General features: G+C 57.8%; 41 protein-coding genes and 1 tRNA gene (1 of these 42 only partly in view). 27 read left to right on the plus strand and 15 right to left on the minus strand.

The features are described 5' to 3' along the window. Together recJ and ACFOFO_RS21080 are read right to left on the minus strand one after the other, a co-directional pair. On the minus strand, window positions 1–295 hold the 5' end (the start) of the coding sequence (gene recJ, locus ACFOFO_RS21075; protein WP_390325278.1) for a single-stranded-DNA-specific exonuclease RecJ. 1400 nt of this gene lie to the left of the window's left edge; only the first 295 of its 1695 coding nucleotides appear in the window; the start codon lies at window positions 293–295; the stop codon falls past the left edge of the window. Next, entirely contained in the window at window positions 292–1371 is a 1080-nt protein-coding gene (locus ACFOFO_RS21080) for a hypothetical protein (protein ID WP_390325276.1), read from the minus strand. Before ACFOFO_RS21080 ends, recJ begins: the two co-directional genes overlap by 4 nt. Window positions 1372–1458: 87 nt before the next feature. Here ACFOFO_RS21080 and ACFOFO_RS21085 point away from each other — a divergent pair, with 87 nt between their 5' ends. The 10 genes from ACFOFO_RS21085 (at window position 1459) to ftsB (ending at window position 13278) form a co-directional block, all read left to right on the plus strand. Beyond that, complete coding sequence (locus tag ACFOFO_RS21085; RefSeq protein ID WP_390332739.1) at window positions 1459–2724, plus strand: lipoprotein-releasing ABC transporter permease subunit; 1266 nt, start codon at window positions 1459–1461, stop codon at window positions 2722–2724. A 1-nt stretch (window position 2725) separates the two neighbouring features. Then, entirely contained in the window at window positions 2726–3427 is a 702-nt protein-coding gene (gene lolD, locus ACFOFO_RS21090) for a lipoprotein-releasing ABC transporter ATP-binding protein LolD (RefSeq protein WP_390325274.1), read from the plus strand. Window positions 3428–3623: 196 nt separating this feature from the next. Then, on the plus strand, window positions 3624–4415 hold the full coding sequence (locus tag ACFOFO_RS21095; protein ID WP_390325272.1) for a TatD family hydrolase: 792 nt from the start codon (window positions 3624–3626) through the stop codon (window positions 4413–4415). A gap of 16 nt (window positions 4416–4431) precedes the next feature. Next, on the plus strand, window positions 4432–6873 hold the full coding sequence (locus ACFOFO_RS21100) for a DNA internalization-related competence protein ComEC/Rec2 (RefSeq protein ID WP_390325271.1): 2442 nt from the start codon (window positions 4432–4434) through the stop codon (window positions 6871–6873). An 86-nt stretch (window positions 6874–6959) separates the two neighbouring features. Then, on the plus strand, window positions 6960–7784 hold the full coding sequence (locus ACFOFO_RS21105; RefSeq protein ID WP_390325269.1) for an alpha/beta hydrolase: 825 nt from the start codon (window positions 6960–6962) through the stop codon (window positions 7782–7784). A 54-nt stretch (window positions 7785–7838) separates the two neighbouring features. Beyond that, window positions 7839–8744 (plus strand): lipid A-modifier LpxR family protein, encoded by a 906-nt coding sequence (locus ACFOFO_RS21110; RefSeq protein WP_390332742.1) that lies wholly within the window; start codon window positions 7839–7841, stop codon window positions 8742–8744. Window positions 8745–8874: 130 nt separating this feature from the next. Then, complete coding sequence (locus ACFOFO_RS21115; protein WP_390332745.1) at window positions 8875–10557, plus strand: CTP synthase; 1683 nt, start codon at window positions 8875–8877, stop codon at window positions 10555–10557. Then, window positions 10554–11408, plus strand: coding sequence for a 3-deoxy-8-phosphooctulonate synthase (kdsA, locus tag ACFOFO_RS21120; protein ID WP_390332746.1), 855 nt, complete (start codon window positions 10554–10556; stop codon window positions 11406–11408). Before ACFOFO_RS21115 ends, kdsA begins: the two co-directional genes overlap by 4 nt. 175 nt (window positions 11409–11583) lie before the next feature. Beyond that, window positions 11584–12867 (plus strand): phosphopyruvate hydratase, encoded by a 1284-nt coding sequence (gene eno / locus ACFOFO_RS21125; RefSeq protein ID WP_390325266.1) that lies wholly within the window; start codon window positions 11584–11586, stop codon window positions 12865–12867. A gap of 60 nt (window positions 12868–12927) precedes the next feature. Next, complete coding sequence (ftsB, locus tag ACFOFO_RS21130) at window positions 12928–13278, plus strand: cell division protein FtsB (RefSeq protein WP_390325264.1); 351 nt, start codon at window positions 12928–12930, stop codon at window positions 13276–13278. A gap of 115 nt (window positions 13279–13393) precedes the next feature. Here ftsB and hslO read toward each other — a convergent pair whose 3' ends face one another. Beyond that, window positions 13394–14338, minus strand: coding sequence for an Hsp33 family molecular chaperone HslO (hslO, locus tag ACFOFO_RS21135; protein WP_390332749.1), 945 nt, complete (start codon window positions 14336–14338; stop codon window positions 13394–13396). Then, window positions 14338–14862, minus strand: a complete 525-nt coding sequence (locus tag ACFOFO_RS21140; RefSeq protein WP_390332750.1) for a gamma carbonic anhydrase family protein — start codon at window positions 14860–14862, stop codon at window positions 14338–14340. The genes hslO and ACFOFO_RS21140 overlap by 1 nt, the downstream gene beginning before the upstream one ends. Window positions 14863–15071: 209 nt before the next feature. Between ACFOFO_RS21140 and ACFOFO_RS21145 the strand changes: the two genes are divergently transcribed. Further along, entirely contained in the window at window positions 15072–15287 is a 216-nt protein-coding gene (locus tag ACFOFO_RS21145) for a glycine zipper 2TM domain-containing protein (protein WP_390325262.1), read from the plus strand. Between the two features lie 660 nt (window positions 15288–15947). Then, window positions 15948–16364 carry a hypothetical protein gene (locus ACFOFO_RS21150; protein WP_390325260.1) on the plus strand — a complete coding sequence of 139 codons (417 nt, stop codon included), beginning with the start codon at window positions 15948–15950 and terminating at the stop codon, window positions 16362–16364. 612 nt (window positions 16365–16976) lie between these two features. Here ACFOFO_RS21150 and ACFOFO_RS21155 read toward each other — a convergent pair. Next, window positions 16977–17052 (minus strand) — tRNA-Asn (locus ACFOFO_RS21155). Window positions 17053–17152: 100 nt separating this feature from the next. After that, window positions 17153–18367 (minus strand): amino acid aminotransferase, encoded by a 1215-nt coding sequence (locus ACFOFO_RS21160; protein ID WP_390325258.1) that lies wholly within the window; start codon window positions 18365–18367, stop codon window positions 17153–17155. 116 nt (window positions 18368–18483) lie between these two features. Between ACFOFO_RS21160 and uvrB the strand changes: the two genes are divergently transcribed. Next, window positions 18484–20577, plus strand: coding sequence for an excinuclease ABC subunit UvrB (uvrB, locus tag ACFOFO_RS21165; protein ID WP_390332753.1), 2094 nt, complete (start codon window positions 18484–18486; stop codon window positions 20575–20577). A 3-nt stretch (window positions 20578–20580) separates the two neighbouring features. Beyond that, complete coding sequence (locus ACFOFO_RS21170; protein WP_390325256.1) at window positions 20581–21372, plus strand: uracil-DNA glycosylase family protein; 792 nt, start codon at window positions 20581–20583, stop codon at window positions 21370–21372. A 227-nt stretch (window positions 21373–21599) separates the two neighbouring features. On the opposite strand, the gene ACFOFO_RS21175 is transcribed toward ACFOFO_RS21170, so the two are convergent. Then, window positions 21600–23345: an acyl-CoA synthetase gene (locus ACFOFO_RS21175; protein ID WP_390325255.1), complete on the minus strand. Its 1746-nt coding sequence runs from the start codon at window positions 23343–23345 to the stop codon at window positions 21600–21602. Between the two features lie 150 nt (window positions 23346–23495). On the opposite strand from ACFOFO_RS21175, the gene ACFOFO_RS21180 reads away from it, so the two are divergent. Further along, window positions 23496–24371, plus strand: coding sequence for an alpha/beta fold hydrolase (locus ACFOFO_RS21180; RefSeq protein ID WP_390325253.1), 876 nt, complete (start codon window positions 23496–23498; stop codon window positions 24369–24371). A gap of 17 nt (window positions 24372–24388) precedes the next feature. Here ACFOFO_RS21180 and ACFOFO_RS21185 read toward each other — a convergent pair whose 3' ends face one another. Beyond that, on the minus strand, window positions 24389–26158 hold the full coding sequence (locus ACFOFO_RS21185) for a tetratricopeptide repeat-containing diguanylate cyclase (protein ID WP_390325252.1): 1770 nt from the start codon (window positions 26156–26158) through the stop codon (window positions 24389–24391). A gap of 288 nt (window positions 26159–26446) precedes the next feature. Here ACFOFO_RS21185 and ACFOFO_RS21190 point away from each other — a divergent pair, with 288 nt between their 5' ends. The 9 genes from ACFOFO_RS21190 (at window position 26447) to ACFOFO_RS21230 (ending at window position 34741) form a co-directional block, all read left to right on the plus strand. Beyond that, the gene (locus tag ACFOFO_RS21190) at window positions 26447–27280 is read left to right on the plus strand and encodes a 3',5'-nucleoside bisphosphate phosphatase (RefSeq protein WP_390325250.1); all 834 of its coding nucleotides are present in this window, start codon (window positions 26447–26449) and stop codon (window positions 27278–27280) included. 86 nt (window positions 27281–27366) lie between these two features. Further along, window positions 27367–28242, plus strand: a complete 876-nt coding sequence (gene htpX, locus ACFOFO_RS21195) for a protease HtpX (protein ID WP_390325248.1) — start codon at window positions 27367–27369, stop codon at window positions 28240–28242. Window positions 28243–28320: 78 nt separating this feature from the next. Further along, window positions 28321–28944, plus strand: a complete 624-nt coding sequence (locus tag ACFOFO_RS21200; RefSeq protein ID WP_390325247.1) for an L-threonylcarbamoyladenylate synthase — start codon at window positions 28321–28323, stop codon at window positions 28942–28944. 258 nt (window positions 28945–29202) lie between these two features. Then, entirely contained in the window at window positions 29203–29862 is a 660-nt protein-coding gene (locus ACFOFO_RS21205) for a site-2 protease family protein (protein ID WP_390325245.1), read from the plus strand. Window positions 29863–29868: 6 nt separating this feature from the next. Beyond that, window positions 29869–31071, plus strand: coding sequence for a tryptophan--tRNA ligase (locus ACFOFO_RS21210; RefSeq protein WP_390332755.1), 1203 nt, complete (start codon window positions 29869–29871; stop codon window positions 31069–31071). Window positions 31072–31117: 46 nt separating this feature from the next. Next, the gene (locus ACFOFO_RS21215) at window positions 31118–31711 is read left to right on the plus strand and encodes a class I SAM-dependent methyltransferase (protein WP_390325243.1); all 594 of its coding nucleotides are present in this window, start codon (window positions 31118–31120) and stop codon (window positions 31709–31711) included. Window positions 31712–31793: 82 nt separating this feature from the next. After that, window positions 31794–32672: a 4-hydroxy-tetrahydrodipicolinate synthase gene (gene dapA / locus ACFOFO_RS21220; protein WP_390332758.1), complete on the plus strand. Its 879-nt coding sequence runs from the start codon at window positions 31794–31796 to the stop codon at window positions 32670–32672. A gap of 86 nt (window positions 32673–32758) precedes the next feature. Further along, window positions 32759–33910 (plus strand): outer membrane protein assembly factor BamC, encoded by a 1152-nt coding sequence (bamC, locus tag ACFOFO_RS21225; RefSeq protein ID WP_390332761.1) that lies wholly within the window; start codon window positions 32759–32761, stop codon window positions 33908–33910. 51 nt (window positions 33911–33961) lie between these two features. Further along, window positions 33962–34741: an MBL fold metallo-hydrolase gene (locus tag ACFOFO_RS21230; RefSeq protein WP_390332763.1), complete on the plus strand. Its 780-nt coding sequence runs from the start codon at window positions 33962–33964 to the stop codon at window positions 34739–34741. Between the two features lie 102 nt (window positions 34742–34843). Here ACFOFO_RS21230 and ACFOFO_RS21235 read toward each other — a convergent pair whose 3' ends face one another. The 3 genes from ACFOFO_RS21235 to ACFOFO_RS21245 form a co-directional block, all read right to left on the minus strand. Next, on the minus strand, window positions 34844–35119 hold the full coding sequence (locus ACFOFO_RS21235) for a hypothetical protein (protein ID WP_390332765.1): 276 nt from the start codon (window positions 35117–35119) through the stop codon (window positions 34844–34846). Window positions 35120–35544: 425 nt separating this feature from the next. Then, the gene (locus ACFOFO_RS21240) at window positions 35545–36030 is read right to left on the minus strand and encodes a DUF7931 domain-containing protein (RefSeq protein WP_390325239.1); all 486 of its coding nucleotides are present in this window, start codon (window positions 36028–36030) and stop codon (window positions 35545–35547) included. Between the two features lie 56 nt (window positions 36031–36086). Then, the gene (locus ACFOFO_RS21245) at window positions 36087–37208 is read right to left on the minus strand and encodes a JmjC domain-containing protein (protein WP_390332767.1); all 1122 of its coding nucleotides are present in this window, start codon (window positions 37206–37208) and stop codon (window positions 36087–36089) included. Window positions 37209–37339: 131 nt separating this feature from the next. Here ACFOFO_RS21245 and ACFOFO_RS21250 point away from each other — a divergent pair, with 131 nt between their 5' ends. After that, complete coding sequence (locus tag ACFOFO_RS21250) at window positions 37340–37879, plus strand: FKBP-type peptidyl-prolyl cis-trans isomerase (RefSeq protein ID WP_390332768.1); 540 nt, start codon at window positions 37340–37342, stop codon at window positions 37877–37879. Between the two features lie 257 nt (window positions 37880–38136). Here ACFOFO_RS21250 and ACFOFO_RS21255 read toward each other — a convergent pair whose 3' ends face one another. The 3 genes from ACFOFO_RS21255 to ACFOFO_RS21265 form a co-directional block, all read right to left on the minus strand. Then, window positions 38137–39111, minus strand: coding sequence for a hypothetical protein (locus ACFOFO_RS21255; RefSeq protein ID WP_390332770.1), 975 nt, complete (start codon window positions 39109–39111; stop codon window positions 38137–38139). 6 nt (window positions 39112–39117) lie between these two features. Next, window positions 39118–41745: a DNA mismatch repair protein MutS gene (gene mutS / locus ACFOFO_RS21260; protein WP_390332771.1), complete on the minus strand. Its 2628-nt coding sequence runs from the start codon at window positions 41743–41745 to the stop codon at window positions 39118–39120. Between the two features lie 466 nt (window positions 41746–42211). Continuing rightward, window positions 42212–42922 (minus strand): autoinducer binding domain-containing protein, encoded by a 711-nt coding sequence (locus ACFOFO_RS21265; protein ID WP_390332773.1) that lies wholly within the window; start codon window positions 42920–42922, stop codon window positions 42212–42214. Between the two features lie 279 nt (window positions 42923–43201). Here ACFOFO_RS21265 and ACFOFO_RS21270 point away from each other — a divergent pair, with 279 nt between their 5' ends. Continuing rightward, window positions 43202–43588: a DUF4902 domain-containing protein gene (locus ACFOFO_RS21270; RefSeq protein WP_390325231.1), complete on the plus strand. Its 387-nt coding sequence runs from the start codon at window positions 43202–43204 to the stop codon at window positions 43586–43588. A gap of 318 nt (window positions 43589–43906) precedes the next feature. Continuing rightward, a complete protein-coding gene (locus ACFOFO_RS21275) occupies window positions 43907–44461 on the plus strand; it encodes an acyl-homoserine-lactone synthase (RefSeq protein ID WP_390325229.1) in 555 nt (184 codons plus the stop codon). Between the two features lie 50 nt (window positions 44462–44511). Here ACFOFO_RS21275 and ACFOFO_RS21280 read toward each other — a convergent pair. After that, a partial coding sequence (locus ACFOFO_RS21280) for a hypothetical protein (protein WP_390332775.1) occupies window positions 44512–44725 on the minus strand: 214 nt, incomplete at its 5' end.

The following is a 44725-nucleotide window of genomic DNA, read 5'->3' on the forward strand; positions in this document are numbered from 1 at the left end:
CCAGCGCACGCAGCCCGCGCAACGCTACTGCGCAGGCGGTCGCACCGTCGCAATCATAGTCGGCGACGATCACCAGTGCTTTTTGCGCGGCGATCGCATCGGCCAAAAAGCTGGCGGCGGCGTCGATATGTAGTAAACCTGCCGGCGCCATCAGGGCACCCAGGTCACTCGACAGATCCTGGATGTCGGTCAGGCCGCGTGCCGCATACAGGCGCGCCAGCACCGGATGGATGCCGTTCTCGCGCAGCATTTCGGAATCATGAAAAGAATAGGGGCGGGTGGAAATGCGGGTCATGATCGGGTTACGGTTGCCAGCTTGGAGAGTGAGGGTTTAACCCAGAATTTACCTAAGGACCGGCGGGTATCGGAAAAGCCGGCGATGGCGCCGCCGTGGCTCAAATGCAGCGTCAGACGATCGACTCGACGCGCCTTGAGGGTCGCCAGCAAAGGAGCGAACCATATGGTCTCATAGTCATGCATGCGATCGAGCCAGGTGGCCCAGTCACTGGCCAGCGCCGGTCCGATCAGCGAGTCCAGTAGCAACAGCCCGTGCTTGGGCGCGGCAGCAATGAGATCGGCGACGCTGCAATTCGTGCGATTGGCAGGGCTCAGCTGGCCGTACGGACTGAAGTCGTCGGACAGATTGAATGTGGCCGTGAAGTTTGCCCTGCCGACCGCGCCAACCGTCAGATCGGCCGGCGCGCCGCCCCACAGCCACAAGGAATTGACCGGTTTCAAACCGTGCGCGTCGCGCTCCTCATTGACTGGATGGCTGTGCCACAGCATTTGCACCTCGTTCTGCAGCTTGCGCCAGGCCAGTGCATGCGCGCCTTTCGGCATCCAGATATCGATGTTATGGCCGCAGGTCGCATCCGGCGTCGATGTCTGTAGCCCGTTCCATTCGTCGGCGCGCACGAACCAGGTGTGCGCATTGCCATACACCAGAGTCTTGTCGACTTCTTCGAAATAGGGTTTGGCGCTGTCGAACAGCGCCAATGATTGCTGTTCGCTGAGCAGCAATTGTCGTTGATCGGTCAGCACCAGATGATCACGTGCGAAGTGGATATGGACCGGGTTGATGATGAACCAGATGCCGGCGGCCGGCGCCTGGTTGAATGCTTGCATCGCAGCCGGCGCGATCGGTGGGCTCGATTGGCCGTCATGCTCCAGCCCAAACTGGCGCGACAGCCAAATTTCATGCGGTAGCACGCGTGAAAATGGGTCGAATTGCTCGCTCGGTGACGCCGCGTTGCCGGTTTGAGCGCGCCCGATCAACATCGCCAGGCTGGGCGTTTTGCATTCGCGGATCAGATCGGCAGCCAATTCCCCGGGCGGCAGGCCGAATGGCAGCAGGATTTCTATATGACTCATGCCGCGATTGTATGGCAAGATGGCGTGCTGATTTCAGGCAGATATCAATCACGGTGCTTTTCTTCGTCACTGATTCGTCACTCATCAATGAGCATAATTAAAAATTTACCCTTCGAATGGCTGGTTGGCCTGCGCTATACGCGCGCTGGCAAGCGCAGCGGCCGCAACAGTTTTATTTCATTCATCTCGCTCATCTCAATGGCCGGTATCGCTCTGGGCGTCGCGGCCCTGATCGTGGTGCTATCGGTGATGAACGGTTTCCAAAAAGACGTGCGTGACCGTATGCTGTCGGTACTCGCGCATATCGAGGTGTTCGATGCGCAAGGGGCGATGAACAACTGGCAGGCCACCGCCAAAGAGGCCTTCACGGACAAGGAAGTCAAAGGGGCGGCGCCGTATGTCGAGGCGCAGGTGATGCTGACGCGTGAAGACACCTTGCGCGGCGCGATGATACGCGGCGTGTTACCGGACGAAGAGCCGAAGGTGTCGGACGTGGCGCGGCAAATGCGCGCAGGCAAGCTGAGCGACCTGAAAGCCGGCGAGTTCAACATCATTCTCGGTATCGAGCTGGCGCGCGCCATGCACGCGCGTGTCGGCGACAAGGTTGCGATGCTGGCGCCGCAGGGGCAGGTGACGCCGGCCGGCGTGATTCCCCGGCTGAAGCAATTCACCGTGGTGGGGATTTTTGAGGCGGGCCATTATGAATTCGATTCTTCGCTGGCCTTTATCCACCTGAACGATGCCGAAAAAATGTTTCAGATCGAGGCGCCGTCCGGCTTGCGGCTGAAGATCGAAGACATGCAGCGGGCGCCACAGGTCGCGTTCGACTTGTCGAAAATACTGAGCGGGGACGTACTGATTCGCGACTGGTCGCAGCAAAACAGCAACTGGTTCGCCGCGGTGCAGACCGAAAAACGGATGATGTTCATTATCCTGACGCTGATCATCGCCGTGGCCGCGTTCAATCTGGTATCGACGCTGGTGATGACGGTGACCGACAAGCAGGCCGATATCGCCATCTTGCGCACACTCGGCGCGTCACCACGATCGATCATGAAGATTTTCATGATCCAGGGCGCATTGGTTGGCCTGGTCGGCACAGCCGCCGGTATCGGTTTTGGCGTGCTGGTGGCGCTCAATGTCGATGTGATTGTGCCCTTCATCGAGCATTTGTTGGGCGTGCAGTTTCTGCCTAAAAGTATTTATCTGATCAGTGAGTTGCCTTCTGACCTGCGCTTGCCCGATGTCCTCAAGATCGGCGGCATTGCGGTGGTGCTGGCCTTCGTTGCGACGCTGTACCCGAGCTGGTCCGCATCGCGCGTCAACCCCGCTGAGGCGCTGCGTTATGAATAACATGTCCAAACATTCCGCCGAAGAGATCGTGCTGTCCTGTCGCGGGCTGGGCAAGACTTTCACGCAGGGCAGCTATTCGGTCAAGGTTTTTTCAGGCATCGATTTCGCCGTTGCCAAAGGCGAGCGGGTGGCGATTGTCGGCGCCTCCGGTTCCGGGAAATCGACCCTGCTGCATTTGCTGGGCGGCCTTGATACGCCAACTGGCGGCACGGTCAGCCTGCAAGGGCGCGACTTTGCCACTCTGAACGAAAAGGCGCGCGGCGATCTACGCAATGTGGCGCTCGGTTTCGTTTACCAATTCCATCACCTGCTGCCGGAATTTTCGGCGCTGGACAACGTGGCAATGCCGCTGATGATCCGCCGGACGCCACGTGCCAAGGCACAGGAACGCGCACATGAAATCCTGTCCCGGGTCGGCCTGGCGCAGCGCGTCACCCACGTGCCGGGTGAACTGTCCGGTGGCGAGCGCCAGCGCGTAGCCCTGGCGCGCGCACTGGCGACGCAACCGGCCTGCGTGCTGGCCGACGAACCGACCGGCAATCTTGACCGCGCCACCGCGCAGCAGATTTTCGACCTGATGCTGGATCTGTCGCGCACCTTGGGCACCGCATTTGTCATCGTTACCCACGATATTGCGCTGGCGCGGCGATGCGACCGCATCTTGCGGCTGACCGAGGACGGACTGCAGGACTATGTCGAGTGACCGTGCGATTGCCTGCAGCCTTGTACCAGATCTAAATTTGTATCCGATCTAAATCATATACTGGTCTTGTCGTAGGCTATTTCCGCACGCAATTAGCGGAAAATGTACTTATACTGCCAGTAAGACCGCCATTTTCATAATATCTGCGCGGCTGGAGCGGCATTGCAACCAGGCGCCAACCCGATTTTTCCTGCCCATGTGGATAGACACCCATTGCCATCTTGACGCGGCCGAATTCGGCGACCGGGCGGATGCGATCGCCGAGCGCGCGGCACAGCAGGGCGTGAGTCAGATCGTGATTCCGGCGATCGAACGCGCCAATTTCGATGCGGTCCGCACACTGGCCGGGCGCCATGCGAATTGCTGCTACGCGCTGGGTATTCACCCGATGTATGTACCGCAAGCATCCGAGGACGACCTGAACGTTCTGCGGGCAGCGATCGTAGCGGCGCTGGACGATCCGCGTTTCGTCGCGATCGGTGAAATCGGACTGGATTTTTTCGTGCCGGGGTTGAATGAAAGCCCGCTGCGGGAAAAGCAGGAACATTTTTATGTCGAACAACTGAAGCTGGCGCGCGAATTCACCTTGCCGGTGCTGCTGCATGTGCGGCGTTCACAGGACATCTTGCTCAAGCATCTGCGTCGCATCAAGGTGGCCGGTGGCATAGCGCATGCATTCAATGGCAGCTTTCAGCAGGCGCAGGCGTTCATCGATCTCGGATTCAAGCTTGGTTTCGGCGGCGCGATGACGTACACCCGCGCCTTGCAAATCCGGCGCCTGGCCAGCGAACTGCCGTTAAGTGCGATTGTGCTGGAAACCGACGCCCCCGATTTATCGCCGGCATGGCGTCATCCCGACAGCAACAGTCCGGAAGAAGTCGCGCGTATCGGCGAGGTGCTGGCCCAATTGCGCGGCATCACGAGCGACGCCGCTGCGCAAGCGACCTCGGCCAATGCGATCGCCGCGCTGCCGCGTTTGCGTCAGTAGTCGGTAAAGCGACGGCATGCGCAGCGCCATTATCGGCTTTGTGATCGGCATCGCGTGGTTACAAAACCAGGCTGCGCTGCCTGCCGGATCCACGCTGTGGCTGTTGTCTTTCGGTGCCGTGTTGACCACGCTGGCAATGCGCCGACTCAAGCGTTTTGATGTGATCACCAAGCTCGGCATCCCCACTATGTTGGCCTGCGGCTGCATCGCCGGTGTCGTCTGGGCCAGCCTGTTTGCGCAACACTACCTGGCGCGCGAATTGCCGAAGGAATGGGAGGGGCGCGACATCACGCTGATCGGTACCATCGACAGCCTGCCTTATCGCTTTGATCAGGGCGTGCGCTTCAATTTCGCGGTGGAGCAGGTGTTGCCAATTGGCGCAACAACGCCGGTGGTGCCGCCCAAGCTGGCATTGTCATGGTATTCCGGATTTCGAAGCGAACAGTCGCAGACGGTTGGCGACGTGCAACCGGGCGCGCGCTGGCGCTTGACAGTGCGTTTGCAACGCCCGCACGGCAACGCCAATTCGAACGGATTTGATTACGAAGTCTGGCTACTGGAGCAGGACCTGCGCGCCACCGGCTATGTCAGGCCGGCCGACGATGCCAATACTGCGATCAGCAATCGCGAACTTGATCCTTTTGTAGTCAGTATCGGCAATCTGGTCGAGCGTGCCCGTGGCGCGTTGCGCGATCGTATTTTTGCGGCCTTGCCGGGTCGCGAATATGCCGGTGTGCTGGTCGCCCTGGTGGTGGGCGATCAACGCGAGGTCGCGCAATCGGACTGGAAGGTGTTCAGCCGTACCGGCGTGTCGCATCTGTTTTCGATCTCGGGGCTGCACATCACGATGGTTGCCGGCCTGTTCGCCGCCTTGATGTTTGCGCTCTGGCGGCGCTCTTTTTTTACGCGCGCGCAACTGCCATCGATATTGCCGGCGCAAAAGGTGGCAGCGCTGGCCGGCGCGGCGATGGCGCTGGTATACGTGCTGTTGGCCGGATTCGGCGTGCCGGCGCAGCGCACGCTGTATATGCTGTCAGTGGTGGCGGCAGCACTGTGGTTTGGCCGGATCACACGAGTATCCCATGTGTTGTGCGCGGCGCTCGGCGTGGCGGTCCTGCTCGATCCCTGGGCCGTGTTATGGCCGGGATTCTGGCTGTCGTTCGGCGCGGTGGCGGTGATTTTGTATGCGTCGGTCGGTCGCACCGCGCGGCGTGCCGACGCTGCGCCATCGCGCCGGCAGCGCTGGCGGCGGGACATCATGGCCGCAGCGCATACGCAGTATGTCGTCACATTGGCGCTGGTGCCGCTGACCATGCTGCTGTTTGGCCAGATGTCATTGGTTAGTCCGATTGCGAATGCGGTGGCGATTCCGCTGGTCAGTTTTTTCGTGACGCCATTAGCGCTGGCGGGCAGCATTCTGCCGGCACCCTTGTCTGGCTGGGTCCTGAACTTGGCGCATCTGCTGGTGCAGTGGCTGGTGCATGGGTTGGCGTGGTTGAGTGCATTGCCGGCAGCCGTATGGGCGGCAGCGGTGCCGCCGGTGTGGGTGTTCGTTTGCGCCTCGATCGGAACGCTGTGGCTGCTGGCGCCGCGCGGCTGGCCAGCCCGCTGGTTTGGTCTGGTCGGGTGGGTACCATTGCTGCTCAATGCGCCGACACGTCCCGAGGCCGGCACGATGTGGGTGACCGCCTTCGACGTCGGTCAGGGTATGGCGTTGTTGATTGAAACGCCGCAACACCGACTGCTGTACGATACCGGACCATTCTATGGGCCGGAATCGAACGGCGGCAATCGCGTGATCCTGCCGTATCTGAAAGCGCGCGGTATTACGGCGCTCGATGGTGTGATCGTGTCGCACAACGATAATGACCATTCCGGCGGCGCCTTGACGATTTTTAATGAGATCAATACTGGCTGGGTGCTGTCCTCGCTGAAGGCCGACAGCCCGATCGTGCAAGCGGCCCCGCATCATCGTCGTTGCGAGGCCGGGCAAGCTTGGTCTTGGGATGGTGTGCAGTTTGAGATGCTGCATCCAACCGCAGGCAGTTATGACAGTCAGAAATGGAAGTCGAATGCGCGTGGGTGTACGCTAAAGATCAGCCTCGGTGCACGGTCGATCTTGCTGCCGGCCGACATCGAGGCGATTCAGGAAGACGAATTGGTCGGGCGCGACCGCGAGAAATTGCATGCCACCGTATTGCTGGCGCCGCATCACGGCAGCGGCACGTCGTCCACCTTGCCATTTTTGCAGGCGGTCCAGCCCGAGGTCGCCGTATTCCAGATGGGGTATCGCAATCGTTACGGTCATCCCAAGGCCGAGGTGTTCGAACGTTACCGCAACCTCGGCATCCGACGGTTGCGCAACGACGAGGCGGGGGCAATCACTTTACAATTCGGGTCTACCCTCAGCATCTCGGAATACCGTACTGAGCATGCCCGCTACTGGTATGGGCAATAACTGACCCTACACCGAGCCACGCAAGAAAATACGCAAGAAAATAATGTGAACAATTTGAAAAATTTTGGCAATTTGAGGGAACCATCATGACCGCAGCGGGCAACAAGCCGATTCTGCACTTCGCCCATGCGAACAGCTATCCGGCAGGCACGTATCGCGTGTTCTTCCAGTATTTGCGTCAGCACTACGAGGTGCAGGCGCTGGACATGCATGCGCACAATCCGAAATATCCGGTGACCAATGGCTGGCCAGCGCTGGTGCAGGAATTGATCGATGATTTAGTCGCGCGTTACGATGCGCCGGTGATCCTGGTCGGCCATTCGCTGGGCGGCATGCTCAGCATGATGGCTGCCAAGGCGCGGCCGGATCTGGTGCGCTGCGTGGTTCTGCTGGATTCGCCGATCGTCGCTGGATGGCGCGCGATCGCGGTACGTATTGCGAAAAAGCTTGGATTGAACGATAAATTCTCGCCGGCGCAGTCCTCGGTAAAGCGACGCATTCTGTGGCCCGACGCGGAAGCCGCGTATCAGCACTTCGCGGCGAAAGAGATGTTTGCCAGTTGGCCGCCGGAAGTGTTGCGCGACTACATCGAGCATGGAACGCAGCCGCACCCTGAAGGTGTCGCGCTGCGTTTCAATCGTGAAACAGAAACTGCCGTCTATCGCGGCCTGCCCGATCATTTGGGCGCTCTGATGCGGCGACCGTTTCCGGTGCCGATCGGGTTTGTCGGCGGCAGCGCTTCGATCGAGTGCCGGCAGGCCGGATTGGCTGCAACGCGGCGCACGGTTGGTAAATATTTTCGTACCATCCCCGGCGGCCATCTGTTTCCAATGGAGTCGCCTGCCTTGGCGGCGCAAGCAACCCATGACATGATCGAATCGTTGCTCCAATCGTTGCTCCTTGCCCGATGAATCTGATTAAATCGCATGCATAAATTTTCTCTGCAACTACTGGCCGCAGCCCTCATGTCCACCTTGACCGCTCTGGCACATGCAGAGAACCTCGGCTTCGACTGGGACGACATACGGGCGATCTACCGTGACGGCAAGACCACGCACGCACTCGAGATCGATAACGACAGCTTTCTGGTCGTGAGAGACAGCGACGGTTTTTATACCAGCGGACTGCGTTATAGCCAGCGCTATGCGTTGCACCGCGCGGACCAGTTAGCCGTGGTCGGCTGGCAGTTCGGGCAAGAGCAGTACACCGCGTCGGACATCAAGATTTTGCCCGGTGCGTTGGCCAGCAATGATCATCCCTATGCGGCATGGTTGTACGTCGGCGCGTTCAAGGAACTCCATCACGCGGATGGCTCCAGCTGGAAACTGGGACTTGATATCGGCTGCATCGGTCCGTGTGCCGGCGGCGAACGCGGCCAGGACATGATTCATCGGATCGGTCACTACCCATTGCCGCAGAGCTGGAGCACCCAGATCAAGAATGAAGTGGGTGCAATCCTGTACGGGAGTGTCAGCCCGGTCCGCTGGCATCCCAGCGGCTGGCTTGACGTCACGCCCTACGCCAATGGTCGATTTGGCAATATCTATGCCGATGCGTCCGGCGGTGTGGTGGCGCGCGCCGGCGCACTGAACCTGTTGCCGGACGGATCCACGCTGCATGCCTTTTTCAGGGTCGATGCGCGCGCGGTTGCCTATAATGCCAGCTTGCAGGGCGGCTATTTTTCGAATGACAACATCCATACAGTGCAACCCAAGCGTTTCGTCGGCGAGGCCGAACTCGGGTTTGCCCGCAATGACGGTCCTTTCAGTTTCCGCGCGTCCGTCGTCCGGCGCAGCACTGAGATCAGAGGCCTGTCGAACGCGATCGGCGCCCAGAGTTTTGCCCGGTTATTGTTTGCTTACACGATGTGAATGCGACGTATGCCCGGCATGATCGCATGACGATTTGCAGTGGCTCGTGGGAATGTAGATTTGTGCGGAGGGCAGTGCTGTTTGCGGTATAATTTCAATTTCCCGCTCGTGCCGTTCGGCACCTTCTGCAATGACCAAGTTTGTTTTCGTCACCGGTGGCGTCGTGTCTTCCCTTGGTAAAGGGATAGCCGCCGCCTCTCTCGCTGCGATCCTCGAATCGCGCGGCCTTAAAGTCACTATGTTGAAACTCGATCCGTATATCAATGTGGATCCGGGGACAATGAGTCCATTCCAGCATGGCGAAGTGTTCGTCACCGATGACGGCGCCGAAACTGATCTCGACCTCGGCCATTACGAACGCTTCATCACCACGCGGATGAAGAAAGTTAATAATTTCACCACTGGTCAGATCTACGAATCGGTGATCCGCAAGGAGCGTCGTGGTGAATATCTTGGCAAGACTGTCCAGGTAATCCCGCACATCACCAACGAAATCCAGGACTACATCCATCGCGGCGCGGAAGGCTATGATGTCGCGCTGGTGGAAATTGGCGGCACGGTCGGTGATATCGAATCCTTGCCTTTCCTCGAAGCGGTTCGTCAATTGAGTCTGCGCGCTGGGCGCAACGCTGCCGCGTTCGTGCATTTGACGCTGGTGCCGTTTATTGCTACGGCCGGCGAGCTCAAAACCAAGCCGACTCAGCACAGCGTGCAAAAGCTGCGTGAGATTGGTATTTTTCCCGACGCATTGCTATGCCGCGCCGATCGCCCCATTCCGAATGACGAACGGGCCAAGATCTCGCTGTTCTCCAATGTGCCGGAGAACGCCGTCATTTCCGTGTGGGATGCCGATACGATCTACAAGATTCCGCAGATGCTGCATGACCAGGGCCTCGATGCGATCGTTTGTGAAAAACTCGGCCTGTCGCCGAAGCCTGCCGACCTGTCGATGTGGGACAAACTGGTGTATGGGCTGGAACATCCGAAGCATGACATCACGATCGGCATGGTCGGAAAATATGTCGATCTGACCGAATCCTACAAGTCGTTGACCGAAGCCTTGCGTCACGCCGGTATTCATACCGAAAGCCGGGTCAATATCGAATACCTCGATTCCGAAGAAATCGAAGTCAAAGGTACCGCACATCTGGCCAAATACGATGCGATCCTGGTGCCGGGCGGCTTTGGCAAACGCGGCGTCGAAGGCAAGATCGCCGCAGCGCAATACGCACGTGAAAACAAGATACCGTATCTTGGCATCTGTCTCGGCATGCAAGTGGCACTGATCGAATATGCACGCAATGTGGCGGGCCTCTCGAAGTCGAATTCGACCGAATTCGATGCCGCGACCGAACAGCCGGTGGTCGCCTTGATCAACGAATGGCAAAACCACGATGGCAAGGTCGAATTGCGCGACGAGAATTCCGACCTCGGCGGCACCATGCGTCTGGGCGCACAAACCTGTGCGGTCAAGCCGGGTTCGCTGGCCGCCGAAATTTACGGCAATGTCGTCACCGAACGTCACCGCCATCGCTACGAAGCGAATAATCATTACCTGGGCCGGGTCGAAGCGGCCGGCCTGGTCGTGTCGGCGCGCACGCCGACAGAAGACCTGTGCGAAATCATGGAACTGCCGCGCACCGGTGACCATGCGCATCCTTGGTACGTCGGCGTGCAATTTCATCCGGAATTCAAATCCACGCCGCGCGAAGGCCATCCCTTGTTCATTTCCTTCATCAAGGCGGCGCTGGCGCACCGGCAGGCCGTTGCCCCGGCGCTGTCTGAAGCGTCCTTGGAACGGAGTGCGGCATGAAGCTATGCGGTTTCGAGGTCGGTCTCGACCAGCCATTTTTTCTGATCGCCGGCCCCTGCGTGATCGAATCCCGTCAGATGGCGCACGACACCGCCGGCAGCTTGAAGGAAATCACCAGCGCGCTCGGCATACCCTTCATTTATAAATCGTCGTTCGATAAAGCCAATCGCTCGTCCGGCACTTCTTTCCGCGGCCTTGGCATGGAAAAAGGGCTGGAAATCCTGGCCGATGTGAAGCAGCAGATCGGCGTGCCGGTATTGACCGATATTCACGAGATCGACGAAATCACACCGGTAGCGGCGGTGGTCGACGTGTTGCAGACGCCGGCTTTCCTGTGCCGCCAGACCGATTTCATCCACGCCTGCGCGCAATCGGGCAAGCCGGTGAATATCAAGAAGGGCCAGTTCCTGGCACCGCATGATATGAAAAATGTCATCGACAAGGCACGCGCCGCTGCATTGCAGGCGGGACTGCCGGACGATGTGTTCATGGCGTGCGAACGCGGGGTGTCTTTCGGCTACAACAATCTGGTGTCCGACATGCGTTCGCTGGCGATCATGCGCGAGACTGGCTGCCCGATCGTGTTTGACGCGACCCATTCGGTGCAGTTGCCGGGCGGGCAGGGTAGTTCGTCAGGTGGTCAGCGCGAGTTCGTGCCAGTCCTCGCGCGTGCCGCAATTGCCGTGGGCGTGGCTGGGATATTCATGGAAACGCACCCGAACCCGGCGCAGGCCATGTCCGATGGCCCGAATGCGGTGCCGCTGGCGCGCATGAAGGAGCTGCTGTCGACGCTGATCGAGCTCGACCGCGTCACCAAGAAAGCCGGATTTCTGGAATCTGATTTTTCCTAGACTGACCGACACCGGTCCATGCGGTTGATCTATTGATACCACATGGGGCGGAGTATGTGTATATTTTCGTTTGTTTTGTTGCGAAAATAGACATGTTCGAAGGGAGTATGTGTGACATATCGGTCCTCCCATGTTAGTCTCGGCAACCATTTCGCTAAATTTTTTGGGAGAATACATGAGTGCTATCGTTGACATCATCGGCCGTGAAGTGATCGACTCGCGCGGCAACCCTACCGTCGAGTGCGACGTGCTGCTGGAATCGGGCGTCATGGGCCGTGCCGCAGTGCCGTCGGGCGCATCGACCGGCTCGCGCGAAGCGATCGAGCTGCGCGACGGCGACAAGAGCCGTTATTTTGGCAAGGGCGTATTGAACGCCTGCGAGCATATCAACACCGAGATCGCCGAAGCGATCATGGGCCTGGATGCCAACGAACAAGCGTTTCTGGACCGCACGCTGATCGACCTCGACGGCACCGAAAACAAGTCGCGCCTGGGCGCCAACGCCATGCTGGCGGTATCGATGGCGGTTGCCAAGGCGGCAGCCGAAGAGGCCGGCTTGCCGCTGTATCGCTATTTTGGCGGTTCCGGTGCGATGCAGATGCCGGTACCCATGATGAACGTCATCAATGGCGGCGCGCATGCCGACAACAACCTCGATATTCAGGAATTCATGATTATCCCGGTCGGCGCACCGAGCTTCCGCGAAGCGATTCGCTATGGCGCCGAAGTTTTCCATACCCTGAAAAAAATCCTGCAGGACAAAGGACTGACCACGGCGGTCGGTGACGAGGGCGGCTTCGCGCCATCGGTGGCGAATCATGAAGAAGCGATCAAGCTGATCATTCAGGCCATTGAGCAAGCCGGCTACGAGCCTGGCACACAGATCGCACTGGGTCTCGATTGCGCCGCCAGCGAGTTCTACAAGGATGGCAAATATCATCTGGAAGGCGAAGGCCTGGTCCTGTCGTCGACCGATTTCACCAACCTGCTCGAAACCTGGTGCGACAAGTACCCGATCATTTCGATCGAAGACGCGATGGCCGAAAACGATTGGGACGGCTGGGCAATCCTGACCGAGGCGCTGGGTAAAAAGGTACAACTGGTTGGCGACGACCTGTTCGTGACCAACACCAAGATCCTGAAAGAAGGCATCCAGAAGGGTGTCGCCAACTCGATCCTGATCAAGATCAACCAGATCGGCACCTTGACCGAAACCTTCGCCGCGATCGAGATGGCCAAGCGCGCCGGGTATACCGCAGTAATTTCGCACCGCTCCGGCGAGACCGAGGATTCAACGATCGCCGATATCGCAGTAGGCACCAATGCACTGCAGATCAAGACCGGATCGATGTCGCGCTCCGACCGCATGGCGAAATACAATCAGTTGCTGCGCATCGAAGAAGACCTCGGTGACATCGCCAGCTATCCGGGACGCGACGCGTTCTACAATCTCAAATAAGTACCCGCGTCCGGCATCGCACCACTTGGTCCGATGCCGGGTGCGCTCCGGAATCCTGCAATGCGTCTGATTACTCTTGCGCTGACAGCCCTGTTGATCCTGATCCAGTATCCGCTATGGCTGGGCAAGGGTGGCTGGCTGCGCGCGTGGGATCTGGATCAGCACGTCGTTGCAGCACAAAAAAAGAATGACGAGTTGAAGGCGCGTAATGCGAAGCTCGAATCCGAAGTGCAGGACCTGAAAGACGGCACCGGCGCAATCGAAGAGCGCGCCCGTTATGAGCTGGGCATGATCAAGGACGGTGAAATCTTCATCCAGGTAGTCGATCCGCACAATAAAGTCGCGCCGGAGTCAGCGTTATCATCTGCGACCGTACGGACCGGCACGATCGACAACACGGCAGGCCGTTAGCCGCCGCGGGCGTTGCGATGAGCCCGAACGTCAGGATGACGTTGCGGCGGTCAGCTACCGCAACGGGCCGAATTTGGCACAATCCCCAAACAGAATTGCGCCTCAGTGCTTGAGCTCAGTGCTTGAGTTCACCAGCCGGTTTGATGCTTTCGACCGGCAGATCGGTGGCAAATAGCTGCGCACAATCGACTCTGTCAAATTCGTAATGCAATCCGCAGAAATCGCAATTGATACCTAGCTTGCCCAAATCAGCCAGGGCCGCATCGATCTCTTCCTGCCCAAGGATTTTGAGCATATTGCCCACTTTTTCGCGGGTGCAACTGCAGTGAAAACCCGGATGCTTCGGTTCGAAAACCCGGATAGTTTCTTCCCAGAACAGGCGATGCATCAAGGTGCCGATGTCAGTCGTCAGCAATTCCTCACGCTTCAAGGTCGACGCCAGCATCAGCGCGCGATTCCAAGTTTCCAGTTCGTCATGCTCCTGGTCCTCGTGCGTGTGCGAACCAGCTGTGCCGCCATGTCTAGGTAGTTTCTGCAGCAACAAACCGCGCGTTACATTGCCATCGGCGGCTAGCCATAGCCTCGTGTCGAGCTGCTCCGAGCGCAACATGTAGTTTTCGATCACAGTGGCGACGTCATCGCCATCCAGCGGGACGATGCCTTGATAGACCTGCTGTCCTGGCAATTTGTCCTTCGGATCGAGCGTAATAACAAAGCGGCCACTGCCATGCGCATGCACTAGTTGCGTCAGCGTTGCATCGTCCGCGATGACGGCATCGGGTGCCAGTTTTGCGGTAGCGCGCAGTTGCAATTCGGAATCACATTCGACCACCAGCAACCGTATCGGGCCGTCGCCGTGGATTTGCATCACGATCACGCCATTGAACTTCAGATTAGCCGATAGCAAGGCGGCAGCGGCCAGCATTTCACCCAACAGGGTGCGGACTGCTTTCGGATAATCGTGTCGCTCCTGCACTTGTTGCCAGGCATCGGACAGCTCCACCAATTCGCCGCGCACTGCGGCGTTTTCAAACATGAACTTCTGCAACGTATCCGTCATTATCCGATTCGCTTCAAATTCGTTCTAAAAAATTGACCGCGCTCCACGTAGTTCGCAGCATTGCCCTGCAAATTGGCAATTTCTTCTTCGCTTAGGGTCCGCACCACCTTTGCAGGGGTGCCGATGATCAATGAATTGTCCGGGAAATTCTTGCCTTCAGTGACCAGCGCACCGGCACCGACCAGGCAATTTTTACCAATCACCGCGCCATTCAGAATCACCGCCTGGATACCGATCAGCGCACCATCGCCGATAGTGCAGCCATGCAGCATGGCCTGATGGCCGACTGACACATTGTCGCCGATCGTGAGCGGGTAACCCATATCGGTATGCAAAATGCAGTTTTCCTGCACATTGCTGTTGGCACCGATGACGATCGCCTCGTTGTCGCCGCGTATCGTTACGCCGAACCACACAGATGCTCCCGTCCCGATGCTGACCTTGCCGATGATGCTGGCGGAGTCCGTGATATAGGCGGACGGGTCGATCGCCGGTGCAGCGTCGCCCAACTGGTAAATGGCCATGAATTTCCTCAAAGTGTGGCGCGCAACTTTAGATGAAAGGCGCAATCCAACATTTTACAGCTGTCGCCGTGACTGCTGTCAGGGACAGGGGAGATACTATCGGTGCAGCAGACGGTTGTGCTGGCTGTGCGTTGTATTCGCGCTTGTTTTAGAGTAGTCGAGCGCGGGCCAAACGCGATGCTCTTTTCAATCATAAGGAGGGATTTCAAATGAAAACCTACTATAAATTGCCAGTAATTTTTCTTGCGTCAATAATGTTGATTGGCATGACCGGATGCAGCGGCATGTCGCGACAGGGCCAGAATACCGCCGTCGGTGCTGGTGTAGGCGCGATTGGCGGGAATGTGCTCACCGGCGGTAGCACCGCCGGAACACTTGGCGGCGCCGCAATCGGCGGCGTGGTTGGGCACGAGATCGGTAAATGAAGTTGCACGGAGGGCGTGCCAATCGTTCCTGCCGATAGCGGCGGGAGGGCTCTTTGATCTCCAATTTGCACCGCGCGTAGTGTGCGTGGCGGATTCGTTTGGCGATAGGCTTTTCATGGCGGATAGAAAAATTTCCGAGGCATGAAAATCAGTGCAGAAAAAAATCAATGTAATCGACCATTTCGTACGTTTAAAAAGAACGTCAGCGGTACCCTTGCCTAGCCGACTCATTTCGCCGAAGCACGCATCACCTTGTCGGCTAGTGGCGCAGTCCAGGCTCTGACACTGGAGCAGTGGCGAGCGTTGCGCGATGCGTGCCTCGAATTTCAGACTTCAGTTGGGCCCAGAGGGCACGCTGCGGCTCAGCAAAGCTGCAATTTCTGACGGTATGCGTGAGTCGCATGAGTGCCGGTCGCAGGAGGTGGGCATTAATGCGATAGGAAATACCCGCTCCGCGCACTCCAGCGTATTCGATTGATCATGATGTCAGTACGCCTATTCGCGCCAACATGCATCAACCTCAAATGTGCCTAATCCCGCTCCGGTAATCGGCTTGAAAGAAGCGGGGCCAACTGCTACTTTGAAATTGTCCTCGCCAGCAGATCTGGCGTCGACCGCAGCGTGGACTTCGAGGTAGCACGCTTCCTTCTGGAGGGCATCATGAACAAATTAATTACAAGTGCCCTGGCCGCGGCAGCACTGGCCAGCCTTTCAAGCGCCTATGCAGCGCCGGCCGTTGGAAGCGACGACTCTGCGGCTGCGCAGCGCATACAAGTCACGGGACCATCTACCTACAAACTGGCGCCGCATGAATTTGATGATTTCGCCTATGCGTATGGCCTTGAAACGGGGCAAACCCTCAAGTTAAGGCAACAAGTAAATCGCTATTTCACCCAGTTGAAAGGCCAACCGGAGGTAGAGATTTTTGGCCAGTCACCCGGCACCTTTGTCTCCAGGGCGGGCACCACGCTCACATTCCGTGACGATGGATACACGGTTGTCGTGACTTACGCGGATCGGCTGCAAACTGCATCTACCGGTACCCACTTGCCTAGCAGGTTCGTTGCATCCAGATAGGTTTGGCGTGGTGGTATTTGGGCGAGGCGATCAGGCAGGCACCACCTCGCTTGGCCAAGCGAGGCGATCAGGCAGGCACCGCCTCGCTTGGCCAAGTCAGCGGTACGCGATCGGCTCGCACGAAGTACGGCAAAGCGCTTACATAAGCTAGCCTGTCGCGCAGCGCCATTTTCTGCGTACAGGTAAGAAACACCCCTCAGTGGTAAGCATTACCTATCGATTACTCATTAGTTGAGACCAACGCAACATCTAGCGCGTCAATCCGTATTTCCCTGATCTTAAATCAAAGCGTCCGTCGCAACTGGGTGGGGTGGAGAGCCATCGAAAATCCGAGTAGCATGCCTGGCGATAACGCCAAGATGCCAGACGCGACCCCGAGTAGCGGCGCGATGGATAACAATGCGCCCGCAACACAACCCATTACCGGTGGCGCGCAACAGTAACATCCGGTGTAACTCTGAGAGTTGTAAGGTTTTCCGATCGGAATATGCATCGCTCGTTAAACCGCAACCGCAGTTCAATGACGGTGTGGACGGCTTGTTGGCGGCGCGCAAGCGTTCGCACAGTTCGCACAAACAAAAAAGGCCTGCATTTCTGCAGGCCTTTCGAATTTGGCTCCCCGACCTGGACTCGAACCAGGGACCTGCGGATTAACAGTCCGTCGCTCTACCAACTGAGCTATCAGGGAAAAGAAGCGAAATTATAAGCCGTGTTGCCGTACCTGTCAAAGGTTTGATGATTTAATTCAACACCGGATCAGGGCGTGCGTGATCCGGGTGTATGCAAACTTAAATCACTTGCGCCACTGCGGCAACGACCTTGTCGATGTTGCGCGAGTTGAGGGCGGCGACGCAGATGCGACCGGTGTCGACCGCATAGATTGAGAATTCGTCGCGCAGACGCTCGACCTGGGCTTTGGTGAGTCCGGAATAGGAGAACATGCCGACTTGCTGTTTGACGAATGAAAAATCTTGGGCGGGGGCGTTTGCCTTCAGTTTTTCCACCATCAGTTGACGCATTTCACGAATGCGTACGCGCATCGCAGCCAGTTCGTCTTCCCACAGCTTGCGCAGTTCCGGTGTGGCGAGTACGGTTGCCACGATTTGGCCGCCATGGTCCGGCGGGTTGGAATAATTGGTGCGGATCACGCGTTTCAGTTGCGACAATACGCGGGCGGCTTCTTCCGTGGAGGCGGCGACGATGCTCAGTGCGCCAACGCGCTCGCCATACAGCGAGAACGATTTCGAAAATGAATTCGACACGAACAGCGGGCCGCCGGCATCGGCAAAGTGGCGTACCACGCGGCCGTCTTCTTCGATGCCGTCAGCAAAGCCTTGATAGGCCATGTCGAGGAAGGGGATCAGGCCGCGCTGTGTCACGACTTCAATCACTTGCTTCCACTGTGCGTCGTTCAGGTCGGCACCGGTCGGGTTGTGGCAGCAGGCGTGCAGCACCACGATCGCGCCCGTCGGCATGGCATTGAGCGCCTGCAACATGCCGGCAAAGTTGACGCCGTGGGTAGCCGCGTCGAAATAAGGGTAGCTGTTGACCACAAAGCCGGCCGATTCGAACAACGCACGGTGATTTTCCCAGCTTGGGTCGCTGATCCAGATTTGCGAGTCCGGTGAGAAACGCTTCAGGAAATCTGCGCCGAGCTTGAGCGCGCCGGTGCCGCCGATGGCCTGCGCCGTGACCGCACGTTTTTCTTGAACGATCGCGCTGTCGGCTCCGAATACCAATGCTTGCACTGCCTTGTCGTAGGCGGCCAGGCCGTCAATCGGCAGATAGGTACGCGGTGCCGCCTTTTCCATCAGTTGTGCTTCTGCCTTGCGCACGCATTCCAGCAGCGGCACTTTGCCGTTGTCGTCATAGTAGACGCCCACGCCGAGGTTGATTTTGTTCGGATTTTGGTCCGCATTGAAGGCGTCGGTGATACCCAGGATAGGGTCGCGGGGCGCCATTTCGATGGCGGTAAACAAGCTGGCAGGAAGAGTTGCGTTCATCGTGATAACATCAAAAGTTGGCTGCAAAAAGAACGTTGCAGCTGGGTTGGAAGCAACGCCCGGACCGTGTCCGGCGCTGATTTGTAGCCTGTTATTTTAGCAAAGGTCTGATCCAAATGGCTGATTTATCAGAGATATCCAGCAAATTCGACGAATCCAAAATCGTCACTTTCCCCGATTCCCCCTACAAACTGTTCCAGCCGTTTCTACCGGCCGGTGATCAGCCTGAGGCAATCGGCAAACTGGTCGAGGGCATCGAGGATGGCCTGTCGTTTCAGACGCTGCTCGGTGTTACCGGTTCCGGCAAGACTTATACGATGGCCAATGTGATCGCTCGCATGGGGCGGCCGGCGATCGTGTTCGCGCCGAACAAGACGTTGGCGGCGCAGTTGTACAGCGAATTCCGCGATTTTTTTCCGCACAACGCGGTGGAATATTTCGTCAGCTACTACGATTATTACCAGCCGGAAGCCTACGTGCCGCAGCGCGACCTGTTCATCGAAAAGGACTCGTCGATCAACGAGCACATCGAGCAGATGCGGCTGTCTTGCACCAAGTCGCTGATGGAGCGGCGCGATGTGGTGATTGTGGCAACGGTGTCGGCGATCTACGGTATCGGTAATCCGAATGAATACCATCAGATGATCCTGACGCTGCGGGTCACGGACAAGGTCAGTCAGCGCGACGTCATTGCCCGTTTGATCCAGATGCAATACACCCGCAATGAAGTCGATTTCGGCCGCGCCACCTTTCGCGTGCGTGGCGACACCATCGACGTGTTTCCGGCGGAACATGCGGAACTGGCGATCCGGATCGAGATGTTCGATGACGAGATCGATAGCCTGCAGCTGTTTGACCCGCTGACTGGGCGCGTGCGCCAGAAGATTCCGCGGTTTACCGTGTACCCGGGTTCGCACTATGTGACGCCGCGCGAAACGGTTCTGCGCGCGATCGACACCATCAAGCAGGAATTGCGCGAGCGGCTGGATTTCTTCCGCAAGGAAAACAAGCTGATCGAGGAGCAGCGCATCGAGCAGCGCACCCGCTTCGATCTGGAAATGATGCAGGAGATCGGATTTACCAAGGGCATCGAAAACTACTCGCGCCATCTGAGCGGCGCCAAGCCAGGTGATCCGCCGCCGACGCTGGTCGACTACCTGCCGCCGGATGCGCTGATGTTCCTCGACGAATCGCACGTCCTGATCGGACAGTTGAATGCGATGTACAACGGCGACCGTTCGCGCAAGACCAATCTGGTCGATTATGGCTTCCGGCTGCCGTCGGCACTCGACAACCGGCCGCTGCGCTTTGATGAATTCGAGTCCAAGATGCGTCAGACCGTGTTTGTGTCGGCGACGCCGGCCGACTACGAGAAGCAGCATGCGGACCAGGTGGTGGAGCAGGTGGTGCGGCCAACCGGGCTGGTCGATCCGCGCATTCTGGTACGTCCGGCCAGCACCCAGGTCGACGATCTGATGTCGGAAGTCAGGGACCGCGTTGAAAAAAACGAGCGCGTGCTGGTGACCACCCTGACCAAGCGGATGTCCGAGCAGTTGACCGACTACCTGAGCGACCACGGTATCAAGGTACGGTATCTGCACAGCGACATCGATACCGTCGAGCGGGTCGAAATCCTGCGCGATCTGCGGCTCGGCACCTTCGATGTGCTGGTCGGCATCAACCTGCTGCGCGAGGGCCTCGACCTGCCGGAAGTGTCGCTGGTCGCGATCCTGGATGCGGACAAGGAAGGTTTCCTGCGGTCGGAACGCAGCCTGATCCAGACCATCGGCCGCGCCGCCCGTAATCTGAACGGGATGGCGATTTTGTACGGTGACAAGATCACCGATTCGATGCGACGGGCGATCGACGAGACCGAGCGGCGCCGTGCCAAGCAGGTCGCCTTCAATACGGCCAACAACATCACGCCGATCGGCGTCAAGAAGGGCATCAAGGACCTGATCGACGGTGTCTACAGCCCGGATGAGGCGCGCGAAGAGCTGCAGGCGGCGCAGGAACACGCGCGCTACGAGGCGATGAGCGAGAAGCAGGTCAGCAAGGAAATCAAGCGGCTGGAAAAACTGATGCACGACCATGCGAAGAATCTGGAGTTCGAGAAGGCGGCGCAGGTGCGCGATCAGCTCGGCATCCTGAAGGACCAGATTTTCGGCGCACATGGTGGAGAGAACATCACGTCGATCCTGGGGCAGTAATCGATGCCGCCGCAGATTCCGGCAGCGATTGCCGATGCGCTGACCTTGGCCGACCCATCGTGGCGGCCGGTGCTGTTGCAGGGCCTGCATGCGGTCGCGCAGGCCGATCCGGCGTATCTGCCGGCATTGGCTGCGGAGGAATATTTGCCGACCGATGGCCGCTTGTTTGCCGCGTTCGCGCAACCGATCGATGCGGTGAACTATGTGCTGGTCGGCGAAGGTCCATATCCGCGTGCACAGAGCGCCACCGGGGTCTGTTTCATGGATGGCGCGGTCGGGCTGTTGTGGTCCGAGGCGGGTTTGTCGAAACAGGTCAATCGCGCCACGTCGCTGCGTAATTTCATGAAGATGTTGCTGGTGGCCGATGGCCAACTGGCGCTCGACCATACCAGCGGCGACGCGCTGGCACTGGTTGCACTGAAGGCGCGCGCGATCGGTTCGCCTGCCATCCAGACCTTGGCCGACCTGCAGGCCAACCTGACGCGGCACGGCTTCCTGCTGTTGAATGCGGCGCTGGCGTTCCGGCCGCACGTGGCGCCGGTCAAGGAGGCGCGCGCCTGGCAGCCGTTCCTGCAGACGGTGCTGGCGGCATTGGTCGAGTCTGCCGGACGGCATGACAAGCCGGCGCCGACCCTGGTGTTGTGGGGAAAAATCGCCGAGCAACTGCAGAGCTTGCCGGCGACCGCGCAGTTTCCGCAGGCGCGTGGCGAGCATCCGTATAACCTGTCGTTCATTGCCAATCCGGCGATGCGGGCGTTGTTCGGACCGATGCGCTTGCTGCAAAAGGCCGCCTGACGACGCCGCGATGATCGGTGCCGGCGCCTGATTCGGCGCAATAACGGTAAATTTTAAGAATAAATACTGGGGTGTGTATATTTTCAATGCGCAATGAATACATGCGCATCAATAGTGGTTTTGATTGATACTCCCCCAATAATCATCCTTTGAGGCAGTACGGCGGTGGGCGCGACCGGTCGCAGCTTAGCGGTCGCGCGGTCGTGTTACTGGGCCTGAAGCCGCGCTCATGATTCGGACTGTGCGCGTTCCTGCTCGAGCAGGCGCAACACGCGTCGCTGCAGTTTGCCGGTGGTGGTCATCGGCAGCGCGTCGATGAATTCGATTTCTTTCGGATATTCGTATGGCGCCAGTTTGCCGCGCACATGCGCCTGCAGTTCCTTGATCAATTGCGCGTCACCCTGTACGCCAGCGGTCAGCACGACGAAGGCCTTGACCAGATTGCCACGCTCGCGGTCCGGTTTCGGGACCACCGCGGCGTTCGCGACGGCCGGGTGTTTGACCAGGCAGTTTTCGATTTCCGAAGGCCCGATGCGGTAGCCGGCCGCCTTGAACATGTCGTCGGCGCGCCCCTGGTACCACAGGTAGCCGTCGTCATCCATCGACGCCAGGTCACCGGTGCGGCACCAGTCGCCCGTGTATTTGGCGCTGGTCGCTTGTGGATTTTTCCAGTAACCGAGAAAGAAGATCGGGTCGGGGTCGCCCTGGATGTCAAGTCGGTTCAGCGCCACTTCGCCTGTGACGCCAGGCGCAACGATCGCGCCGTCATCGTCGATCACCGCGACCCGATGGCCGGGGTAGGGGCGTCCCATGCTTCCGGGTTTGGCCGGCCATTGCCCGGCGCTGTTGCCGACGATGTAGTTCATTTCGGTCTGGCCGAACATCTCGTTGACAGTCACGCCCAGCGCGCTCTGGCACCAGTTGAAGACCGCATCGCCGACCGCCTCGCCGGCACTCATGATGGCGCGCAGCTTGAGGTCGTATTGATCGCGTGGCGCGGCGACCGTCTTCATCATGATCTTGAGCGCAGTGGGGAACAGGAAGGTGTTGGTGACGGCGTATTTCTCCAGCAGCTGGAACGCGGTCTCGGCCGAAAAACGGCCGCGATAGCCGACGATGGGTTTGCCGAAATATAACGCCGGCAGCAGTGCGTCCATCAGGCCGCCGGTCCAGGCCCAGTCGGCCGGTGACCAGAACACATCGTGTTCTTGCGGAAACCAGTTCTGCGATGCGACGAAGCCTGTCAGGTTGCCGATCAGGGCCGCCTGCGGCAGCAACGCACCTTTCGGTGCACCCGTGGTGCCGCTGGTGTAGATCAGGATGGCGGGATCGCTGGCGGCGGTGTCGACCGCGGCAAAGCTGCTCGACGCTTGCGCCATGGCGCTGTGCCAATGCAGCAGCGGCGGGGTATCGATGTTGTCGCTGGTGTCGCTGTCGTTGCTGGTGTTGGCTCCACCGCCGGTGTCGGCGGGTGCGGTGTGGGCGAACGCATCGTCGACCAGCACGATCTGCTGCAAGGCAGGACACTGGGCGCGAATCGCATCGATGCTCGGCTGGCAGGATTGCTCGACGATCGCGATCACGGACTCACTGTTTTGCAGCCGGTATTCCAGCGCATCGGGGCCGAACAGGATCGATAATGGCATCGCAATCGCACCGATCTGAAAGCAGGCCATCAACGCGATCGCCACTTCCGGGCGCTGCGGCAGGATCAGCGCGACGCGGTCGCCGCACTGTACGCCGAGTCGGCGCAATACATTCGACAGCCGATTGGCCTCGGCTTGCAGCTCTGCATAGCTGAGGGTGGCAGTCTGGCCGGATTCGCTTTCGTAATGGATTGCGATGTCCGACGCCCGCGATGGATCGTTGGCCCAGCGCGTACAGCAGGCCTGCGCGATGTTGAAGCTGTCGGGCACGTGCCAGCGAAACTCCCGATACAGACTGGCATATTGGTCAAGGACTGTCGGTTGCATGCGGTCTCCAGTATAATTAGAACGGTCGTTCTTTTTATGTCGTTATTTTATTTCTCGTTGCCACGGCCACTCGCCCGGCGCAACGATCCCCAACGATTGCGTCTACCTTGTGCAAGGTGGGCGCGGCGATGGACATTTACCAGGCTAACAATGAAACCTTCTCGTTCGGAATTTATCACGGTTCGCGAGCTCAAGTACCACATCCGGCACTGGGGCAACGAAGACGCGCCCAAGCTGTTCGTACTGCACGGCTGGATGGATGTGTCGGCCTCGTTCCAGTTCATGGTCGACTGCCTGCAACAAGACTGGCATGTGATCGCGCCGGACTGGCGCGGCTTCGGCCTGACCGCATCGACTATCGCCGACAGCTACTGGTTTCCGGATTACGTGGCGGACCTGGACGCGATCCTGCAGCATTACTCGCCGCATCAGCCGATCAATCTGCTGGGTCATAGCATGGGTGCGAACGTGGTGTTGCACTATGCGGGAATCCGGCCGCAACGGATCCGCAAGCTGATCAATCTGGAAGGATTCGGCCTGCCTGTGACGAAACCGGCTCAGGCGCCGGAGCGTTATGCGCAATGGCTGGACGAATTGCGCAATCCGCCGAGCCTGCGTACCTACGCGAGCCAGGCTGAGGTGGCCAAGCGTCTGCAGAAGACCAACCCGCGCCTGTCCGATGAGCGGGCTCACTTTCTGGCGCAACATTGGGCCGCACCCAATGCTGATGGCGCATGGGAAATCCTGGGCGATCCGGCGCACAAGAACGTCAGTCCCTTGCTGTATCGGGTGGACGAAGTGCTGGCCTGCTGGCAGGCGATCAGCGCGCCGGTGCTATGGGTCGAGGCCGCCGATACCGATGTCTGGAAATGGATGGGTGCCAAGGATTCCGCGCGGATCGAGATCGATCGCCGTATCGCAGTGATCGCCGACGTCAGGCAAGCGATGGTGGCCGATGCCGGTCACATGCTGCATCACGATCAACCGCAAGTGCTGGCGCAGATGATCGAGCGCTTTCTGGAGTAAGCCGGCGCGCCGGCGCCTCAGGAGGCGAGGATGATGCGGTTGCGGCCGGCCGCCTTGGCCCGATACAGCGCCTTGTCGGCCATTTGCAGCAGTGCCTCCGAATAGGTCCCATCGCGCGGGAATTGCGCGATGCCGGCCGAGAAGGTCAGGTTGGAAATCGATTTGTCACCGACCTGCACACCAGTCTGACGAAACAGATCCAGCAGCAACTGTGTCTTGGCGTACGCATGTTCGGCCGTGGTGGACGGGAACACCAGGCAGATCTCCTCGCCGCCGTAACGGACCGCCAGATCGCTGTCGCGGATACGCTGATGGATCAGTCGGGACAATTCGACCAGCACCTGGTCACCGACACCGTGTCCGTGCATGTCGTTGATCTGCTTGAAATGGTCCATGTCGAGCAGCACGAGACTGACCGCAAAATCGCTGCGCCGCGCCAGATTCAGCAAGGTCCCCAGCTGCTCACCCAGGATACGGCGGTTGTACAGGCCGGTCAGCGGGTCGCGCATGGCCTGCTCGCGCAATGCGGTTTGCAGGCTTTCGATTTCCGTGACCTTGTGGCGCAGCTCGTTATTCAGGGTTTCCAGATTGATTTGCTGCTGTAGTGCATAGTCGCGTTCGAATTGAACTTGCGTCAACTCGTGCTGGATCTGCAGTGTGAAGAACTGTGCTTTGGCGCTAGCGCCGAGCGACTTTTCATATTGCTGGTGGTAACGCTTCAGGTAATTGAAGGCCGTCTGGTACTGCGCGCTGCTGGCATAGGCATCGGCTAGCGCCTTGTAGACGTGTAGCACGTAGAAGATATTCTGTTCCGCACCGAAGCTTGCTTCTGCCTCCAGCAACCAGCCGATACCGACGTCGAACTGGCCCTTGCCGCAGGCGATCGCCCCTAGCTGCCACAGGCAATGGCTGTTGACTTCAGCGTAGTCGTCCTGGCGCGCCTGATCCAGCGCCGCATGGGCCTGCGACTCGGCTTCATCCCAACGACTCAAACTGGCATAGGTCTGCGCCTTGACCGCCATCAGAAAGGCGCGGTCGCCTTCGCGATAGAACGGCCCGCTTTCGATTGCATTGCTCTCCAGCAGGCGCAAGGCGGCGTCGGCGTTGCCCATCTCCAAATGCACATTGGCGAGGTTGCCTAGGATCATGTGAATGAAGAACACCGGCGTGGTACGGCTGATGACGAAGGCTTGTTCCAGCAATGCCTTTGCCTCGGTGAAATTGCCCAGCTCCATTTGCGCCGAACCGATGTCTGACAACATCTGGCAGGTCAGTGGCAGCGACCGTTCGCGCTGCACCAGCGCCAGCGCCTTGTAGTAATAGCGCAGCCCGGCTTGCACATCGCCGCAATTGAAATGCAGGTAGCCGAGCCGATATAGCGCGTAATACGCGTCCAGCGGTTCGCTGGCCTCGGGTGGATCGTTGATCACGCTTTCGAGCACGCTTCGCGCCGCATCAAACTCGTGACGGCGCATCAGGATGCCGCCCAGACCCGATCGAGCCAGCAACAGGCCGCGCCGATCCCCTAATGCCCGAAAGCGTGCCTCGGTATCGATCAGGGTTTGTTCCGACTGCTCTTTCGTGGAGAAATAGTATTCGTGGTATGCCTTGTTCAGCAAGGCATAAGCCAGGCCGCTGGGGTCGCTGGCCAACTGCGCCCGGGCAATGCAGCGGGTCGCGAGCGCGATCGATTGGGCCGGATCGGTGTGCTGGGAATCCCACGCGATCCGATTCAGCTCGCGGATTTCGCGCAATTCATCGAGGCGTTGCGGAGTGGGGGCTGGCATTATTGTTTGGGGTAGACAGGCGTGGCGACAGACAACATTTCTGTAGTGTAACGCAGCAAAATCAGGCTGTCTGTGCACTTCAGTGTCGAACTTCAATTCTGCGGGAAAAATGGAAGCAGCGATATCATATCGACAAGAAATTGCTATTTTGGATGTCGCTGCGATAACATTGCCGTAAAATCAACTAGCGTGTGGGTGCGGCAAGATGCAATGTGCGGCGCAACATGGGCCGATCAGGGAGGGTACAATCGATCTTGTCCGTATTACCTCTGTGTCCAGATTTTTTCCATGCGCAATATCGATCTTCACTGTCATTCCACTATCTCCGACGGCGTGCTGGCGCCTGCCGCGCTGGCCGCTCGCGCCAAGGCTAACGGCGTCGATGTCTGGGCCCTGACTGATCACGATGAGGTCGACGGTGTTGCCGAGGCGCGTGCCGCGGCCGCCGCGCTGAATCTGGAATTTGTGTCGGGGGTGGAAATCTCGGTCACCTGGGCCGCCGAAACGGTGCACATTGTCGGATTGCGGATCGACGATACCGATCCCGTGTTGCGCCAGGGTTTGGTCGACACGCGATCCGGACGTCAGCGGCGCGCGCTGGAAATGGCGCGACAACTGGACGCGGTTGGCATCCCGGGCGCCTATGAAGGCGCGTTGAAATTCGTCAGCAATCCGGATCTGATTTCGCGCACGCACTTTGCCCGTTACATCGTGGAGAGCGGCGTCTGCACCGATATTTCTGACGTGTTTCGCCGTTACCTGATCGACGGCAAGCCCGGTTTCGTGCCGCATCGCTGGGCCACGCTGGCCGACGCGATCGGCTGGATACGCGGCGCCGGTGGCATCGCGGTCATGGCCCATCCCGGCCGTTACCGCTTCAGCGAACTGGCCTTCGATGCCTTGTTCAACGAATTCAAGCAGTTGGGCGGCACCGCAATCGAAGTGATGACCGGCAGCCATACTGTCGATCAATACGCTTATTACGCCAAAGTGGCACAGAACTACGGTTTTCTGGCATCGCGCGGCTCCGATTTCCACGGCCCGCAAGAATCGCGCGTTGACCTTGGTGCGCTGCCACCATTGCCGGACAGTGTGCGGCCGGTCTGGCACGACTGGTTTTGAGCAAACCGGTGCGCTGCCGGCGTTCCCTTGAATTTCCTGTGAAACAACCTTATCTTAGTGGCGCTGCCAACTTCAGGGGTCTCTGAATGAAACGTATTTTCCTGTTCCTCGCCACCAACCTGGCCGTGATGCTGGTGATGTCGCTGGTGCTGTCGGCGTTGGGCGTGAATCGCTTCCTGAGCGCCAATGGCCTGAATCTGGGTACCTTGATGGTGTTTTCGCTGGTGGTCGGATTTACCGGCGCGATCTTCTCGCTCTTGATCAGCAAACCGATGGCGAAGTGGTCGACCGGGGCGCGCGTAATTGAGGCACCGTCCACCAGCACCGAACTGTGGTTGGTCGATACGGTCAAGACGCTGGCGCAGAGCGCCGGCATCGCCATGCCGGAGGTCGCCATTTTTGAAGGCGCACCGAATGCATTCGCCACCGGCGCATTCAAGAATTCGGCGCTGGTCGCGGTCTCGACCGGCCTGCTGGAAAGCATGAACAAACAGGAAATCGAGGCCGTGCTGGGCCACGAAATCGCGCACGTGTCGAATGGCGACATGGTGACGATGACGCTGATCCAGGGCGTGGTCAATACCTTCGTGGTGTTCCTGGCGCGGGTAGTCGGATATATCGTGGACAAAGCGGTATTTCGCAATAATAACGACAACCGCGGCCCCGGCATGGGATACATGATCACGGTGTTCGTCTGCGAACTCGTGTTTGGCGTCGTCGCCTCGCTGATCGTCGCCTGGTTCTCGCGCCAGCGCGAGTTCCGCGCCGATGCCGGTTCCGCCAAGCTGCTGGGCAATAGCCAACCAATGATCGCCGCGCTGGCACGATTGGGTGGGCTGGAGCCGGGCGAATTACCGAAGGCGATGGCTGCCTCCGGCATCAGCGACAGGCCCGGCATTTCAGAATTGTTTTCGAGCCATCCGCCGATTGAAGAGCGGATCGCCGCATTGCGCGGAAAATAAGCCGGTCCAGCGCATCGCGGCGGCAGTCGTTCGGCTGCCGCCGTTTTCATTTAGCATCACGATTCGAGCGTTGAGGCCATGAGTCAATTTTTTCAGATACATCCCGAGAACCCGCAGGCGCGGCTCATCAAGCAGGCCGCGCAAATCATTCATGCCGGCGGCATTGTCGCGTTGCCCACCGATTCCTGTTACGCGCTGGTATGCCATCTGGACGACAAGGGCGCGGTGGAGCGGTTGCGGCGGATTCGCGGCGTCGACGAGAAGCACCACTTGACGCTGCTGTGCCGCGATCTGAGCGAGATCGCGCAGTATGCCAAGGTCGATAACCGTCAATATCGCTTGCTGAAGGCGACCACGCCGGGCCCGTTTACCGTGATTCTGGAGGCCACCAAGGAGCTGCCGCGCCGCCTGAGCCATCCGTCACGCAAGACCATCGGTCTGCGGGTGCCGGAAAACCGGATCGTACAAGCACTATTGGAGGAACTGGCACAGCCCTTGCTGGGTACGACACTGATCCTGCCTGATCACGAGGAACCGCTGACCGATTCGGACGAGATCCGCGATCGGCTGGCGCGCCAGATCGAACTGGTGATCGAGGGCGAAGCCTGCAGTCTGGTACCAACGACCGTCATCGATTTGACCGATGAGCAGCCGGTACTGGTGCGGCAAGGGCGGGGTGATGCGGCGCTGTTTGGCCTGTAACCCCAACCATCGTCCGATCGCTGGTTTGTCGATTGGCGGGAGAAATGATACTGATTATGGAGTATGTGGCGGATTACATTGAAATTAGTGCGGAATGGTGTCGGTATTGATGGAGTATGTGAAATATTCATAGAGAACCGCCCCAACGAAACACCCAGTTATTGCCAGTCATCTGGTCAACCTGTCAACCTATAGCATTTGGTTGCGTCGCTTACCGCAAATGCAGGCACGCCGCGTCCCTCTGATAAAATCCAGCCAATGAATAATGATCTGATTCAAACCTTTGCCGTCTACGCGCTGCCGATTCTGTTCGCGATCACGCTGCATGAAGCCGCGCACGCCTACGCCGCCAAGCATTTCGGCGACACCACCGCCTACTCGATGGGGCGCATGAGCCTGAATCCACTCAAGCACATCGACCCGATCGGCACGATCCTGATTCCAATCGTGCTGTATTTTGCCGGTAGTCCTTTCTTGTTCGGCTATGCCAAGCCGGTGCCGATCGATTTTGGCAAATTGCGTCAACCCAAGCGCGACATGGCCTGGGTCGCTTTGGCCGGGCCGGCGGCCAATCTGTTGATGGCGCTGATCTGGTTGCTGTTTGGCTTGACGCTGGGTGCCACCCATGTGCAGGAAGCGTTTTTCATGCGCATGGCGCAGGCCGGCGTGTTGACCAATCTGGTGATTTTCGCCTTCAATCTGGTGCCGATTCCACCGCTCGATGGTGGCCGCATTCTGACCAGCCTGCTGCCGCACCGGTATGCGTATAAATTCGCGCAACTCGAACCTTATGGTTTCTTCATCGTGCTGGCGCTCGCTTATCTGCGTGTCCTCAATTTCTGGATGGGGCCGGTAATTTCGGTCGCCAGCAGCGCCCTGCAATTGCTCGTTTCCCCACTGACTTTCTTACTGAACTGACCGACTATGTATCCCGATCGCGTTGTCTCCGGCATGCGGCCTACCGGCCCCCTGCATCTTGGCCATTATCACGGCGCCTTGAAAAACTGGGTCAAGATGCAGACCGAGCTGCCCTGCCTGTTTTTCGTCGCCGACTGGCATGCGCTGACTACCAACTACGACGATCCGAGCATCATCGAAAAAAATACCTGGGACATGCTGGTCGACTGGCTGGCGGCCGGCGTCGATCCATCGCAAGCGACGCTATTCATCCAGTCCAGAGTGCCGGAACATGCGGAGCTGCATTTGATGCTGTCGATGGGCACGCCATTGGGATGGCTGGAACGGGTGCCGACCTACAAGGACCAGATCGAGCAGTTGGCACACAAGGATCTGACGACCTACGGTTTCCTCGGCTATCCGTTGCTGATGGCGGCCGACGTGCTGATCTATCGCGCCAGCCAGGTGCCGGTCGGCGAGGACCAGATCCCGCACGTCGAGATGACGCGCGAAATCGCACGCCGGTTCAATCATCTGTATGGCAAGGAGAAAGGCTTCGAGGAAAAGGCGCAGGAAGCGGTCAAAAAACTCGGCAGCAAGCGCGCCAAGCTGTACCACGAATTGCGCACGGAGTTCCAGCAGGAAGGAAAAATCGAAGCGCTGGAGCAGGCCAAGGCCATGCTCGACGACACGCAGAACCTGTCGATGGTCGATCGCGAGCGGCTGTTTGGTTACCTGGAAGGCAGCCGCAAGCTGATTCTGGTCGAGCCGCAGGTGCGCCTGACGGAGGCATCGCGCCTGCCGGGCCTGGATGGTCGCAAAATGTCGAAGAGTTACGGCAATTCGATCTTTTTGCGCGAGGATAAAGAGTCCGTCACCAAGAAAGTGCGCACCATGCCGACCGATCCGGCCCGCGTGCGCCGCACCGATCCCGGCGATCCGGAAAAATGCCCGGTATGGCAACTGCATCAGGTGTATTCCGACCAAGCTACCAAGGATTGGGTCGTCAAGGGCTGCAAATCGGCCGGCATCGGCTGCCTCGAATGCAAGCAGCCGGTGATCGATGCCATCTTGCGTGAACAGGAGCCGATGCACGAACGCGCGCAGCAATATCTGGACGACCCATCGTTGGTGCGTGCGATCATCGCCGACGGCTGTGACAAGGCACGCAAGCTGGCGCAGGAAACCATGCGCGATGTGCGCGAGGCGATGGGGCTGGGTTATACCTGAGCGATCCGGATCGACAACCGTCGGCCTTTATTCTGCTCTGTACGCGATGAATCAGCATCTGACACCGAACCAGGCTTCCGCATGGGTGAGCCGCTTCGCCGCCCTGATCCCGCCGGGCGAGGTGCTGGATCTGGCTTGCGGCTCGGGCCGCCACGTGCGCCTGCTGGCACAGCTCGGACATCCGGTGCTGGCGCTGGATCGGGATGCCGATGCGTTGGCCAACACGGCGGGGCCGGGCATCTCGGTCATGCAGTTCGATCTGGAAAATGCTGCGGCGGACCAGCCGGTATGGCCGTTTGACGCAGATCGATTCGCCGGTATCGTCGTCACCAATTACCTGCACCGGCCCTTGTTTCCACATCTATTCGACAGTTTGGCGCCTGGCGGCGTGCTGATTTACGAGACCTTCGCCAGCGGCAACGGCCAATTCGGCAAGCCGTCCAATCCGGATTTTCTGCTCGCTCCGGCCGAGTTGCTGCATCTGGCGCAAGCCAATGTGGGCGGCCAATTGCGGGTGATCGCATTCGAGGACGGTCTGGTCGAGCATCCCAGGCCCGCGATGGTGCAGAGAATCTGCGTGCTGAAACCGACCGGGCAAATTCTTCCACATTCAGTCCGCCTCGACTTTCCCTCGGACTGAGTGCTTATTCCAGCCGAGACTGCCCCACAGTGGCGGGCTATCCGCTACAATCGAGTTTTTAAAACTACCGCATCAAATGACCATGATCAAGGGCAGCTTAGTAGCAATCGTCACCCCCATGCATCCGGACGGTAGCCTCGATTATCCGGGTTTGCGCAATCTCATCGACTGGCATATTGCCGAGGGCACTGACGGCATCGTGATCGTCGGTACCACTGGCGAATCTCCGACCGTATCGGTCGAGGAGCATTGCGAGTTGATCAAGGTCGCGGTCGAGCACACCAACAAGCGGATTCCGATCATCGCGGGCACCGGTGGCAATTCGACTGCGGAGGCGATCAAGCTGACCGAATACGCGAAGCAGGTCGGCGCCGATGCATCGCTGCTGGTGGTTCCATACTACAACCGCCCGACGCAAGAGGGCATGTATCAGCACTTCAAGAAGATTGCGGAATCGGTCGATCTGCCGGCGATTCTATACAACGTTCCGGGCCGTACGGTAGCCGATATGGCCAATGAAACGATCGCGCGGCTGGCACAAATACCCGGTATCGTCGGCGTCAAGGATGCAACAGGCAATATCGCACGCGGTACCGACCTGTTGCGTCAGGTACCAAAATCGTTCGCGGTATATTCCGGCGACGATCCGACCGCGATGGCCCTGATGTTCTGCGGTGGCCATGGCAATATTTCGGTGACCGCCAACGTCGCACCGCGCGCCATGCATGAGCTGTGTATAGCGGCCATGAGCGGCGATCTCGCCAAGGCGATCGAGATCAATAATCGCTTGATTCCACTGCATCAAAAACTGTTTGTCGAGCCCAATCCGGTACCGGTGAAATGGGCGCTGCAACAGATGGGGCGCATCGAGTCCGGCATTCGCCTGCCGCTGGTTGGCCTCGCTTCCGAATTCCATTCCACCGTAAGCGCGGCATTGCGCGAATCCGGTGTATTACAATAAGCCCCGATTTGAATCTGGTCTGGGCTAATCCCTGAAATTGCCGCATCTCACCTTGTCATGACATGATTATTCGCAAGAACTTTTTGATGGCTCAACGCAATATCATCCGGTACTTACCGATTTCCACACTGGCCTGCTCGTTGGCGTTGGTCGGCTTGGCCGGATGCAGCTCGATTAACTCGGTGATGGAGTCGGATCGGCTCGATTACAAAAGCGCGACCAAAGATGTCAAAGCGGGGCTGGAAGTTCCACCCGATCTGACGCAATTACAACGCGACAATCGCTACGCGATTCCCGAATCCAGTCGCGGTACCGCGACCGCCTCCGGTTACAGCCTGGAGCAGGGCGCGCGCCCTGGCGCTGCGGCGCCAACGGAGATTGCGCCTAAGGCAAGCAGCAATATGCGGGTCGAGCGCGACGGCAATCAACGCTGGCTGGTAGTCAATCAGGCTCCCGAAGTGCTGTGGCCGCAGATCAAGAGCTTCTGGCAGGAAGGTGGTTTCGTGATCTCGACCGAAATGCCGGCAGCCGGAGTGATGGAAACCGATTGGGCTGAAAATCGTGCCAAAATCCCGCAAGACATAATTCGCCGTACCCTGGGCAAGGTGCTAGATTCGCTTTATTCCACCGGCGAGCGCGACAAATTCCGCACCCGGCTGGAGCGCGGCGCCGATGGCAGCACCGAGATCTATATCAGTCACCGTGGCGCACAGGAAGTCCTGACCGGAGCGCAAAAAGAAACTTCGATGTGGACCGCGCGTCCATCCGATCCGGATCTGGAAGCGGAGTTTTTGTCACGTTTGATGGCGCGCCTCGGCAGCGATAAAGAAACGGCCAAGACAGCCATTGCCAGCGCCGCGCCACAAGAATCGCATGCGAAGCTGGTCAAAGACGCCAGCGGCGCGCATCTGGACGTCGATGAAAGCTTTGACCGCGCCTGGCGCCGCATCGGCCTGGCGCTGGATCGGGTCGGCTTCACGGTCGAAGATCGTGACCGCATACTGGGCACGTATTTTGTTCGTTATGTCGATCAGGACGCACAGGCCAATACCAGCAAGGGCTTCCTGACACGGCTGTTCTCCAGTTCTGACGATACCAAGGATGCGCCGCGCTATCGGATATCGGTCAAAGCGACGGGAGCAACCAGCCAGGTGATCGTGCTGAACAAAGACGGCAAGGTCGAAACCTCGGCAACTGCCGACAAGATTTTGTCGCTGCTCAACGAACAATTGAAGTAAATCGATCGAATTATTGCAGTCGACCTTGCTTGTCATTCCTGAAAGCCTGTCTTGAAATTTGCCAGTCTGGGGAGCGGTAGCGAAGGGAATGCGCTGCTGATTTCCGCCGCATCGGGCACGACCAGCACCACCGTCATGCTCGATTGCGGTTTTGGCATTCGTGAGACGGAGCATCGTCTGGCGCGACTCGGACTGGCAGCGACAGCCTTGTCCGGCATCATCGTGACCCACGAACACCAGGATCATGTCGGTGGTGTCTTTAAATTCGCACGCCGCCATCACATCCCCGTCTGGCTCAGCTTCGGCACCTACCAGGCGGTTCGCGCCGATTGCAAGGGCGTCACAATTCACTTCTGCCGCGACGGCGATCGTCTCGCCATCGGCGATCTGCAGCTCTCACCTTTTACCGTTCCACACGATGCACGCGAGCCGATCCAATATCTGGCGACGGATGGGCAGTTCAAGCTTGGTGTCTTGACCGATGCAGGGCAATCCACACCGCATCTGGTGCGGGCCTTGGGTGGCTGCGACGCGCTGATGCTCGAATGCAATCATGACCGCCAAATGCTGGCAGAGTCAGCCTATCCCGCATCATTGAAACAGCGTATCGGTGGCGCTTACGGGCATTTGTCCAATGAGGCATCGGCGCAAATCCTTGCAGCACTCGATCAATCGCGTTTGCGCAAGGTTGTCGGTGCCCATTTGAGCAGCAAGAATAATACCGAGGCCCTGGCGCGCGAGGCGCTTCACAGTGCATTAAATCTGGATCGTACCGAAGTGATGATTGCCTGTCAGACCGAAGGTTTTGATTGGATCGGGTTACGGGATTGACGCCATGTGCGGAACGAATTGATACGGACAGGGTGATCCGCGCCAGCTCTTCAGGAATAAAAAAGCCGACCCGAAGGTCGGCTTTTTCAAATAATCGAATGATTACTTGGATGCAGCAGCACCAGCTTTAGCGGCGTCAGAAGCTGCTGAAGCAGCAGCTTTAGTAGCGTCAGCAGCGGCCGAAGCAGCTTCGCTAGCAGCAGACGCTGCGGAGGCGGCAGCCTCAGCAGCTGGTGCTGCTGGTGCGGCCATCGATGCTGCGGAAGCAGCAGGAGCAACTACTACTGCCGAAGCAGCAGGAGCAACTACTTCTTCTTTCTTGCCGCAAGCCGCCAAAGCGATAGCCAACAGGGAGACGATCAATAGGGATTTTTTCATGGGTATTCCTTTATCAAATGAATCAAAATTTTGCGATGAATAATTACCGGTAATTATCGCTCTTAGGGCTTTTCGAAGGCGTCCTGCACCATATGGTGCTTGTCAGTCAACTAAAGCTTCCTAACCGGTTATTATATCGAATTTTTCTATACTACAATAGACAACAGATGCTTTTTTGTAAGTAATTTGTAGGATCACAACATCTCAACGCAAGAATAGCCGAAGTCGAGCTTTCAAGAAGTAAAAAAGCGTAAAAAGACGTAAAAAAGCTTGAGTCGATGAAGCTTCGGCCAACTGTGTTATGTCGAGGGTCAGGTTGATTATAGCGCGCAGTAGATAGCCGGTTTAATCGATAATGAAGCGCATGCCGCGTATTAGTCTTGTTGTCGGCCGCGAGCACGTCCGAAAATCCGCTGCGCTTGATACTAAATTGTCAGCCTAATGCTATGCAAGACTGGCCGTGACTCGGCCCAGATCGCGCTGAACCGTTCGACACAGATCACGGCGCCGGCGGCGGAATCGAACGCCGCCTCGCCCCGGAAATGACCGGCGTGAAAACGGCGCACCGTGTTGATGCCGTCCGCAACGCAGAAAGAATCTGTCAGCAACAGCAGGTTTTTTGGCGTCGCGCGGCATTCGATCGCGTGACTATACTCTGTCAGTAGCGCGATAAAACGTGGACAGTGCTGCTCCAGATGCGCGGCATTGTGCATCGCCAGTTCCAACCTGCCGGGTGTCCCAGAGCGTAAAAAATGACGCAGAGTGTCAATCACATCGACACTACCGAGTGGCCAACGGCTAAAGTCGGGATCAAACAACTGAATTCGGCTGCAGGCGCGCGCCAGACATTGTCGGATCAGTGCTGCGAATTCGGTATGCGTATCGAATTGACTAACCTGAGGCTCTAACATGGATCACTCCCGGATGTGTCAGTCTGGCGTTGCCACTGGATCGTCGCATCACGTCGTCAAGCCAGCGCGATCCAGCCATCTTCGTACCAAATTTGCAGTGCTTCGAGCACGTCGGCGGATGCGGTGGCCACGGATGCACCCGGCAGCTCCCTATCGTTGGCCAGTGCCGTCAGCAGCACCTTGTCGGCACTGCCTACCGCAAACGACTCGCCATTGATGAAAATGTGCTTGCCGCGATACAACATCTGCGTCTTGCGTGACAGTATAACGCCGCGTTTGATCGCTGCCGCGGTGAAACGCGCCGGTGTCACTGACCGCGCCGGCGCGCTGAAAAATACGCTGGGCTTCGGTTCCGACAAGTGCTGGCCGAGGAAAATGGCGATATCGTCCTCGGTAAATTGTACCTTGTTGAGTTCCGCTGCAATCTGGGTCAGCATGTTGCGGCTGATTTCGGCTGGATGTTTGGTGGGCTTGAGGTCGGCATCGGCGTAGCGGCCCGGCAAATCGATCGAATCCGACATGAATTGCAGGAACGATTCGCCCAATTCCTGAAATGACGGGGCGCGAAATCCGATCGAGTAAGTCATGCATTCGCCGACGGCGATGCCCTCATGCGCGTAATGCGGCGGCAAATACAGCATATCGCCCGGTTCCAGCACATATTCTTGTTCCGGCTCGAACTGACGCAATATCTTCAGCGGCAAGCCGTCAACCAGGCTCAGATCTTTCTGCGGCCCGATCCGCCAGCGGCGTTGGCCGTGTGCTTGCAATAAAAACACATCATACGAGTCAAAATGCGCGCCGACACCACCGCGATCAGTCGCGAAACTGATCATCAGATCGTCCAGCCGTGCATCGGGGATGAAGCGAAACTGGCGCAACAGCGTATCGGCGGCGCCGTCGTGCAAGTTCGCGCCCTGTACCAACAGCGTCCAGTCGCTCTTGGCAAGTGGCGGCAGGCTATCGATCGGCCCGTTTTGCATCGCCCACTGCTGCTTGAAATGGGTGATCAAGCGCGACTCGACATCGTCTCGCGCGGCCAGTGCAAACAGCGCCTCCCGCGACAGCAGCGGCTGCAATCCGGGAATCGCCTGACGGATCAGCAACGGCTTCTTGTGCCAGTAATCGCGTAAAAATTGTGCGGGCGTCATCGCGCCCAGAACCGGGAAATTTTTCATGGCGACATTATAGGCGAGTGCGTGACGGCCGATCTGCCGCGTCGTCGCATCTGACAATTGGCGATGCGGGGTTTGATTGCCTTCCTGATGCGCAGGTATAATTCGTTTGATTATTAATGAAAGGAAGTGCCATGAAGATTGCCAAGAATACGGTAGTGACCGTGAAATATAAACTGTCGGATGCTCAGGACAATCTGATCGAAGATGGCCGTGAGCCGATGGTTTATCTGCACGGCGGGTATGAAAACACGCTGCCAAAAATCGAAGAGGCGCTGGACGGCAAGGAGGCCGGGTTCGCCACCACGATCCAGGTCGAGCCGGACGATGCATTCGGTGAATACGACCCGGCCCTGGTCAAGGTGGAGCCGCGCAACCGATTGCCGGAGCCGCTGGAGGTCGGGATGCAGTTCGAGGGCATGCCGGACGGCACTGATGACGATGACGATGCCCTGATTTTTACCGTGACCGATATCGCGGATGACAAGGTGGTCCTGGATGGCAATCATCCTTTGGCCGGAATGGCATTGCGGTTTTCGCTGAATGTCACAGAAGTTCGCGCCGCCAGCGATGAAGAAATTGCGCATGAACATGTGCATGGCGCGCACGGTCACCACCACGATGACCTGGATGATGACGAAGGCGACCATTTCCGTTCGCATCCAATTCATTAAGAACTAACGGCGGCCACAGCTACGTTGCAGCGAGCGTGGTTTATTGCGCGATAGTTTCTGCGGCAGTGACCGCTGATGCGTTAGTCATGACAAACCGCGACCGTGCCCAGGTCGCGGTTTTTTTGTGCCGCAGATGGTTTTTTTGATGGTCGCTGCTTCGATGAGCGCGATAAGCATACTGGGACCAGTATGTTTATTGGAGTCAATGAGCTATGGCGGGAGAGCGCATATTTCTCGTCATACTCCCGTAATTTTTGTTATTTTCTGGCGTTTTTGGCAATCGGCCGATAGTCGCCGACCGAGAACAGCGCGTTGCTACCCGGATGCACGGTAACCCCGACCCAGTGGGTATTGACGCCCAGCGTGCCGAGATTGTCATGCCAGGCGATGGCAGATTCGCTGTTCGACGGGGACTGATTCTGTCCATAAACAAGCAATACCTTGCCACCGAATTTTGCCGCCAGACCGGTGATCAAATGACGTGCTTCAGCGAAGCCGTCGCGTCGCGCCCCATAGCTGGACAGTTGCGCCTGATTCGGCGATTCCAGCGGATTGGCATCGCAAAAAAGTACGATGCCTTCCAACTTACGCCGTCGTGCCTGGCTGAAAATACGATCCAGCCAATCCCGGTTGGCGATCAGCCGGTCTTCAAACTCGCTGTTGCGGCCCGCGTCAGACCGGTAATGATTGTTCTGTCCCGGTAGATTGACAGTGGCAAACAGAACGGTCGCGAATTCCCAGCGCGCGTTTTCAACATAGCTGCGAAATTTGGCGCTGGACGATTGCCTTACCAGTGGGATTTTGCTGGCACCGAGCGAGAAATCATCGGTGAAAAAAACTTCCCGCAGTCGGTTCAAGCGCTCTACCGCCGCCGATCTTGCCTTGGCGTTCTTGCATTCGGTCCAGTCGCTCGCCGCCAGCGATATCACGATGCCATTCTCGGCTGCATTGAGCAGGCTCTTGCGCCGATCATACAACGCATCGTCGCACGCTTCTTTGCTCGCTTTGATGCCATTGACGACGACAAATGCCAGATTTTCCCGGTTTGTTTCAGCGATTGCGTCGCGTAGCGGCGTTTCATCGGTACCGTTTTGAAACGCATGCGGAATCACGCCGAAACTGAATTCCGACGTTTGTGCAATCGCTGCCGTGGCATACATCATGAGTGTCACAAACAAGGCGCGCGGCAGGAAGCGGTGTCTAATGGCGTAGTCAGGTTGCAGCTTGCGCATGTCGGATCAGGCTAGCGCATCGGCCAGTTGCTTGAGCCGGTACAAGGCGTCGAGCGCGTCGCGCGGCGACAGGGCATCGGGATCGAGTTGCTGCAGCGCTTCTGTCACCGCAGCGATGGCAGGATCTGGCGTAAAGTCTTCCATGGAGAGTTCCGCCATCGCAGCCTGCGGCGCCGCAAACAAATCAAATTGTGGGGTTGTCTGCACCGAGTGGGCCTCCAGCATGGCCAGATGCTTGCGTGCCGCGCGAATGACCGGTGGTGGCACGCCAGCCAGTTGCGCCACTTGCAGGCCGTAGCTTTGCGATGCCGGACCCGGCTGCACCGCGTGCAGGAACACGATGCTGTCCTTGTGCTCGACAGCACTCAGATGGACGTTGGCGGCACTTGGATGCGTTTCCGGCAATTGCGTGAGTTCGAAATAATGGGTGGCAAACAGGGTGAAACTTCTGGTGTTGTCGATCAAATGTCTGGCGATCGCCCACGCCAGTGCCAGGCCATCGAAGGTCGATGTGCCGCGACCGACCTCATCCATCAGCACCAGCGAATGCTCAGTGGCACCATTCAGGATTGCGGCTGATTCGGTCATCTCGACCATGAAAGTCGAGCGCCCGCCAGCCAGATCGTCGGCCGCACCGATGCGGGTGAAGATGCGGTCAATCGGACCGATCACCGCGCCGGCGGCTGGCACGTAGCTGCCGACGTAGGCCAGCAGCGTAATCAAGGCGACCTGCCGCATGAAGGTCGATTTGCCGCCCATGTTGGGGCCGGTGATGAGCAGCAATTTGTGCTCGGTGTTGAGCTGACAATCGTTGGCGATGAAACGCTCGATCTGGTTTTCGACCACCGGATGGCGCCCTTGTTCGATCGAGATCGCAGCTTCTGCGACCAGCCGGGGCGCACACCAGTTGTGACGGGTTGCATGGTCGGCCAGTGCCACCAGGGTATCAAGTTGGGCCAACGCCTGCGCAATCGCCTGCAGTGTGCCGATGTGCGGCGCGAGATCCTGCAGCAACTTTTCGTATAGGACTTTTTCGCGCACCAACGCGCGTTCTTGCGCAGACAGCGCCTTGTCCTCGAAGGCCTTGAGTTCCGGTGTAATGTAGCGCTCTGCGTTCTTCAGGGTTTGGCGGCGGCGATAATCGTCCGGCACCTTGTCGGTTTGGCCGTGCGTGACTTCGATGTAGAAACCATGCACCTTGTTGTATTCGACGCGTAGATTAGCGATGCCGGTGCGGTTGCGCTCGCGCGTTTCGAGATCGACCAGAAACTGACCGGCGTTCTCCGACAGCGCGCGCAATTCGTCCAGGTGCGCATCGAAGCCGCGGGCAAACACGCCGCCATCGCGCACCATCGCAGCAGGTTCCAACGCGACTGCGCGCTCCAGCAGATCGAGGCACTCGACCGGGGTCGCGATCGTCTCGTGGGTTGCGTTCAGCAGTGTCGCCGAGCCGTCGCCATCGTATTCCTGACACATGGCGACATAAGAGCGCAATGCAGGCAACTGCTGCAATCCGTTGCGCAGACTGGCCAAGTCGCGCGGGCGCGCCGACAATAATGCAATCCGGGTGGTGATCCGTTCAATATCAGGTACCGCGGTCAGGGTATTGGCCAGGCCATCCGATACTTCGGCCTGCATCAAGGCATTGATCGCCGCGTGGCGCGCGCGCGCCACGGACTGATCGCGCCGGGCGTGATGCAGCCAATGCCGCAGCAGGCGCGAGCCCATCGCGGTGCGGCAATGGTCGAGCATCGAAAACAGGGTAGGGGAGGCGTGCGATGCATCCTGTCCGCGGATGGTCTCGGTCAATTCCAGATTGCGCCGGGTGGCGCTATCGAGTCCGATGAATTCGTTCTCGGTTTCTGTGGTCAGCTTGCGCACGTGTTGCAAGCCTTTGCCCTGCGTCGACTGCGCGTAACGCAGCAGCGCGCCGGCAGCACCGATCGCTGCGCTCATGCCGTCAGCGCCAAATCCGGTCAGGGTGGCCACGCCGAGTTGCTCAAACAAGGACTTTTGTCCGCTTGGGAGGTCGAAATGCCATTGCGGCACACTGGCGATCTTGCCGTTCAGTGCCCCTTCAAATGGAAGATCGATGGCATCGGCGAGCAGGATTTCGGCCGGTGCGATGCGTTCCAGTTCCTGCTGCAGGCGGTTGTGACACGATTTCAGATCGCCGGAAAATTCCATCAGCTTCAAGGCGCCACTCGCCATCGATAGCCATGCCAAGCCGACGGTAACCGTTTTTCGTTGAACTAGTTCACACAATGCCAGCAATGGCCGCTCCGATTTTTCGGGTAACAAATCGGAATCGGACAGCGTACCGGGCGTAATTACTCGCGTCACCTTGCGCTCAACCGGGCCCTTGCTGGTTGCCGGGTCGCCGATCTGCTCGCAGATGGCAACCGATTCGCCCAACTTGATCAGTTTGGCGAGATACTGTTCGACTGCATGAAAAGGCACACCTGCCATTTTGATCGGCGCGCCGTTCGAGTTGCCGCGCTGGGTTAACGTGATGCCCAGCAGCCGCGATGCTTTTTGCGCATCGTCAAAAAACAATTCGTAAAAATCGCCCATGCGGTAAAACAGCAAGGTGTCGGGATGGTCAACCTTGATCCCGAGGTATTGCTGCATCATTGGCGTATGTTTCTCCGCGGACAAAGTCTTATTGTTTATCCCATTGATTTCGTTGGGTGATGCCACTATTTTTTCCTTCCGGACGCTGTGAAGCGGACCTCAGTATTATTGCGATGAAGCTTGATGAGGACACAATAGATCGTATTGTGGTCTTTTGTCGCAACGTTAGATCGCGTTGCAAGTAGGCCGGCCATGTTCCTAGGTCTGCCGCATGACGTATAAGAGTGCAAAAGTGATGTGGCCAAATGTCGTGATGCCGGGGCGCCTTGTTATCGGAGCGCCTGGATTTGTATAGAAATAAGCCCAGCATTATCCAATGTCGTGACGATTGATGCTGCTTAAATTTCGCTTGGTGGGGTGATACCCGTCATCTCGACCTGGCAAGCCAGGACCGAGAGGGCAACTCAAGATGTGCGGATGATGCGGGAGGAGCGCGTTGACAGGCAACGCGTTGGCAGTAAAGAATTTACAAAAAGCCCAAGGCCGCAGCCTTGATGACGCCGGCAGTCTTGTTGGCGGCACCTAATTTGATCAGCGCATTATTTACATGAAAATTCACTGTGCGCTCGGATATGTATAAGATTTCGCCCACTTCGCTGGACGTCTTTCCATCGGCTGTCCAGCGCAACACGTCGATTTCTCTCGCCGACAAGCTCACGTCCACTTCCGGCATCATCTTCGACACGACTAATCGCGATAAGCCCTCGTGCGCCACTTGAGCTAGCCATGACATTTTCAGAGAAATGTCGCTTAACTCTTTGCCACTGAGATCATCGTTCGAGCGAGCCAGAGTCAATAAACCACCAACACCCTTTGAGTCGTAGCATGATTGCGCCCACCCAACGCAAATGCCGTGCGCCCGAGCATCCTCCCAAAAGGGGCGACTGGTGGCAAACACCTTTTCGGACCACACCAAGGGCATTACAGAACGCATGCCATGCGCCACCGTGGGATCGACGGCGAGGTAATTTTCCTTCAGGTAGCGCTGTTGCCAACCTTCCGAATAATTATTGAGCATAATTAGTTTTGGTTTCGATACCGGCAGCGGCATTTGCATGCCATAGGCGCAATAATCGAAGCCGATCTTATTGGCCGCACGCGATAATTCCGCAAAAAAAGCGACGTCAGTCTTCGCGCCCAGCAAAGATTGAATCTGATCTTCTTGCCAATTATCCACGCACACTCCTCAATCTGCTATTTCGTTACGTGAAAATTACTATCAAAACATGCTTGCGGGCAATATTACATTAATTTCTATCCTGACTTGGCAACATTGAATGCTAGCATCTTAGTTCGCATAAACCACCCCTGTCAGAGTTGACATTGCATAATGGCTAAGAGTTGATGCATCATTCTTGTCACAATACTGTAACAATAATTCGCACCCCCACCTTGACGTTGCTATATGAGTCGATACGCTTCCTCAGACCGGCAAGTAGACACAACACACCGCATCTTGGCCGTATCCAGCGATGGATACATCCGGTTTTTCTTTCCTGAAATTCAAAATATATCCATCGGGCATTTGATTTCTGGCATAGATCAGGATGCACCGCTGGAAATATCGGACGGCGCACATCCCACGTCGATAACCGGCTATACCGAGTGGGTCAATCAGGATGTGTCGAATGCTGGCATTACCATCGGTTGGGATTGGCAGATGAGCGCGATTGGTGGTCTAACAGAGTTGAGCAGGATCAGTGGGCCACGGAGTAACGTCATGTTGCAAAGCAGCAACGGCAAAGATGTTGGCTATGAGCAAACATCGGAATTGCTGGGGGCTTATATTGATAACGTCAACTGGCAGACCATCGTGTTGAGTCATATAGTCGAATGTTACTGAATTTGGCATCGATGTGAACGAACGTTTTTGGTAGCGACATTTGAGCCAGCGTGAGGGATTTCGACTTGCATTTGGATCAGGTATGGACAGTGCAACCAAATGCCGGCGTAGGTTAATTTGTCAAATTTTCGAGGGGCACGCCAAGAGTTCAAGCAGGAATACTGACATTTTTGATTAAGCGGATGCCTGGCTAATCGAGCGCTCCATAATTGAAGTCTGCAATAATTGCTTGTCTATCTGTTAACTCTGACAGTTTTGTAAACGCCCCCAATCGCGTCAAATGCCCTCCTTCAGAATATGTCATTTCCAGGAGAGCAAATGAACGTCATTTCAGGGAAAACAGAGTTCCTGTCGCAAAATCTGTTTAGAAAAATTTCCAGTTATAGGCACAAGGTGTTCGTTGACACATTGGGTTGGCAGCTACAGACTCAAAATGGATTGGAACTGGATCAATTTGACCGACCTGATACGCTGTACGTGGCAACTCAGGATGACGAAGGACAAGTCAATGGTTGTGCCCGTCTCTTACCTACCGATCGGCCATATCTCCTGGGCGAAGTATTTCCTGAGCTGATGAACGGCCTCGTACCGCCGTGTACGCCGGACGTTTGGGAGCTGTCTCGTTTCGCTGCTATGGATTTCAATAACCGGACTTCTTCGGCCCTCGGACAATTTTCTTCCCCAGTTGCGGTGCGATTGCTGCAGGAATCAATCGCCTGCGCAGCCACACATGGCGCAAAAAGACTCATTACTGTCTCGCCTATCGGCATTGAGCGTTTGTTGCGAAAAGCAGGCTTCCATGCGCATAGAGCAGGCCCACCCATGGTCATAGGAGGTCATCCGATATTTGCCTGTTGGATAGAACTGGAATAGGTTTTGACGATGTGGATGTTGCATGCCGTCTCCGGCCGGAGCTCAGTAAATTAGGCGCGCTCAAGGATATTTCGCTTTGAAATCGCTTGCCAATCTTCCGCAACCTTTGCTATAGTTCGGCTCCCGTTGAGCAGGGGCGGAAATACAGCCCGGTTCAAGCGGCCGGCGCAGCGATGCGCGGCCTGGAAAAGCAAGACGGGAAGCAGGGTGGCACGGCAGAAAAATAAAGCAGTGCAGCAAGAAAAGAAGTTGACGAGAAGTGCA

It is taken from the genome of Pseudundibacterium arcticum (assembly GCF_042646465.1).
In the GTDB taxonomy this organism is placed as follows: Bacteria; Pseudomonadota; Gammaproteobacteria; order Burkholderiales; family Burkholderiaceae_D; genus Undibacterium_A; species Undibacterium_A arcticum.

Coding starts and splice junctions, on each gene's coding strand:
- ACFOFO_RS21235 (WP_390332765.1), bottom strand. CDS start 35,119: ATGAAAAAATCCCTATTGATCGTCTCCCTGTTGGCTATCGCTTTGGCG.
- ACFOFO_RS21210 (WP_390332755.1), top strand. CDS start 29,869: ATGTATCCCGATCGCGTTGTCTCCGGCATGCGGCCTACCGGCCCCCTG.
- ACFOFO_RS21160 (WP_390325258.1), bottom strand. CDS start 18,367: ATGAACGCAACTCTTCCTGCCAGCTTGTTTACCGCCATCGAAATGGCG.
- ACFOFO_RS21245 (WP_390332767.1), bottom strand. CDS start 37,208: ATGAAAAATTTCCCGGTTCTGGGCGCGATGACGCCCGCACAATTTTTA.
- ACFOFO_RS21240 (WP_390325239.1), bottom strand. CDS start 36,030: ATGTTAGAGCCTCAGGTTAGTCAATTCGATACGCATACCGAATTCGCA.
- dapA (WP_390332758.1), top strand. CDS start 31,794: ATGATCAAGGGCAGCTTAGTAGCAATCGTCACCCCCATGCATCCGGAC.
- uvrB (WP_390332753.1), top strand. CDS start 18,484: ATGGCTGATTTATCAGAGATATCCAGCAAATTCGACGAATCCAAAATC.
- ACFOFO_RS21180 (WP_390325253.1), top strand. CDS start 23,496: ATGAAACCTTCTCGTTCGGAATTTATCACGGTTCGCGAGCTCAAGTAC.
- ACFOFO_RS21250 (WP_390332768.1), top strand. CDS start 37,340: ATGAAGATTGCCAAGAATACGGTAGTGACCGTGAAATATAAACTGTCG.
- htpX (WP_390325248.1), top strand. CDS start 27,367: ATGAAACGTATTTTCCTGTTCCTCGCCACCAACCTGGCCGTGATGCTG.
- ACFOFO_RS21150 (WP_390325260.1), top strand. CDS start 15,948: ATGAACAAATTAATTACAAGTGCCCTGGCCGCGGCAGCACTGGCCAGC.
- ACFOFO_RS21105 (WP_390325269.1), top strand. CDS start 6,960: ATGACCGCAGCGGGCAACAAGCCGATTCTGCACTTCGCCCATGCGAAC.
- ACFOFO_RS21200 (WP_390325247.1), top strand. CDS start 28,321: ATGAGTCAATTTTTTCAGATACATCCCGAGAACCCGCAGGCGCGGCTC.
- ACFOFO_RS21190 (WP_390325250.1), top strand. CDS start 26,447: ATGCGCAATATCGATCTTCACTGTCATTCCACTATCTCCGACGGCGTG.
- ACFOFO_RS21175 (WP_390325255.1), bottom strand. CDS start 23,345: ATGCAACCGACAGTCCTTGACCAATATGCCAGTCTGTATCGGGAGTTT.
- bamC (WP_390332761.1), top strand. CDS start 32,759: ATGGCTCAACGCAATATCATCCGGTACTTACCGATTTCCACACTGGCC.
- ACFOFO_RS21110 (WP_390332742.1), top strand. CDS start 7,839: ATGTCCACCTTGACCGCTCTGGCACATGCAGAGAACCTCGGCTTCGAC.
- ACFOFO_RS21115 (WP_390332745.1), top strand. CDS start 8,875: ATGACCAAGTTTGTTTTCGTCACCGGTGGCGTCGTGTCTTCCCTTGGT.
- ACFOFO_RS21095 (WP_390325272.1), top strand. CDS start 3,624: ATGTGGATAGACACCCATTGCCATCTTGACGCGGCCGAATTCGGCGAC.
- ACFOFO_RS21080 (WP_390325276.1), bottom strand. CDS start 1,371: ATGAGTCATATAGAAATCCTGCTGCCATTCGGCCTGCCGCCCGGGGAA.
- ACFOFO_RS21145 (WP_390325262.1), top strand. CDS start 15,072: ATGAAAACCTACTATAAATTGCCAGTAATTTTTCTTGCGTCAATAATG.
- mutS (WP_390332771.1), bottom strand. CDS start 41,745: ATGATGCAGCAATACCTCGGGATCAAGGTTGACCATCCCGACACCTTG.
- eno (WP_390325266.1), top strand. CDS start 11,584: ATGAGTGCTATCGTTGACATCATCGGCCGTGAAGTGATCGACTCGCGC.
- ACFOFO_RS21205 (WP_390325245.1), top strand. CDS start 29,203: ATGAATAATGATCTGATTCAAACCTTTGCCGTCTACGCGCTGCCGATT.
- ACFOFO_RS21255 (WP_390332770.1), bottom strand. CDS start 39,111: ATGCGCAAGCTGCAACCTGACTACGCCATTAGACACCGCTTCCTGCCG.
- ACFOFO_RS21140 (WP_390332750.1), bottom strand. CDS start 14,862: ATGGCCATTTACCAGTTGGGCGACGCTGCACCGGCGATCGACCCGTCC.
- kdsA (WP_390332746.1), top strand. CDS start 10,554: ATGAAGCTATGCGGTTTCGAGGTCGGTCTCGACCAGCCATTTTTTCTG.
- hslO (WP_390332749.1), bottom strand. CDS start 14,338: ATGACGGATACGTTGCAGAAGTTCATGTTTGAAAACGCCGCAGTGCGC.
- ACFOFO_RS21100 (WP_390325271.1), top strand. CDS start 4,432: ATGCGCAGCGCCATTATCGGCTTTGTGATCGGCATCGCGTGGTTACAA.
- ftsB (WP_390325264.1), top strand. CDS start 12,928: ATGCGTCTGATTACTCTTGCGCTGACAGCCCTGTTGATCCTGATCCAG.
- ACFOFO_RS21185 (WP_390325252.1), bottom strand. CDS start 26,158: ATGCCAGCCCCCACTCCGCAACGCCTCGATGAATTGCGCGAAATCCGC.
- ACFOFO_RS21215 (WP_390325243.1), top strand. CDS start 31,118: ATGAATCAGCATCTGACACCGAACCAGGCTTCCGCATGGGTGAGCCGC.
- lolD (WP_390325274.1), top strand. CDS start 2,726: ATGTCCAAACATTCCGCCGAAGAGATCGTGCTGTCCTGTCGCGGGCTG.
- ACFOFO_RS21275 (WP_390325229.1), top strand. CDS start 43,907: ATGAACGTCATTTCAGGGAAAACAGAGTTCCTGTCGCAAAATCTGTTT.
- ACFOFO_RS21170 (WP_390325256.1), top strand. CDS start 20,581: ATGCCGCCGCAGATTCCGGCAGCGATTGCCGATGCGCTGACCTTGGCC.
- ACFOFO_RS21085 (WP_390332739.1), top strand. CDS start 1,459: ATGAGCATAATTAAAAATTTACCCTTCGAATGGCTGGTTGGCCTGCGC.